General features: G+C 69.0%; 56 protein-coding genes, 1 tRNA gene and 1 riboswitch (1 of these 58 only partly in view). Of the genes, 38 read left to right on the top strand and 19 right to left on the bottom strand.

The features are described from left to right. Positions 1-1,120: the 5' portion of an RNA polymerase sigma factor gene (locus ACWGID_RS03140; protein ID WP_452193901.1), read on the bottom strand. 83 nt of this gene lie to the left of the window's left edge; only the first 1,120 of its 1,203 coding nucleotides appear in the window; its start codon is at positions 1,118-1,120; its stop codon lies beyond the left edge, outside the window. Continuing rightward, the gene (locus tag ACWGID_RS03135) at positions 1,120-1,488 is read right to left on the bottom strand and encodes a YciI family protein (RefSeq protein WP_452193900.1); all 369 of its coding nucleotides are present in this window, start codon (positions 1,486-1,488) and stop codon (positions 1,120-1,122) included. Before ACWGID_RS03135 ends, ACWGID_RS03140 begins: the two co-directional genes overlap by 1 nt. Positions 1,489-1,689: 201 nt before the next feature. Here ACWGID_RS03135 and ACWGID_RS03130 point away from each other — a divergent pair, with 201 nt between their 5' ends. From ACWGID_RS03130 to gcvP, 11 genes are all read left to right on the top strand, one after another. Continuing rightward, on the top strand, positions 1,690-2,286 hold the full coding sequence (locus ACWGID_RS03130; protein ID WP_387773636.1) for a CDP-alcohol phosphatidyltransferase family protein: 597 nt from the start codon (positions 1,690-1,692) through the stop codon (positions 2,284-2,286). A 4-nt stretch (positions 2,287-2,290) separates the two neighbouring features. Continuing rightward, a complete protein-coding gene (locus ACWGID_RS03125) occupies positions 2,291-3,151 on the top strand; it encodes a DUF881 domain-containing protein (RefSeq protein WP_452193897.1) in 861 nt (286 codons plus the stop codon). Continuing rightward, entirely contained in the window at positions 3,148-3,480 is a 333-nt protein-coding gene (locus ACWGID_RS03120; RefSeq protein WP_131352136.1) for a small basic family protein, read from the top strand. The genes ACWGID_RS03125 and ACWGID_RS03120 overlap by 4 nt, the downstream gene beginning before the upstream one ends. Before the next feature lie 2 nt (positions 3,481-3,482). Further along, positions 3,483-4,358 (top strand): DUF881 domain-containing protein, encoded by an 876-nt coding sequence (locus ACWGID_RS03115; protein WP_452193896.1) that lies wholly within the window; start codon positions 3,483-3,485, stop codon positions 4,356-4,358. Positions 4,359-4,410: 52 nt separating this feature from the next. Then, the gene (gene gcvH, locus ACWGID_RS03110; protein ID WP_452193894.1) at positions 4,411-4,794 is read left to right on the top strand and encodes a glycine cleavage system protein GcvH; all 384 of its coding nucleotides are present in this window, start codon (positions 4,411-4,413) and stop codon (positions 4,792-4,794) included. Positions 4,795-4,933: 139 nt separating this feature from the next. Next, positions 4,934-5,476 (top strand): FHA domain-containing protein, encoded by a 543-nt coding sequence (locus tag ACWGID_RS03105; RefSeq protein ID WP_452193893.1) that lies wholly within the window; start codon positions 4,934-4,936, stop codon positions 5,474-5,476. Next, positions 5,463-6,158 carry a transcriptional regulator FtsR gene (ftsR, locus tag ACWGID_RS03100; RefSeq protein WP_452193891.1) on the top strand — a complete coding sequence of 232 codons (696 nt, stop codon included), beginning with the start codon at positions 5,463-5,465 and terminating at the stop codon, positions 6,156-6,158. The genes ACWGID_RS03105 and ftsR overlap by 14 nt, the downstream gene beginning before the upstream one ends. A gap of 85 nt (positions 6,159-6,243) precedes the next feature. Beyond that, a complete protein-coding gene (locus ACWGID_RS03095) occupies positions 6,244-6,738 on the top strand; it encodes a bifunctional nuclease family protein (protein WP_452193889.1) in 495 nt (164 codons plus the stop codon). 174 nt (positions 6,739-6,912) lie between these two features. Next, a complete protein-coding gene (locus ACWGID_RS03090; RefSeq protein WP_452193887.1) occupies positions 6,913-7,581 on the top strand; it encodes a MerR family transcriptional regulator in 669 nt (222 codons plus the stop codon). Positions 7,582-7,604: 23 nt separating this feature from the next. Next, a complete protein-coding gene (locus ACWGID_RS03085; protein WP_452193885.1) occupies positions 7,605-8,498 on the top strand; it encodes a dihydrodipicolinate synthase family protein in 894 nt (297 codons plus the stop codon). Between the two features lie 15 nt (positions 8,499-8,513). Next, positions 8,514-8,601: riboswitch (glycine riboswitch) on the top strand. An 84-nt stretch (positions 8,602-8,685) separates the two neighbouring features. Continuing rightward, positions 8,686-11,526, top strand: a complete 2,841-nt coding sequence (gene gcvP / locus ACWGID_RS03080; RefSeq protein WP_452193884.1) for an aminomethyl-transferring glycine dehydrogenase — start codon at positions 8,686-8,688, stop codon at positions 11,524-11,526. A 21-nt stretch (positions 11,527-11,547) separates the two neighbouring features. On the opposite strand, the gene ACWGID_RS03075 is transcribed toward gcvP, so the two are convergent. Next, positions 11,548-12,372 (bottom strand): hypothetical protein, encoded by an 825-nt coding sequence (locus tag ACWGID_RS03075; RefSeq protein ID WP_452193882.1) that lies wholly within the window; start codon positions 12,370-12,372, stop codon positions 11,548-11,550. 91 nt (positions 12,373-12,463) lie between these two features. Here ACWGID_RS03075 and ACWGID_RS03070 point away from each other — a divergent pair, with 91 nt between their 5' ends. The 10 genes from ACWGID_RS03070 (at position 12,464) to ACWGID_RS03025 (ending at position 24,801) form a co-directional block, all read left to right on the top strand. Beyond that, entirely contained in the window at positions 12,464-13,765 is a 1,302-nt protein-coding gene (locus ACWGID_RS03070; protein WP_452193881.1) for a serine hydrolase domain-containing protein, read from the top strand. A 14-nt stretch (positions 13,766-13,779) separates the two neighbouring features. Beyond that, positions 13,780-13,851: transfer RNA gene (locus ACWGID_RS03065), tRNA-Ser, on the top strand. 40 nt (positions 13,852-13,891) lie between these two features. Next, a complete protein-coding gene (locus ACWGID_RS03060) occupies positions 13,892-16,207 on the top strand; it encodes a hypothetical protein (protein ID WP_452193879.1) in 2,316 nt (771 codons plus the stop codon). A gap of 109 nt (positions 16,208-16,316) precedes the next feature. Next, positions 16,317-17,831: a pyridoxal phosphate-dependent decarboxylase family protein gene (locus tag ACWGID_RS03055; RefSeq protein WP_452193877.1), complete on the top strand. Its 1,515-nt coding sequence runs from the start codon at positions 16,317-16,319 to the stop codon at positions 17,829-17,831. A gap of 107 nt (positions 17,832-17,938) precedes the next feature. After that, positions 17,939-19,444 carry an IucA/IucC family protein gene (locus ACWGID_RS03050; RefSeq protein ID WP_452193875.1) on the top strand — a complete coding sequence of 502 codons (1,506 nt, stop codon included), beginning with the start codon at positions 17,939-17,941 and terminating at the stop codon, positions 19,442-19,444. Next, positions 19,441-19,956 (top strand): GNAT family N-acetyltransferase, encoded by a 516-nt coding sequence (locus tag ACWGID_RS03045; RefSeq protein WP_452193873.1) that lies wholly within the window; start codon positions 19,441-19,443, stop codon positions 19,954-19,956. The genes ACWGID_RS03050 and ACWGID_RS03045 overlap by 4 nt, the downstream gene beginning before the upstream one ends. A 1-nt stretch (position 19,957) precedes the next feature. Continuing rightward, positions 19,958-21,220, top strand: coding sequence for a lysine N(6)-hydroxylase/L-ornithine N(5)-oxygenase family protein (locus ACWGID_RS03040; RefSeq protein WP_452193871.1), 1,263 nt, complete (start codon positions 19,958-19,960; stop codon positions 21,218-21,220). Beyond that, the gene (locus tag ACWGID_RS03035) at positions 21,217-22,941 is read left to right on the top strand and encodes an IucA/IucC family protein (RefSeq protein ID WP_452193870.1); all 1,725 of its coding nucleotides are present in this window, start codon (positions 21,217-21,219) and stop codon (positions 22,939-22,941) included. Before ACWGID_RS03040 ends, ACWGID_RS03035 begins: the two co-directional genes overlap by 4 nt. A gap of 273 nt (positions 22,942-23,214) precedes the next feature. Then, positions 23,215-23,808: a hypothetical protein gene (locus tag ACWGID_RS03030; protein ID WP_452193868.1), complete on the top strand. Its 594-nt coding sequence runs from the start codon at positions 23,215-23,217 to the stop codon at positions 23,806-23,808. Positions 23,809-23,970: 162 nt separating this feature from the next. After that, positions 23,971-24,801 (top strand): Mom family adenine methylcarbamoylation protein, encoded by an 831-nt coding sequence (locus tag ACWGID_RS03025; RefSeq protein ID WP_452193866.1) that lies wholly within the window; start codon positions 23,971-23,973, stop codon positions 24,799-24,801. 8 nt (positions 24,802-24,809) lie between these two features. On the opposite strand, the gene ACWGID_RS03020 is transcribed toward ACWGID_RS03025, so the two are convergent. The 3 genes from ACWGID_RS03020 to ACWGID_RS03010 form a co-directional block, all read right to left on the bottom strand. Next, a complete protein-coding gene (locus ACWGID_RS03020) occupies positions 24,810-26,288 on the bottom strand; it encodes a carbohydrate kinase family protein (protein ID WP_452193864.1) in 1,479 nt (492 codons plus the stop codon). Positions 26,289-26,393: 105 nt separating this feature from the next. Beyond that, positions 26,394-26,600 carry a hypothetical protein gene (locus tag ACWGID_RS03015; protein ID WP_452193862.1) on the bottom strand — a complete coding sequence of 69 codons (207 nt, stop codon included), beginning with the start codon at positions 26,598-26,600 and terminating at the stop codon, positions 26,394-26,396. Positions 26,601-26,806: 206 nt separating this feature from the next. Further along, positions 26,807-28,318, bottom strand: coding sequence for a PfkB family carbohydrate kinase (locus tag ACWGID_RS03010; protein WP_452193860.1), 1,512 nt, complete (start codon positions 28,316-28,318; stop codon positions 26,807-26,809). Positions 28,319-28,559: 241 nt separating this feature from the next. Between ACWGID_RS03010 and ACWGID_RS03005 the strand changes: the two genes are divergently transcribed. Then, on the top strand, positions 28,560-29,216 hold the full coding sequence (locus ACWGID_RS03005) for a class I SAM-dependent methyltransferase (protein ID WP_452193858.1): 657 nt from the start codon (positions 28,560-28,562) through the stop codon (positions 29,214-29,216). Between the two features lie 170 nt (positions 29,217-29,386). Beyond that, positions 29,387-29,812, top strand: coding sequence for a DUF805 domain-containing protein (locus ACWGID_RS03000; RefSeq protein ID WP_452193857.1), 426 nt, complete (start codon positions 29,387-29,389; stop codon positions 29,810-29,812). 56 nt (positions 29,813-29,868) lie between these two features. On the opposite strand, the gene ACWGID_RS02995 is transcribed toward ACWGID_RS03000, so the two are convergent. The 4 genes from ACWGID_RS02995 to ACWGID_RS02980 are packed head-to-tail and all read right to left on the bottom strand — an operon-like array spanning position 29,869 to position 34,379. Next, the gene (locus ACWGID_RS02995; protein WP_452193855.1) at positions 29,869-31,275 is read right to left on the bottom strand and encodes a metallopeptidase TldD-related protein; all 1,407 of its coding nucleotides are present in this window, start codon (positions 31,273-31,275) and stop codon (positions 29,869-29,871) included. After that, the gene (locus tag ACWGID_RS02990) at positions 31,272-32,783 is read right to left on the bottom strand and encodes a TldD/PmbA family protein (RefSeq protein WP_452193853.1); all 1,512 of its coding nucleotides are present in this window, start codon (positions 32,781-32,783) and stop codon (positions 31,272-31,274) included. Before ACWGID_RS02990 ends, ACWGID_RS02995 begins: the two co-directional genes overlap by 4 nt. A gap of 52 nt (positions 32,784-32,835) precedes the next feature. Beyond that, entirely contained in the window at positions 32,836-33,546 is a 711-nt protein-coding gene (locus tag ACWGID_RS02985; protein WP_452193851.1) for a nucleotidyltransferase domain-containing protein, read from the bottom strand. Next, entirely contained in the window at positions 33,528-34,379 is an 852-nt protein-coding gene (locus tag ACWGID_RS02980; protein ID WP_452193850.1) for an alpha/beta hydrolase, read from the bottom strand. Before ACWGID_RS02980 ends, ACWGID_RS02985 begins: the two co-directional genes overlap by 19 nt. A 146-nt stretch (positions 34,380-34,525) precedes the next feature. Here ACWGID_RS02980 and ACWGID_RS02975 point away from each other — a divergent pair, with 146 nt between their 5' ends. From ACWGID_RS02975 to ACWGID_RS02955, 5 genes are read left to right on the top strand one after another with little or no spacing between them, the layout of a single operon-like run. Beyond that, positions 34,526-35,455, top strand: a complete 930-nt coding sequence (locus ACWGID_RS02975; RefSeq protein WP_452193849.1) for an ABC transporter permease — start codon at positions 34,526-34,528, stop codon at positions 35,453-35,455. Then, positions 35,455-36,453 carry an ABC transporter permease gene (locus ACWGID_RS02970; protein WP_452193848.1) on the top strand — a complete coding sequence of 333 codons (999 nt, stop codon included), beginning with the start codon at positions 35,455-35,457 and terminating at the stop codon, positions 36,451-36,453. Before ACWGID_RS02975 ends, ACWGID_RS02970 begins: the two co-directional genes overlap by 1 nt. Then, positions 36,446-37,444 carry an ABC transporter ATP-binding protein gene (locus ACWGID_RS02965; RefSeq protein ID WP_452193847.1) on the top strand — a complete coding sequence of 333 codons (999 nt, stop codon included), beginning with the start codon at positions 36,446-36,448 and terminating at the stop codon, positions 37,442-37,444. The genes ACWGID_RS02970 and ACWGID_RS02965 overlap by 8 nt, the downstream gene beginning before the upstream one ends. Further along, positions 37,441-38,451, top strand: a complete 1,011-nt coding sequence (locus ACWGID_RS02960; protein ID WP_452193846.1) for an ABC transporter ATP-binding protein — start codon at positions 37,441-37,443, stop codon at positions 38,449-38,451. Before ACWGID_RS02965 ends, ACWGID_RS02960 begins: the two co-directional genes overlap by 4 nt. After that, the gene (locus ACWGID_RS02955; protein WP_452193844.1) at positions 38,448-40,121 is read left to right on the top strand and encodes an ABC transporter substrate-binding protein; all 1,674 of its coding nucleotides are present in this window, start codon (positions 38,448-38,450) and stop codon (positions 40,119-40,121) included. Before ACWGID_RS02960 ends, ACWGID_RS02955 begins: the two co-directional genes overlap by 4 nt. 303 nt (positions 40,122-40,424) lie before the next feature. On the opposite strand, the gene ACWGID_RS02950 is transcribed toward ACWGID_RS02955, so the two are convergent. Then, positions 40,425-40,919 carry a phosphatase domain-containing protein gene (locus tag ACWGID_RS02950; protein ID WP_452193842.1) on the bottom strand — a complete coding sequence of 165 codons (495 nt, stop codon included), beginning with the start codon at positions 40,917-40,919 and terminating at the stop codon, positions 40,425-40,427. Then, on the bottom strand, positions 40,912-41,460 hold the full coding sequence (locus ACWGID_RS02945; protein WP_452193841.1) for a GNAT family N-acetyltransferase: 549 nt from the start codon (positions 41,458-41,460) through the stop codon (positions 40,912-40,914). The genes ACWGID_RS02950 and ACWGID_RS02945 overlap by 8 nt, the downstream gene beginning before the upstream one ends. A 40-nt stretch (positions 41,461-41,500) precedes the next feature. On the opposite strand from ACWGID_RS02945, the gene ACWGID_RS02940 reads away from it, so the two are divergent. The 3 genes from ACWGID_RS02940 to ACWGID_RS02930 all read left to right on the top strand — a co-directional run bounded on the left by ACWGID_RS02940 (position 41,501) and on the right by ACWGID_RS02930 (position 46,337). Further along, entirely contained in the window at positions 41,501-42,322 is an 822-nt protein-coding gene (locus ACWGID_RS02940) for an oxidoreductase (protein ID WP_452193839.1), read from the top strand. Positions 42,323-42,438: 116 nt separating this feature from the next. Then, complete coding sequence (locus ACWGID_RS02935; RefSeq protein WP_452193838.1) at positions 42,439-43,566, top strand: metallophosphoesterase family protein; 1,128 nt, start codon at positions 42,439-42,441, stop codon at positions 43,564-43,566. Beyond that, positions 43,563-46,337, top strand: coding sequence for an AAA family ATPase (locus ACWGID_RS02930; protein WP_452193836.1), 2,775 nt, complete (start codon positions 43,563-43,565; stop codon positions 46,335-46,337). The genes ACWGID_RS02935 and ACWGID_RS02930 overlap by 4 nt, the downstream gene beginning before the upstream one ends. Positions 46,338-46,342: 5 nt before the next feature. Here ACWGID_RS02930 and ACWGID_RS02925 read toward each other — a convergent pair whose 3' ends face one another. Genes ACWGID_RS02925 through ACWGID_RS02905 form a run of 5 tightly spaced genes read right to left on the bottom strand, consistent with a single transcriptional unit; the run spans position 46,343 to position 50,482 of the window. Further along, positions 46,343-46,618 carry a hypothetical protein gene (locus ACWGID_RS02925; protein WP_452193834.1) on the bottom strand — a complete coding sequence of 92 codons (276 nt, stop codon included), beginning with the start codon at positions 46,616-46,618 and terminating at the stop codon, positions 46,343-46,345. Between the two features lie 47 nt (positions 46,619-46,665). After that, complete coding sequence (fdhD, locus tag ACWGID_RS02920; protein WP_452193832.1) at positions 46,666-47,499, bottom strand: formate dehydrogenase accessory sulfurtransferase FdhD; 834 nt, start codon at positions 47,497-47,499, stop codon at positions 46,666-46,668. A gap of 18 nt (positions 47,500-47,517) precedes the next feature. Continuing rightward, entirely contained in the window at positions 47,518-48,495 is a 978-nt protein-coding gene (locus ACWGID_RS02915; RefSeq protein ID WP_452193830.1) for a phosphotransferase family protein, read from the bottom strand. 42 nt (positions 48,496-48,537) lie between these two features. Beyond that, positions 48,538-49,266, bottom strand: a complete 729-nt coding sequence (locus ACWGID_RS02910) for a MerR family transcriptional regulator (protein ID WP_452193828.1) — start codon at positions 49,264-49,266, stop codon at positions 48,538-48,540. Positions 49,267-49,306: 40 nt separating this feature from the next. After that, positions 49,307-50,482 carry an MFS transporter gene (locus ACWGID_RS02905; protein ID WP_452193827.1) on the bottom strand — a complete coding sequence of 392 codons (1,176 nt, stop codon included), beginning with the start codon at positions 50,480-50,482 and terminating at the stop codon, positions 49,307-49,309. Positions 50,483-50,554: 72 nt separating this feature from the next. Here ACWGID_RS02905 and ACWGID_RS02900 point away from each other — a divergent pair, with 72 nt between their 5' ends. From ACWGID_RS02900 to ACWGID_RS02890, 3 genes are all read left to right on the top strand, one after another. Further along, a complete protein-coding gene (locus tag ACWGID_RS02900; protein WP_452193826.1) occupies positions 50,555-51,622 on the top strand; it encodes a ferrochelatase in 1,068 nt (355 codons plus the stop codon). After that, a complete protein-coding gene (locus tag ACWGID_RS02895; RefSeq protein WP_452193824.1) occupies positions 51,619-52,419 on the top strand; it encodes an inositol monophosphatase family protein in 801 nt (266 codons plus the stop codon). The genes ACWGID_RS02900 and ACWGID_RS02895 overlap by 4 nt, the downstream gene beginning before the upstream one ends. A gap of 295 nt (positions 52,420-52,714) precedes the next feature. Next, positions 52,715-53,014 carry a DUF4193 domain-containing protein gene (locus tag ACWGID_RS02890; RefSeq protein ID WP_130379292.1) on the top strand — a complete coding sequence of 100 codons (300 nt, stop codon included), beginning with the start codon at positions 52,715-52,717 and terminating at the stop codon, positions 53,012-53,014. Positions 53,015-53,153: 139 nt separating this feature from the next. Here the strand turns inward: ACWGID_RS02890 and ACWGID_RS02885 are convergent, their stop codons facing one another. Both ACWGID_RS02885 and ACWGID_RS02880 read right to left on the bottom strand, forming a co-directional pair. Next, a complete protein-coding gene (locus tag ACWGID_RS02885; RefSeq protein ID WP_387773762.1) occupies positions 53,154-53,477 on the bottom strand; it encodes a DUF4235 domain-containing protein in 324 nt (107 codons plus the stop codon). Positions 53,478-53,521: 44 nt separating this feature from the next. Then, entirely contained in the window at positions 53,522-53,977 is a 456-nt protein-coding gene (locus tag ACWGID_RS02880; protein ID WP_452193821.1) for a DUF3093 domain-containing protein, read from the bottom strand. Between the two features lie 52 nt (positions 53,978-54,029). Between ACWGID_RS02880 and dut the strand changes: the two genes are divergently transcribed. From dut to ACWGID_RS02860, 4 genes are all read left to right on the top strand, one after another. Further along, complete coding sequence (dut, locus tag ACWGID_RS02875) at positions 54,030-54,482, top strand: dUTP diphosphatase (RefSeq protein WP_452193819.1); 453 nt, start codon at positions 54,030-54,032, stop codon at positions 54,480-54,482. A gap of 87 nt (positions 54,483-54,569) precedes the next feature. Continuing rightward, positions 54,570-55,220: a DUF3710 domain-containing protein gene (locus tag ACWGID_RS02870; protein WP_452193815.1), complete on the top strand. Its 651-nt coding sequence runs from the start codon at positions 54,570-54,572 to the stop codon at positions 55,218-55,220. Positions 55,221-55,239: 19 nt separating this feature from the next. After that, a complete protein-coding gene (locus tag ACWGID_RS02865; RefSeq protein ID WP_387773773.1) occupies positions 55,240-55,629 on the top strand; it encodes an OB-fold nucleic acid binding domain-containing protein in 390 nt (129 codons plus the stop codon). Next, entirely contained in the window at positions 55,622-56,332 is a 711-nt protein-coding gene (locus ACWGID_RS02860) for a DUF3159 domain-containing protein (protein WP_452193812.1), read from the top strand. Before ACWGID_RS02865 ends, ACWGID_RS02860 begins: the two co-directional genes overlap by 8 nt. Positions 56,333-56,448: the final 116 nt, after the last annotated feature.

Genomic DNA, 56,448 nt, shown 5'->3' with positions numbered 1-56,448 from the left:
CGGCGACCTCGTACGCCTCGCGGGCGGCCGCCGTGTCACCGGACAGCTCGAACAGATGCGCCCGGACGGCCGCCAGCCGATGGTGATCCCGGAGCGCTGGGTCCACGTCGTCGAGCAACGCCAGCCCTGCCGCGGCGCCGTGCACCATCGCGACCGCGACGATTCGGTTCAGCGTCACCATCGGGCCCGGCGCGGTCGACTCGAGGAGTTCGTACAGCATCAGGATCTCGCGCCAGTCGGTGTCGTCGGCGTTCTTCGCCGCGTCGTGCACCGCCGCGATCGCGGCCTGCAGCTGGTACGCGCCGACCGGCGCTGCCTGCAGCGTCGACGTGATCAACTCGGTGCCCTCGGCAATGGAGTCGGCATCCCAGAGCGTCCGGTCCTGCTCCGGCAGCGGCACCAGGGCCCCGTCCGGCGTGGTTCGCGCCGGCCGCCGGGCGTCCGTCAGCAGCATCAAGGCGAGCAGACCGGCGACCTCGCCCTCGGTCGGCAATTGCGCGCGTAGCAGCCGGGTCAGCCGGATCGCCTCCGCGCTCAGCTCGACCCGGTGCAGCGAGTCGCCCGACGACGCCGTGTAGCCCTCGTTGAAGATCAGATACAGCACATGCAGTACGGCGGCCAGTCGCTCCGGCTGCTCGGACGCCGGGGGCATCGCGAACCGCGCGCCCTGCAGCTTCGCCTTCGCCCGGCTGATCCGCTGCCCGATCGTTGCCTCCGGCACCAGAAATGCCCGGGCGATCTCACCGGTCGTCAACCCGCCGACAGCGCGCAGCGTGAGCGCGACCTGCGACTGCGGGGTGAGCGCGGGGTGGCAGCACAGCATCAGCAGCGTCAGCGAGTCGTCCGCCGACGTCGCGGGCTCCGGGGGACTCCACGACGCGACGGTCTCCTCGCGCCGCGTCCGAGCCGCCTCGCTCCGCAGTACCTCGATCCGCCGCCGGGACGCGACGGTGATCAGCCAGCTGCGCGGATTCGCCGGTACCCCTTCACCGGGCCACTGCTGCGACGCGGCCAGCAGAGCCTCTTGTACGGCGTCCTCGCACGCGTCGAAGTCGCCGTACCGCCGGACGAGTGCGCCCAGCACCTGCGGCGCCTGCTCGCGGAGCAGTTCCTCGAGCATCAGGCGTACGCGCTGAGGTCACGCACCGGCCGGACCTCCACGACGCTGAACGGAGCCTCCGGGATCTGCGCGACGATCTCCACCGCGCGGTCCATCGACTCGCAGTCGAGCAGGTAGAACCCGGCCAGCTGCTCCTTCACCTCGGCGAACGGGCCGTCGGTCGTCAGCGGCCGGCCGTCCCGGACCAGCACCTGCTTGGTCAGTCCTGGATCGTCGAGCGACTCCGACGCGACCAGTTCGTCGCGCGCCGCGAGCGCCTCGTGCAGGGCGGCGTACCCCGCCATGCCTTCCTGCTTCTGCTCGTCGCTGAGTGAGTCCCACACGGCCCGGGACTCCGGGTTTCCGTAAATCAGCACCAGGAACCTCATCTGCCCAGCCTAGACAGTGCGGAGCATCACCCTTCGGTATCGATCGGATCACCGCTTCGCAGCACCCATAGCGGCGCGACACAGCTAGCGTTCAGGTATCAGGGGAAACTCGGGGCCTGCCCGGCATGGCCGGGCGTAAACCTGTCGACGCTCCCCAGTACAGTTACGACGGGTATTCAGGGTGAGAGAGGGAGGGGTCGCGTGCCGGACTTGGAAGTGTCCGACCGGGTGTGGACGATCCCGAATGCGCTGAGCTTCCTGCGGTTGCTGGGAGTGCCACTGTTCCTGTGGCTGGTCCTCGGTCCGCAGGAGGACGGCTGGGCGCTGCTCGTGCTGGCGATCTCCGGGTTCACCGACTGGGCCGACGGCCAGATCGCCCGCCGGATGAACCAGACCAGTCGCCTCGGCCAGATGCTCGACCCGGTCGCCGACCGGCTGTACATCTTCGCCACCGTGATCGGTCTGGCACTGCGCGACATCATCCCGTGGTGGCTGGCGATCGCGCTGCCGCTGCGCGACGTACTGCTCACCCTCACCCTGCCGGCGCTGCACCGTCGCGGCTTCAACGCGCTGCCGGTGCACTTCCTTGGCAAGTCCGCCACGTTCTGCCTGCTGTACGCGTTCCCGCTGCTCCTTCTCGGTGACGGTGACAGCACGCTCAACCTGCTGGCCCGCGTCTTCGGCTGGGCGTTCGCGATCTGGGGGACCGGTCTGTACTACTGGGCCGGCGCGCTGTACTTCGCCCAGCTCCGGCACCTGGTCCAGACGGTGAAACCGATCAAGGACGCGGCCGGGTAGACCCGTGACACAGCAAGCTCCCGAGCAGCCGGCGCAGCAGACGACGCAGCCGCCGCGGCGCGTCGATGCGTCGATGTCACTGCTCAACAACCTGATGGCGCACCCGCTCGACGAGGGGTACGCCGTCGCCGCCCGGACCCGGTCGAAACAGGGCGATCGCCCGCTCCGGTCCCGGCACCGGGTGATGCTGGTGGCCGCTTCGATCGTGCTCGGTTTCCTGCTCGCGGTCGCCGCCGCGCAGAACTACCGCACCGCGCCGGAGGCCGAGAAGCAGCGCAACGAGCTGGTCGACCGGATCAACCAGGCCGACACCCGGCTGACCGGTCTGCGCAACAACCAGTCCCAGCTCGCCGACGAGGTACGTGGGTTGCAGGCCAGCGGACTGAGCAACGACAGTACGGGCGCCGCGCTACAGCAGAAGCTCGACGACCTGGAGCTGCAGACCGGTGCGATCGCGGTCACCGGCCCTGGTATCAAAGCGGTCATCGACGACGCGAAGAACGCCGACGCCAAGGAAGGCCGGCTGCTCGACGTCGACCTGCAGCAGCTGGTCAACGGTCTGTGGACGTCGGGCGCGGAGGCGATCGCGGTGAACGGTCACCGGATCACCTCGCTGACCGCGATCCGCGGCGCGGGCAGTGCGATCACGGTCGACTACAGCTCGCTGACCCCGCCGTACACCGTGCTCGCGATCGGTGACACGGCGACGATGCCGGCCCGGTTCGCGCAGAGTTCCGGCGGGCAGTGGGTGCAGTACCTGGTGAGCAACTTCGATGTCCGGAGCACGATCACGACGGAGGACTCCTTGCTGGTGCCGGCCGATGCGACCATCGCGTTGCGCTACGCGAAGGTGGGAACGAGATGATCGCCGTACTCGGGCTGGTGATCGGTGTCGTCATCGGTCTGCTGGTCGCGCCCGACGTCCCGGAGTGGGCGCAGCCGTACCTGCCGATCGCGGTGGTGGCCGCGCTGGACGCGGTGTTCGGCGCGCTGCGGGCGTTCCTGGACGGGATCTTCGACGACAAGGTGTTCGTCGTGTCGTTCGTGTCCAACGTGCTGATCGCGGCGCTGATCGTCTACCTGGGCGACCAGCTCGGTGTCGGCTCGCAGCTGTCCACCGGTGTGGTCGTCGTGCTCGGCATCCGCATCTTCACCAACATGGCGGCGATCCGCCGGCACATCTTCCGGGCCTGATCATGAGCGACGACAAGCCCGACCCGACGCCGGACCCGAAGACCGCCTCGACGCCGGACCCGCAGCCGCAGCCGCAGCCGAAGGCCGAGTCGGAGCCTGCGGCGGGGCAGCCCGACGTACCGACGCCGATGCCGAAGCCGAAGGTGCCGAACCTGGCGCTGCGCCGGTTGCGGGCCGGGTTCAAACCGTCCCGCGGGCAGGCGATCGTCGCCGTGGTGCTCGCGCTGGTCGCGTGTGTGGCGGTCGTCCAGGTCCGGGTGAACCGGGCCGACGACGGCTACCAGAACGCCCGCCGCGAGGACCTGATCGCGATCCTCGACGGCCTCGGGCAGAACACCCGGCGGCTGGAGAGCGAGATCGCCGACCTGGAGGAGCGGAAGAACTCGCTGTCCTCCAGCGCGGACAAGGCGCAGACCGCCCGCGAGCAGGCCGAGGCCCAGGTGCGGACGCTCGGCATCCTGGCCGGCACGCTGCCCGCGCAGGGACCGGGGGTCCGGATCACGCTGAACGACCCGCAGGGCAAGATGACCTCGAGCAACCTGCTGGACGCGATCGAGGAACTGCGCGACGCCGGCGCCGAGGCGATCCAGATCAACGGAGCGGTCCGGGTCGTCGCCAGTACCGACTTCGTGGACGACGCGCCGGGGATCCGGATCGACGGCCGGAAGGTGAACTCGCCGTACGTCGTGGAGGCGATCGGGGAGTCGCACAACCTGTCCGAGGCCGCCAACTTCCCGGGTGGTCTGGTCAGTGAGGTGACCGGTCCGCAGGTCGGTGGAACGGCCGAGGTGACCGAGCTCGGCTCGCTGACCGTGACCGCCTTGCACGCGCCGGAGGAGCATCGTTACGCTCGCCCGGCGTCCAGCCCCACCAAGTAGTTCGAACGCTGAGCTGTACTCGTAGCTGTCCTTGAGCGAAAGAGGAACGAAGGTGTACCCCGAAGACCTGAAGTACACGGCCGAGCACGAGTGGCTGAAGGCCGGCGAGGAAGGTCCGGTGCGCGTCGGCATCACCGACTTCGCCCAGGACCAGCTCGGCGACATCGTGTACGTGCAGCTGCCCGAGGTCGGCAGCACGGTGCGGGCCGGTGACGCCTGTGGGGAGCTGGAGTCGACCAAGAGCGTCAGCGACCTGTTCGCCCCGGTGAACGGCACCGTGACCGCGGTCAACGAGGCACTCGCCGACCAGCCGGACCTGGTGAACAGCGACCCGTACGGCGAGGGCTGGCTGCTCGACATCGACGTCGAGGACGCGGCCGAGGTCGCGGCGCTGATGGACGCCGAGGCCTACAAGGGACAGCTCGACCAGAGCTGACAGCCAGCTGATAGCGTTACCGGGCCTCAACCGCTGGTCGAGGGTTGAGGTCCCCTCATCTTGTTTCAGCACGTCACACTGTTCATACGGGGTCTATCGAAAACGTCGCCGGACCGCCGGCGATCGGGAGGATCACAGCATGCCGTTCTGCAACCAGTGCGGGCACGAGAACTCCGAGGGCAGCAGGTTCTGCTCGCAGTGCGGAGCGATGCTGCCTGGCGCGGACCGCCCGGCGGCAGCCCCGGCGAACCCCCAGCCTCAGCAGACGCCCGGTGTCACCGACACCGCGATGCTGACCCCGATCGGTGCCGAGCCGGAGCCGGAGCGTACTGGTGAGCCGCTGTCGGCCGACGACGAGGCCGCCGTCGGCGCGCTGCCGGCCGGGTCCGCCCTGCTGATCGTCCAGCGCGGCCCGAACGCGGGCAGCCGGTTCCTGCTCGACGTCGACGTGGTCACCGCCGGCCGGCACCCGGACAGCGACATCTTCCTGGACGACGTGACGGTGTCGCGCCGGCACGCCGAGTTCCGCCGGGACCCGTACGGCGTGAAGGTCCGCGACGTCGGCAGCCTGAACGGCACCTACGTGAACCGGGATCGGATCGACGAGGTCCAGCTGACCAACGGCGACGAGGTCCAGATCGGTAAGTACCGGTTGGTGTACTACGCCAGTGGCCAAGCCTGATCCCACCGCCGACGGGCCCGTGGACGGCCGCGGCATCGGAGAGGTGCTGCAGCTGCTGCAGGCCGACTTCGCCGACGTCACGATCTCCAAGATCCGGTTCCTGGAGGCCGAAGGGCTGGTGACGCCGGCCCGGACGGCGTCGGGCTACCGCAAGTTCAGCGTCGGCGACGTCGAGCGGTTGCGGTACGTGCTGACCGCGCAACGCGACCAGTACCTGCCGCTGAAAGTGATCAAGGAGTATCTCGGCGCGATCGACCGCGGCCTGCGTCCGGCCGCCGCGGGTCCACCGGTCGCGCCGAGCTCGTCGCCGCAGCCTCCCGGCCAGCCGGTCGCGGACGACTTCGGTGCCGCGGGCACCGAGCTGCGGATGACCCGCGACGAGCTGCGGACCGCCGCGGGCGTGTCCGCCGAGCTGCTCGCCGAGTTGGAGAGCCACGGCCTGGTGGTGGCCAGCGGCAACCACTACGCCGGCGACGCCATCGTGATCGCCCAGGTCGCCGCCGAGCTCGCGGCGTACGGTCTCGAACCACGGCACCTGCGCGCGTTCCGTACGGCGGCCGATCGGGAGGTCGGCCTGATCGAGCAGGTCACCGGGCCCCGGCGGACCGAGCAGACCGCCGAGCTGGCGGCGCTCACCGTCCGTCTCCATACGGCGCTGGTCCGGTCCCGCCTGCCGCGCTGATCCACCCCGGCACCCTGACCGTGACGCCGACCGTGGCGCACCCCGTGGGACTGCTGGTGCATTGACTGCGGAGTAGGCTGAAGGTGTGCGCGAAGTCGACGTGGTCGGAGTCCGGGTGGAGATGCCCTCGAGTCAGCCGATCGTGCTGTTGCGAGAGGTCGGAGGTGAGCGGTACCTGCCGATCTGGATCGGTGCCGCCGAGGCGAGCGCGATCGCGTTCGCGCAGCAGGGCATGGAGCCGCCACGGCCGCTGACCCACGACCTGTTCGCCGAGACCATCCGGGTGCTCGGCCACACCCTCAGCCAGGTCCGGATCGTGAACCTGACCGACGGCGTGTTCGAGGCGATCCTGGTCTTCGACGACAAGACCGAGATCTCCGCGCGGCCGTCGGACTCGATCGCGCTGGCGCTGCGGACCGGGACACCGGTGTTCTGCACCGAGGAGATCCTCGCCGAGGCCGGTATTCCGGTGCCGGAGAGCGAGACGTCCGGTACCGACGAGGTGGAGGAGGAAGAGGAGGTCGAGCGGTTCCGGGAGTTCCTGGACCAGGTGACCCCGGAGGACTTCGACAAGAGTTGATCCGGGTCCGGAGTCAACTGCGACCCGCCGATGTGCTCGTTCTGATACAAGAGCGACTAGGTAACGATTCGTGCTGCAGTCGCGACACGCTCCCGGCTCGACGCGGTTGTCGTTGACCCGGTTCAGGCCGCGGCTTACCGTGAAGGAGTCGTGGAGTGTTGTCACTCCACGCAGATGGCTCGTTCTAATCGGTATCAGGGAGGCTCAGGCGTGACACGCACCGGCGACACAGATCTGACGGCGCAGTCGGCGTCCGACGCGCACGCCGAGGCCGTGGCGGAGGCCACTGCCACTGCCGGCGTTCAGGGTCTGCTGTTCGACGACGACCTGCGGCCGATGCCGGAGGACGTCGGGTTCCGGGGGCCGACGGCCTGCGCTGCGGCCGGGATCACGTACCGGCAGCTCGACTACTGGGCCCGCACCGGCCTGGTGTCCCCGTCCGTGCGCCCGGCGACCGGCTCCGGTACGCAACGGCTGTACGGGTTCCGGGACGTGCTGTTGCTGAAGGTGATCAAGCGGCTGCTGGACGCCGGGATCTCGCTGCAGCAGATCCGGACCGCGATCGCCCACCTGAGCAAGCGCGGCTTCGACGACCTGACCCAGATCACGCTGATGAGCGACGGCGCGTCGGTGTACATGTGTACCTCGCCCGACGAGGTGATCGATCTGCTGGCCGGCGGCCAGGGCGTGTTCGGTATCGCCCTCGGTGGCGTCTGGCGTGAGGTCGAGGGTTCGCTGTCCGAGCTGCCCACCGAGCGTGCCGACGGTCACGACGAGTCGGACGAGGACGGCCACGCGGGCGATGAGCTCGCCGCCCGCCGCCGCGCCCGCATGACCGGCTGACCCGGCCCTTTTCCGCCCTTCCTGTGCGCCCACTCACCGCCAACTCGCTGCGCGGTGTGTGGGCGACCTTGTTGTTACCGCTGACCGCGGACGACTCGATCGACTTCGCCCGCCTGGAGTCGCAAGCTCGGACTCTGGGCGCGACTGCTGTCGACGGGCTCTACGCGCACGGGACGGCGGGGGAGTTCCAGACCCTCACCGAGGACGAGTTCGACCAGGTCAACACGATCCTGGTCGCGGCCGGCAAGCCGTTCCAGATCGGCGCCAGTCACCCGTCGGCGCAGCTCCAGCTTGCGCGCGTCCGGCGGGCGGCGACGCTGGAGCCGGGCGCGATCCAGATCATCGTCCCGGACTGGCTCCCGCTGAACCCGCGCGAGGTCCTCGACTTCCTGCACCGGACCGCTGACGCTGCCGCCGGTGTCCCGCTCGTGCTGTACAACCCGCCGCACGCGAAGACGCAGGTCGGTCCACGCCAGCTCGCCGACCTGGCCGCGGCGGTGCCGAGTCTCATCGGCCTGAAGACCGCCGGCGGTGACAAGGCGTGGTTCGACGAGGCAACGAAGTCCGGTCTGGCGATCTTCGTGCCCGGGCACTTCCTCGCGAGTATGTCGTCACTCGGTGCGCATGGTAGCTACTCCAACGTCGCGGCCCTCTCACCGAACGGTGCCGTGAAGTACGCGACAGACCTGGACGTCGAGCGTCGGATCGGCGAGTTCTTCGCGAAGCACGTCGTACCGCTGCAGAAGGCGGGGCTGGCCAACCCGGCGCTGGACAAGTTCCTGGCCGCGGTGGGGGACTGGGCCGACGTCGGTACCCGGGTGCGGTGGCCGATGGAATCGGCGACGCCGGAGCAGGTGGCGGCCGCGCGGCCGGACGCCCGTCGACTGCTGCCCGAACTGTTCGACAATTCCTGGTAGCCTCGGGACAGCCGTACACAACACTCGGGAGAGACCCGTGTTCGGGCGCCGAAGGGGCAATTCCTCCCCGGAACCTCTCAGGCCCATGGACCGAGTGTCACAGGCGACTCTGGAGCGTATTACCTGCACAGCAGGGTGTGACAGAGGGGGAGGCGACCGGAAGCACTGTCAGCAACGGAGCCTCTAGATGAACAACTCACCCCACCTCTCGGCGACTTTCGCCGACCGTCACATCGGTCCGCGCCCGGACGAGATCACCCGGATGGTCCAGCTTCTCGGGTACGACGACGTGGACGCGCTCGTCGACGCCGCGGTCCCCGCCTCGATCCGATCCGCCGAAGCCCTGCGACTGCCCGAACCGGCCTCCGAGGTCGACGCGCTCACCGAGCTCCGCCAGCTCGCGGCCCGCAACAACGTCGCCACCTCGATGATCGGCCAGGGCTACTACGGCACCTTCACGCCGTCGGTGATCGTCCGCCGCCTGGTCGAGAACCCGGCCTGGTACACCGCGTACACGCCGTACCAGCCGGAGATCTCCCAGGGCCGGCTCGAGGCGCTGCTGAACTTCCAGACCGTGGTCTCCGACCTGACCGGTCTGCCGACCGCGAACGCGTCGCTGCTCGACGAGGGCACCGCCGCCGCCGAGGCGATGACGCTGGCGCACCGGTCGAACAAGAAGAGCAAGTCCGACCGTTTCCTGGTCGACGCGGACTGCTTCGCGCAGACCATCGCGGTCGTCCAGACCCGGGCCGAGGCGCTCGGCATCGAGGTCGTCGTCGCCGACACCACCGACGGTCTGCCCGAGGGTGACTTCTTCGGTCTCCTCGTGCAGTACCCGGGGTCCGACGGCGCGGTCCGCGACCTGAAGCCGCTGATCGAGGCGGCGCACGGGCGCGACACGTTGGTGGCCGTGGCCTCCGACCTGCTCGCGCTGACGTTGCTCGAGGCACCGGGTGAGGCCGGCGCCGACATCGTCATCGGTTCCTCGCAGCGTTTCGGCGTACCGCTGTTCTACGGTGGTCCGCACGCCGGCTTCATGTCGGTGCGGTCCGGTCTCGAGCGGTCGTTGCCCGGTCGCCTGGTCGGCGTCTCGGTCGACTCCGACGGCGCCCCGGCGTACCGGCTGGCGCTGCAGACCCGCGAGCAGCACATCCGCCGCGAGAAGGCGACGTCCAACATCTGTACGGCGCAGGTCCTGCTCGCCGTGGTCGCGTCGATGTACGCCGTCTACCACGGTCCGGAAGGTCTGCGCGCGATCGCCGAGCGCGTGCACTCGTACGCCGGCAAGCTCGCCGCCTCGCTGCGCGCGAGCGGTATCGAGGTCGTTCACGACGACTTCTTCGACACCGTGCTCGCCCGGGTCCCGGGGCAGGCCGCCGACGTCGTCGACGCCGCCCGCCAGAACGGGATCTGGCTGCGACTCGTGGACGCGGACCACGTCGGCATCTCCTGCGACGAGAAGACCGACGTCGCCACGCTGACCCGGGTCTGCCAGTCCTTCGGCGGCCAGTACGACGACACGCTCGGCGCCCCCGCGATCGCGGTCGCGCGGACGTCGGAGTACCTGACGCACCCGGTGTTCAACACGCACCAGTCCGAGACCTCGATGCTGCGGTACCTGCGCAAGCTGTCCGACATGGACTACGCGCTCGACCGCGGCATGATCCCGCTCGGGTCCTGCACGATGAAGCTCAACGCGACCACCGAGATGGAGCCGGTCACCTGGCCGGAGTTCGCGGACCTGCACCCGTTCGCGCCGGTCGAGGACGCGGCCGGGTACGTCAAGCTGATCAACCAGCTGGAGCGCTGGCTGGCCGAGGTGACCGGCTACGCGAAGGTCTCGATCCAGCCGAACGCCGGCTCCCAGGGTGAGCTCGCCGGGCTGCTCGCGATCCGCGGCTACCACCACGCGCAGGGCTCGGCGGACCGCAACGTCTGCCTGATCCCGGCGTCGGCGCACGGCACCAACGCGGCGTCCGCGGTGATGGCCGGCATGAAGGTGGTCGTTGTCAAGGGCAACGACGACGGCACGATCGACCTGGACGACCTGCGCGCGAAGGCGTCCGAGCACGCCGCCAAGCTCGCGGCGATCATGATCACCTACCCGTCCACGCACGGTGTGTACGAGGAGAGCGTCCGCGAGGTCTGCCGGATCGTCCACGACAACGGCGGCCAGGTGTACGTCGACGGCGCGAACCTGAACGCCCTGCTCGGGCTCGCGAAGCCGGGTGAGTTCGGCGGCGACGTCAGCCACCTGAACCTGCACAAGACGTTCTGCATCCCGCACGGCGGTGGCGGTCCGGGTGTCGGTCCCGTCGCGGTCGCGGCGCACCTGGCGCCGTACCTGCCGAACCACCCGCTGCTCGACCAGGCCGGTCCGGAGTCCGGTGTCGGTCCGATCAGCGCGGCGCCGTTCGGGTCGGCCGGTGTGCTGGCGATCTCCTGGGCGTACATCCGGATGATGGGTGCCGAGGGGCTGACCGCCGCGACGAAGGCCGCCGTCCTGACGGCGAACTACGTGGCGAAGCGGCTCGAGGGCGCGTTCCCGGTGCTGTACACGGGCGAGAACGGGCTGGTCGCGCACGAGTGCATCCTCGATCTGCGGCCGATGACGAAGGAGACCGGGATCTCGGTCGACGACGTCGCCAAGCGGCTGGTCGACTACGGCTTCCACGCGCCGACGATGTCGTTCCCGGTCGCGGGCACGCTGATGGTCGAGCCGACCGAGTCCGAGGACCTCGGCGAGCTCGACCGCTTCTGCGACGCGATGATCGCGATCCGGCACGAGATCGACCGGGTCGCCGCAGGTGAGTGGCCGGCCGCCGACAACCCGCTGGTGAACGCGCCGCACACCGCCGAGTCGGTGATCAACGACAAGTGGGAGCACGCCTACACCCGCGAGGAGGCCGCCTTCCCACGCTCGGTCGACCGCGCCTCGAAGTACTGGCCCCCGGTCCGCCGCATCGACGGCGCCTTCGGCGACCGCAACCTCATCTGCTCCTGCCCCGCCCCAGAGGCCTTCGAGTAGCCCGAGGTTGGATGGAAGTCCTCAGAGGTATCTGAGGACTTCCATCGCGTGTTGACGGACAGGTCGCGCCAACTCTGTGAGGTCGCCGCCGTCGGCGAAACGGAGCAGTCGTGTGGCTGCGGCGAGCGTCGCGATGCGTCCGGAGGGCGAGTCGAGGAATTCTGACAGAACTCGGCTGACCGTCCGGGACAGCTCTGGGTACGCCAGACTCGTGCAGACGAGGGTGGCGGCGTCGTACCCGGCAGGCGCTCTGCCCCAGGTTTCCCAGTCCAGGATGGCCAGTGCCGGCGCGGTGAGGTTGCCCCAGTGGAGATCGCAGTGTGCGGTTGTCCAGGAGACGGACGCGATGTCGACCTCGATACCGAAGAACGCTCTGATGCCGTCGTTCACGTGCTCCGCGTCGACGCCGCGCGACGGTACGGGGTGCGTTGCCAGGGCGCGCAGGGCTTGGTTCAGGTCCGACAGCCACTGATCGGACGGATCGACCTGACCGTCGGGAGTCATGCCGGCGCAGATGGCCGCGTCGGCGACAAAGGTGCTGACCTCCCCGCGCATCCTGCGACCGTTGTCCTGCCACTCCCGCCACCGCTTGACCGTAGGCTTCGGTACGCCCTGGATCGCGTTGGCGGCAACGTTCTGGTCGAGGTATTCGCCATCGCCCCACTCGGGGTCGGCGTAAACGACCCGAAGCCAGGCGTCCTCGCCCGCATCGATCACGCGACAACCAACCGAGTGCAATCGCCCGGTGTGCAACGGTCGCCCGACCCGCTCGACACCGAACTCCCGCGCGGCCCACTCCAGATGCCCCTCCATCCAATCACGCCGCCGCCGACCGTCGTCGCTCACCGCTCACCCTCTCTCGGCTGGCTGCTCCTCGGGGACAGCATCGCCTACGATGGCGCGAGTTGGCTCGAGGACCCAGTGACCGGAGGTTTCAGTGGCGGCCGTACGACCTGACACTTCCAGTGCTCTGTTTGCTGGGGTTGCGGCTGCGCAGAGTGACGGGCGGTTGCCGTCGGTCAGTGCTGGGGTGGTTCGGGACGGGGCCTTGGTGTGGACCGGGGTGCGGGGGCGGTTCGCGACGGCGAACGGCGGTGCGCCTGGGGCGGATGTGCAGTATCGGATCGGGTCGATCACTAAGACGTTGACGGCGATTCTGGTCCTGCAGTGCCGGGACGACGGGTTGTTGTCGTTGAACGATGCTGTGGGCAAGCATTTGCCGGGGGTCGCGTTCGGGGACCGGACGGTTCGGCAGTTGCTGGCGCACAGTGGCGGGATGAACGCGGAGCCGGTCGGTCCGTGGTGGGAGCGGAACCCCGGCGTCACGTTCGACGAGCTGACCGCGGCGATGGACGATGCGCAGGCGGTCGGTCCGGCGGATCGCCGGCACCACTACTCGAACCTCGGGTACGGCCTGCTCGGCGAGATCGTCGCCCGGCTGCGGGGCGCGTCGTGGCTCGAGCTGGCGCAGGCCCGGATTCTTGATCCGCTCGGCATGACCCGGACGACGTACTTTCCCTCGAGCCCGGCGGCCGAGGGTTTCTCCGTGGACCCGTTCAGCGGGCAGTTGGTGCCGGAGCCGGCGTACGACTCGGGGGCGATGGCGCCGGCCGGGCAGCTGTGGAGCACGATCGAGGATCTGGCGCGGTACGCGATGTTCTGGATCGATCCGGTGCACGAGGTGCTCAGCCGGGACTCGGTCGAGGAGATGACCACGCCGGTCGCCGCCGATCCGCGGGAGAGACTCACCGCGTCGTACGGCCTGGGGTTGCGGTTGATCGCGGATGATCCGCACCTGCTGATCGGTCACACCGGCTCGATGCCTGGGTTCCTCGCGGGGCTGTTCGTCGATCGGGTACGGCGGGTCGGCGCGGTCACCCTGGGCAACGCGACGTACGGCCGGGTCGCGTCGCTGGCGCCTGATCTGGTGCGCATCCTGATGAGCCACGAGCCGCCGATCGCGCAGGAGTGGGTCCCGGAGCCGCCGCTGGCGCAGGGTGCTGAGCTGCTCGGTCACTGGTACTGGGGCAACACACCGCTCACGATCTCCGCGACGGCCGGCATTCTGCAGCTCTCCGGTGGTCTCAGCACCCGGCTCGCACCGCTCGAACCCGACCTGTATGTGGGCCGCGACGGCTACCTGGCCGGCGAGAAGGTCCGGGTCGTCCGCGACGGCGACACGATCTCGCACCTCGACGCAGCGACATTCGTCCTGACCAGAACGCCGTACGGCGGCTAGGCTGTAGCGCACTGCATGGAGTAGATCAGGGGTAGATCACCCGGCTGCTTACCGGGAGGGCGCAGGTTCGAGTCCTGCCTCCATGTCTGATGGAGCTGTCTCACATCCAGAGGACGGGGGTTCCGGATGCCGGACGAGCCGATGGTGACCGCTTCGGCCGAGTACGCGGTCGGCCGCCTGCAGCACGCGCTCGAGCGCGCCCTGGTCGCGGACGATCTCGCCGTACGCCGGCGCGCCGCGGCCCGGGTCGATGCCTGGCGCAACGTTCTCGACGGGATGGCGTCGGGACGGCTGACGGTCGGCTCGCGGACGCCGGTCGCGGACACCCCCGCGTGGGTCACGCTTGAGGTGGCGCACGGCGGGTTCGCGACCGGCCGGTACCTCGCCGAGGTCCCGGTGGATCCGGACGAGCTCGCCCGGGTGCCGGCCGACGCGCCGGGGGAGACGGATCGCGAGCGGGTCAACCTCTGGTACCTCGGCGACGAAGGGCTCGCGGAGCTCGGGCAGGCGCTCCGGACCGGGCGGTACCGGGTGGATGTCCCGGAGGAGTCGGCGCTGCTCGTCGTCGCGTGGTTGCTGGAGAACCGGCACGACGCCGCGGCACTGGACCTCGTGGCCGAGCTTCGTCCGCTGCTGCACCGGCTGCGGTTCACGCCGACGTTCACCCCGTCGTCCTTGCCGTCCGGAGCGGTCGTCCGACTGCAATCGGTGGGTGAGGTCGGGGACATGTTGCGGCGGGCAACGGTCCGACCGCAGATCGCCGCTCAGCTGGAGACGCTGCGCGTCTGGAACCCGCTGTACGACCGGCTGGTCGCGCTGTGGTGCGACACGGTCGACGGCGACCTCCCAGAGTTGGTCAGCTCGGAGCAGGTCGTGGGTGGCTGGCCGTGCCGGGTCTGGCCCGACGACTGGGTCGAGCGGCGGCGCCAGTGGCTGGACGACTACGAGGCGGCGGCCACCGTCCATCGGACCTCCCAGCGGCACGCGAAGAGCAACTTCGCCCGCCTGCACGCAGTCCTGGAACAGTGCCCGGTCGACAGTTCGGCGCTGAGTGGACGCGACGTGGGCTGGATCCGGCGTGCGCTCGCCAACACGGTCAGCGCCCACGGAGCGCCAGGATCCGAGCCGCGGGCGGCCTTGCGTATGACACAACGCTCGGTGGCCGCGCGTCCGACGTACGCGACGTTGGCGCACGTGCTGGGCGCTCGGCTGGACCGCTTCCCGCGGGACGGTGGTCTGCCGTCGCTCGACCCGATCGACGGTGCGGTCGACGGTCAGGAGGCGCCTGCTGCCGCCGGAGCCGCGATCCCGCCGCACCTGCTGGCGAAGGCCGCGCGGGCCGTCGAGGCTCCGATCGGCGAGCTGGTGGATCGTGGGGTGATCAGCTCGGGGGAGGTGCTCGCCCGCGTGCTGCCCCAGATCACGTCCCAACTGCTCGCGGCGAACATCGAGGACCCGTCGCTCGCGACGGCGTACGCGCAGACGTACGCCGCGTTCCGGCGCCGGCGGAGTCTGCTGCTGCTCAACCTCGAGCACCAGGTGCGCTTCGACGAACTGCCGTGGGTTGAGGCCGTCGCGCCGTACCGCGACCGGCGTGAGCAGTCGACCCGCGCCGCCGCGCAGTCGCTGCGCGAGACGACGGTGGTGGCGCTCACCGCCTTCCCGCACGCCATCCTGCCGAACCCGCTGGTCGGGGAGTTCGGGGCACTCGCCGCGCAGGCCGACCTGAAGATCCCGCTCGTCGAGGAAGTCGCCGCGGACATCTTCATGGGCACGTTCACCATGAAGTGGCGGTCCGCGGGCTGCGTCGCGAGCCGGGTGCTGTTCGGTACGACGTACGCGCGGTACTACGACCTGCCGACGTCCTGGCCGACCGTCGAGGAGCCGAAGGGATGGCGCAAGCGGTGGGGCAAGCCGACCGCTGACGACTTCGCCGAGGCCTGCAGTATCCGCGCGAAGGAGGCGCAGAGCGCCGAGAAGCCTGGGTACGTCGCGCAGAACGGCACGGAGCTCGAACAGGCGCAGATTCTGACGTCCCACAACCTGGCTGCGCTCGTCGACGCCCTGGATCTGACCGACTGGCTGCGCGAGGCCGCGCCTGAGCTGGCGGGCCGTGCGTTCGCATGGGCGGTTCAGCGGCAGACGCAGCCGGCGCCGACCTGGATCAGTGCGCTCCAGGGCATCAAGAACACGGCGTACGCGTGGCGGCAGGCGATCTTCTTCCTGAGCTTCTGTACCCCGGCCGCGCAGCAGGACGTGCTGGCCGAGCTCGACGGTCGCGCCGGTGTCCTCGGTCCACGCTTCGCGCCCGCTGTCATCGGTCTGCGGCAGGTGATCGCGGGGGAGTGCTTCGACGCGACAGGCCGGACGAGCGGCGGGCGCCGGCTGCTCGGCTGGAGTGCCGGACCGCACTGGTGCATGCCGGATCCAGCTGGTTCGTGAGGATGTTCACGTCTCGGGTGCCCGAGTTGACACGGTGAGTGAGCCGGGCAAAAGTTAGGGCTGCCTTAGTAAGGGTTGCCTTACTCGACAACTTCCCCGGGAGATCTGGATGTCGCAGCCCGCGCGCCTGACCGCGCTGCCCGCCCCCGCCACGGCCCCTGTTCAACTCCGTGACCCGTTCGCTGCCCGCTGGCCGTTGGCGTCGACGGTCTCGGACCGTGAGCGTGGACCGTTGCCGCACGGTTCGCCGGGAGCGGTACTGCGCCGGGCCGCCGAGGTACTGGGGGAGCCGCGGGTGCCGTCGACCGGGGTGGGAGAGCCCGCCGCGCTCGACCTGATCGCGGGCCTGCTGGACGAGACCGGGATCGACCTGAGCCACCCGCACGCGGCAGCGCACCTGCAGCCGCCGGTGCTCCAGGTCGCGGTCGACGCGGACGCGCTGGCCTCGGCGTCGAACGCCTCGATGGACACCTACGACTCCGGTCCGGCGACGCTCGCGATCGAGCAGTGGGTCGTTCGGGCCCTCGCCGACCTGGCAGGCTTCGGACCGCGAGCCGACGGCGTACTGACTCCCGGCGGCTCGATCTCGAATCTGCTCGCGGTGCTCATCGCCCGCGACAGCACGGCCGCCGCGGCAGGCGTCGACGTACGGCGGAACGGGCTGCGCGGGCTCGACCGTCCGGTCGTGTTCTGCTCCGAACTCGCGCACTTCTCGGTCCAGCGAGCCTGCGCCGCCCTCGGGCTCGGTGAGGAGGCCGCGATCACGATCGCCTCCGACGAGAACTTCCGGATGCGCACCGACGTACTCGCCGACGAACTCGCGAAGCCCGGCCGTACTCCGGTCGCGGTCATCGCCACTGCCGGTACGACGGACTTCGGGTCGATCGACCCGATCGCGGCGATCGCGGAGTTGGCCCGCCAGTACGGCGCCTGGGTGCACGTGGACGCGGCGTACGGGTTCGGGGCGTTGTTCTCCGAGCGGCTCGCGCCGCTGCTGGCCGAGGTCTCGCTGGCGGACTCGGTGACGCTCGACCTGCACAAGATCGGCTGGCAACCCGCCGCGACCAGCGTGCTTCTGGTGGCCGACCGGACCCGCTTCTCCGCGTTCGACCGGTCGGTGGACTACCTGAACCCGGCCGACGACATCGACTCCGGGCTGGACGGGCTGCTCGGTCGGAGCCTGCAGACCACCCGGCGGCCGGATGCGGTCAAGGTTGCCACCACGCTGACGGCATACGGGCGGGCCGGACTGGGCACGATGCTCGACACCTGTCACGAGCTCGCGCACGCCGCCGCGGCGCGGGTCGTTGCCGACAGCAACCTCGAGTTGCTGGCGCCGGTGACCCTGACCACGGTGTTGTTCCGGGTCGCCGGGCAGGGGCTGGAGGCGGCGGACAGCGTTTCGCTGGACGCTCTTCAGGGTGAGGTCCGGCGCCGGTTGCTGACCTCCGGACGGGTGCTGATCGGCCGAACGAAGGTGCCGGCCCGCGGCAGCCGCCCGGCGGCGGTCGCGTTGAAGCTGACGCTGCTGAACCCGAATGCCACCGCGACGGACATCGAGGACCTGCTCAACCAGGTCGTGGCCACCGGCCTCGACGTCCTGACCGGCGAAGGAGCGGCGTGAGAGTAGCTATTGATGCCCACCTGAATGCGATTCTGCGGTGCTACACGCGGGAGGTCGCGGTTCCGGTGGCTGTCGGACCGTTGAGCTTTCAGGTGGGTGGGGCGACGGTGACCGCGCGGGTGGAGCACGCGTCGCGGACGGGGTTGCATCGGTTCAGCGACGTACTGCTGGACGGTGTGGCGCCGGCTCCCGAGGAGCTGGTGCGGGTGCTGTCGGCGGATGCGGATCCGGCTGAGATCGAGGATCTGGTGGCGCGGACGGCGGAGTCGGTGCGGAACGTCGACGTGTTCGTGGCGGCGGCCGACGGGGAGCGCGGGCCGGGGCGGTTTCTGGAGACCGAGCAGGCGTTGTTGTTCGGGCATCTGCATCACCCGGCGCCGAAGAGCCGGGACGGACTGAGCGGTGCCGAGCTGGCGGCGTACTCGCCGGAGCTCGGTGGCCGTTTCGCAGTGCACTGGTTCGAAGCCGACGCCGAGCTGGTGTCGTCGGACCAGGTGGCCGGCGCGCCCTCGCTGCAGGGACTGGACGCTGTGCAGCTGATGGGCGCGCTGGCGGGTATCACCCCGTCGGCGGGCCGGGTGCTGATCCCGGCCCACCCGTGGCAGGCCGAAGCGGTTGCGTCGCGGCCGCGGGTCGCCGCGCTGATCGAGGAGGGCCGGGTCAAGGCACTCGGGCCGCACGGCGCGCAGTGGTACCCGACGTCCTCGCTGCGGACGGTTTTCCATCCGGATCTGCCGGTGATGCTCAAGCTGTCGCTGGGGCTGCGGATCACCAACTCGCGGCGGGAGTCGACGCCGACCGAGCTTCGGCGTGGTCTCGAGATCAATCGGCTGCTCGACGCGGCGTACAACGCGGGGACGGCGACGGCGCATCCGCGGTTCTCGATCGTCCGCGACCCGGCGTGGGTTGCTCTTGACGAGGGTGGACCGACATTGACCGGTCTTGACGTCGCTGTCCGAGAGGTGCCCGCCGACGTCAACAGTTACGCCTGTCTGGCAGGTCTCGTCGCGCCGCGTCCCGGTGGGGTCAGCCGATTGAGCTCGTACGCCGAAGAGGACCCGGCCGGATGGACGGCGGCGTACATCGACAACGTGCTGATTCCGATGCTGCACCTGTACGCCGAAACGGGCATCGGACTCGAAGCCCATCAGCAGAACACCCTGGTGCGGCTGGACGGGCTAGGGCGGATCAAGGGCGGTGCATATCGGGACAACCAGGGGTACTACCTCGCGTCGTCGTACCTGAAGGGTCTGTTGGGGGTCACCGGGCTGCGCGACTCGACACTCGCGGTGGTGGACGATCCGATCGTCGACGACCGGCTCACGTACTACCTGCTGCACAACCAGGCACTGGCCGTCGTCGGCTGTCTGGCAGCGGACGGTGTGGCAGATGAGAGTGAACTGCTCGGTGTGGTGCGGGATCGGCTGACACTCGCGCTGCCGCTGCTGAAGGCGGCTGGGCCGGACGGTGATCGGCTGGCGCGCCGATGGCTCGACGCGGACACGCTGCCGTGCAAGGCGAACATGCTGACGCGACTGCGTGGTATCGACGAGGTGGTGGCTCCGCTGGACGCGCAGTCCGTCTACCTTGACATCCCCAACCCGCTGCGATGAGTGGTCTGTTCGCGCTACGCCCCGCAGTACCTGCTGACGCCCCTCGCATCGCACTCTGGATGTCGCAGCCTCATGTCCAACGCTGGTGGCATCAGAGCTGGTCGGTGGAGCACTGGGCGCAGGAGATCGAGCAGCAGTCGGCAGGTGACCACTCCGTCCCGTGCGTGGCCACCGTCGACACAGAGGAGATCGGGTACGTCGAGTTGTACCGCGTACGCCACGACCGGCTGGCGGGGTACTACGCGTACGACGAGAACGACTGGGGCGTCCACGTGGCGATCGGCGACGTCACACGCGTCGGCCGCGGTCTCGGGCGCCGCCTGCTGCGTGCAGTGGCCGATGGCGTGCTGGCGGACGAACCGGCTTGTCAACGCGTCGTCGCCGAGCCGGACATCGAGAACACGCCATCCGTCCGGGCCTTCCTCGCGGCGGGCTTCGATCCGCAAGGCGAGCTACAGCTGCCCGAGAAGACAGCCCTACTGATGGTCCGCACCCGGACCGTGGAGGAGTGACATGTACGACGTGATCGCGATCGGCTGTGGGCCGTTCAACCTCGGACTCGCCGCGCTGGCCTCCGAGGTCGACGACATCGAGCTCGCGGTGCTGGACAGCCGGCCCGAGTTCACCTGGCACCGCGGGCTGATGTTCGAGGACGCGATGCTGCAGGTGTCGTTCCTGGCGGACCTGGTGTCATTGGTCGAGCCGGCTCACCACCTGTCGTTCCTGTCGTATTTGAAGGACAGTGAGCGGCTGTACCAGTTCTACGTGCGGGAGAAGTTCCATCCGACGCGGCGGGAGTACGAGACGTACCTGCGGTGGTGTGCGGCCCAGTTGGACTCGCTGCACTTCGGTCACCACGTGCGGGACGCGGTCTGGAATGGCGCATCGTTTGAGCTGACGGTGGAGCGCGGCGACAGCGTTGAGCGATTCGAGGCTCGGCATCTGGTCGTTGGTGTCGGCACTGAGCCGTCCGTCCCCGCAGCGCTCGCTGGACTGCCGACTGAACGCTTCCTGCACTCAGCGGACTACCTGTTCCGTCGGGAGGACTTGCTGCGCACAGGTCACGTCACCGTCGTTGGCTCCGGTCAATCGGGTGCTGAGTGCGCACTGGACCTGCTGCGGTCCGAAGGCCCAGCGGTGTCCTGGTTGACGCGTACGCCGTCGTTCGCACCGCTGGACTACTCCAAGCTCGTGCTGGAGATGACTACGCCCTCGTACGTCGACTACTTCCACGGACTGGATGAGCCGACGCGTGACCGGCTCGTGAAGGAGCAGTGGCGGCACTACAAGGGCATCTCGTCGGAGACACTGGACGACATCCACGATGCCTTGTACGCAAGGGATCTGAGCGCTGCGCCGGCGCAGCTGCAGTGCGGCGTGGCGGTGGTGTCGGCGGTGGCGCGTGCCGATGGGCTCGAGCTGACGATGCTGCACGCGGACAGCGGGAAGCCGTTCCAGCACACCACAGACGCCGTAGTCGCCGCCACCGGGTACCGGAACCGGCCGCTGCCTTTCCTGTCCAGCGTGCAGGAGCAGTTGCGCCACGACGCTGCCGGTCGGTGGGTGATCAACCGCGATCACAGCGTCGATGCTTCCGAGGCGCTGGCGGGACGGATCTTTGTCGCGAACGCGGATCTGCACAGTCACGGTGTCGCGGCGCCGGATCTGGGCATCGGCGCGATCCGGAACGCGGGCATCCTGAACAGCGTCGCCGGGCGCGAGGTCTTCCGATTGCCGAAGTCCACCGCCTTCACGACGTTTGCGATCCCCGGATGAGTGTCTGGGCGCGGTGTTCGGCCGAGCTGCTGGCCAAGCTGATCTCACAGTTCTGCACGGAGGGCTTGCTGACGCCTGAAGGCAATCGTTTGAGCTTGGGTTCGGTGTCCTATGTGTTCGAAGCGAGTCGTGGTGGTTTCGGCAGTTGGCGGGTCGATCCCGCATCGATCCGGCGTACCACGTCCGGCATTCTCGGGAACGACGAGAGCGAGGTGGCCACTGACCCGGTGCAGTTCTTCGTCGAAGCGGCCGACGTACTGCAGCTCGACGGCTCCACGGTGGCCGGGTATGTCGCCGAGTTGACGAGCACGCTGGCGGCCGACGTACGGATGGCCAAGTCCGCTGCGCCGGCTGAGGAGCTTCTGGGTCTGCATCACAGCCGGCTGGAGGGACACCTCACCGGCCACCCGCTCCTGGTCGCCAACAAGGGCCGCCTGGGCTTCTCAGCCGCCGACAGCGAACGCTACGCCCCCGAGGCCCGCACACCGCTCTACCTCACCTGGCTCGCCGTCCGCCGCGGCCTCGCCGAGTTCCGCGGTACGCCGGACCTCTCGGAGCACTCGGTCATCGCGCGCGAACTGGACCCGTCGACCGTGGAAGCGTTCCGCGCCAAGCTGGACGATCCGGACGCCTACGTCTGGCTCCCGTGCCACCCCTGGCAACTCGACCACGTCATCCGCACCCAATGGGCCCGCGAACTGGCCACCGGCGAGATCGTCGCCCTGGGGGAGAGCCCCGACGACTACCTCCCGACCCAGTCCATCCGCACCATGGTCAACATCTCCAACCCCGCCCGCTACCAGGCCAAACTCCCCCTGAAGATCCTCAACACCTCCGTCTACCGAGGCATCCCCGAGCACTGCACGTTGGCCGCACCAATGATCACGCAGTGGCTCCGCGGCCTGTGGTCCCGCGACGAGACCTTCCGTGCCCTCGGCACCGAACTCCTCGGCGAGGTCGCCTCCGTGACCGTCCGGCACCCCGAACTCTCGACGCACGCCGGCATCCCGTACCAGTGGACCGAGACCCTCGGCTGCATCTGGCGTGACCCCGTCGACGCTCGCCTCCGCGAAGGCGAGACGGTGTGGCCGCTGGCCGCCGTACTCCACCCCGGCTTCACCGCGACCGCGATCAGCCGCAGCGGAACCGATCCCCAGACCTGGCTCAGCCACCTCCTGGCGACGATCCTCCGGCCGCTGCTCCACCTCCTCCACCACTACGGCATCACCGTCAATCCGCACGGCGAGAACCTCGCCATCATCTGCGCACCCAACGGCCTCCCCGCCCGCCTGGTGATCAAGGACCTGGTCGACGACATCAACATCTCGACCGACCCGATCCTTGCCCGCGGCCCCGAGCCCGACTCGCACGCCAGAGTCCTCCCACGCAAACCCTGGCCCATCCTCCGCCAGTACGTCGTGGACGCCCTCCTCCTCGGCGTCCTCAACCCCCTGTCCGCCCTCACCCTGATCCCCGAGGACACGTTCTGGGGCCTGACCCGCGGCGAGGTGGACCGCTACACCACCACCCACCCAGAACACACCGCCCGCCTCACCGCCACCGCCCTCACCGCCGAAACCTTCACCCGCTACCCCCTCAACACCTACCGCCTAACCCTCGGCTACACCGACCTGGCCACCCGCCCCCCAATCCCCAAAACCGGCACCATCCCAAACCCGCTGCACACCACCACCGAGCCCGCGAGAATTCCGGACTTGTAACTTCCAGGCTCGAATGCTTGCAAAGCCGCACGCCGATCCGCTGGACTGCCGCACATGCATTTGCTCTGTGCAGATGGCGCGTGACGAATGTCCGTAGACGCACTTGAGTACTCAGCGCAACGACAGGCTCGGCCATCGTCACGAACCTCTGCTGACCGGCGTGATCCGAATACTCTGAGTCGTCAGCCCGGCGCGCTGAGTGGCGATCCTGGGACGGGTTCCCCTATGCTCTCGGCTCTGGAAGCACCGTGTCATCGAGAGGGAGTCAACGGGGTGACGGTCGTCGATGGCGGCGCTGTGGCACGACGGCGGGTTCGCGTCTGTCTGGAAGTCCCGCGGTGGATTCGCTCGCTGGGGTGGCAGGAGACGTCGGTCGAACGACTCCTCGCGCAGCGACAGATCCTGATCCGGGCCTGGTCGGAGAAGACCATCTACCGAGGCTCCGCGACTGCTCCGCAAGGACAGGCGAATGTCGCGACACCATCCTTCGGCCAATGTGGCGTCAGTTCCGCGTGGTTGCTAGGCCAGTTCAGTTGGCCGCGCCGGCAGCGCGCGAAGTACTGCGTCGGCTATGTGAGCTTCAACGAAGGGCGCCCCGACCGGTCCGATCTCCACTGCTGGATAGAGATTGGCGGCAAGTCGTCCACGAAGCGCTTGGTCATCGATGTGACCTGCGACCAGTTCGACCGCCTGAGCGGCATCCCGGTGCTCCGTGAATCCCACCAAAGTCTGCTCGGCCGGTCGATCAAGTACCAGGCAGACGTTCGCATGCGGTTCGGGCAGCTTCGCAACGACTCTGTGTGGAAACGCTACACAGAGCTCAAGAGGGAGCTGCTGGCAGCTGACCCAGGTCAGCTCAGGCATTGAGATCCCCTCGCCGCGTATCATCGTCTTTCGTCGGGTGCCCGCCCGACGAAGAGGAGATTACGCGGCTTGTCAGACGACAGCGGGAGCGGATTACTCGATCTCCTACCGGTGCACCTGACGCTTGATCAATGCCGGTCGCACGAACCGGCTTTCATGGACGCAGTGTCCGCGGTCGCGAAAAGCCGCAGCGTCGAGGAGCGAGCGCTGGCGGTGCGGACGCTCCTCCACCTGCCGCGCATCGCGCGTCATGACGGGCATGTCGGGCGGCGTTTGGCACTGGCGGAGATCAGCCGCAGTGCCCGCCATTTGTCCGCCGACATCGCCGCTGTTCGCGCTTTGGTGCCGACATCGGCTGCCGAACGAGTGGCGGAACTGATGTTCGACAAGTACGAAGACGACAAGGCGTTCGCCATCTTCACGCACCTGCACTATCTGCACAGCGCCCGCCCTGGCGCTTTGAACTTCGCATTGCTCGACCGGCACACCGAGCTTCCGATCGCGCTGTGCAGTGCCAACCTGCTCGACTGGCAACGGCTCGGGCACGGACTCGAACGGTGGTACGGCGTACCCATGGACAGGGTGTGGGACATCTCCAGGGTCTACTCGTTCGATGTGGCGCCGCGAAATGCCATTTCGAATCTTCTGGGGCACGTACGTCGGTGGTTCCGCGAGTACCGTCCTGCCGCGCGCCTGCTGGTGACCACCGTCGACCCGAACATGGGCTTCTCCGGCGTCAGCTATCGCGGCGCGAACTGGAAGCAATGGATGACCGTCAGGCCCCGGCCCTACATCTACCAGAAACGGCAGTACGTCAGCCCACGACAACTGCGGATCCGGTTCGGAACCGCCAACGTCGAGGACGTGCGGAGCCGGGCCGGCGCCGAGCTCCAGTTGAGCCGGGCGAAGCTGCTCGATTCGTCCATCTACGCCTGCAGGCTGCACGGAGCAACCGAGCAGGTCGGTTCGAATCGAATGCCGCGCCTGCGTCGCTGACCGACCGGTCACCGCTCGAACTGGGATCGGGCCATCGAGGCTTCGATCCGCTCGGCCGACGGCAACGAGTTGGGCAGCGGGAAGTCTGCGATGGCGGCGGACATGGCTGCCGATGCCCACAGAGCCGATCGCCTGGAGAACTGCCGGTTGCTCTGGATCAGCCCGTCAGCGAGCGCGGCACAGTAGGCGTCCCGAGCTGCTGCCGACTCCTTGTACACCGAGGCGGCGACCGGAGCCTGAATGACGTCATGCGCTGTGCGGGAGTAGACAGTACAGCCACCCCTGAGCATCAGGCATACCGCTGTGACGCCACTCTCGAGGAAGGACCGGGCGCCGGCATCGGGATCGAAGGAGTGCCGGCTGCCGGAGGCCAGGCGCTGAAGTTCCCAGGGGTGCGCGACCAGGTAGTCGACACGCTCCAGCGACTTGGCACCGAGCCGCGCGTGCCGTCGTGGCTGTGCCGCGGTGACGATCGTCAGCGGCCGGTCCTCGGGAGATTTCGGAAGCTCTGCCAGGACATGCTCGACGGTCTCGCGCGGAACCTCGAAAGTCGTCAACAAGGCGTCACAGGCCGCGAACTCAGGGATCAGTTCGTCGCAGTCCCACGGATCGAGCCGGATCTCCTTGTCATTGCGCCAGTACGCCGCAGCGCTCTCACCCAGATCCATTTCGAGAACACAGGTGATCGGCGTACGCGCGTCCGGCACCACCTTCAGCAGAGAGGTGTCGACGTTGTGTTTGCGTAGATAGCTGATGATCTCCATGCCCCAACGGTCGTCGGCGATCGCGGCGACGAGAGAGACCTCGTGGCCCAGTCGCGCGGCCGCGACTGCCTGGGTCAGTCCCTTGCCACCCGGCGTGAACGCACAATCATCTGCCTCGGTCGAGGTCTCGAGTCGGGGGAAGTCGCTGATCCGCAGAGTCACGTCCATCACCGCGCTTCCCACGACGATGATCCTTCCCCTGGTGCGTTCGGCTCGTGTCGCCGTCGAGCTTTTGATGCTGTTCGTGGAGCCGGCCGAGTAGACGTCCCTACGGACCAGTTGGTGCGCCACGGCCCGGAGGGCTGCCGGTTCCAGCGATTCGCGGAGGTCCGTCTCGGTGGGAACCTCGGTGCGCTGGTGTCCGAGCGCTTCGTGGAACCGCGGCCAGGTCTCCAGCAGCATGCGCCGGCGTCGACTCAATGCCGCATCGGACAACTCGCGGATGCTCCGGCGGTCGATCTGGTGGAGCGCGTACTCGTCGACGAACGCCCCAACACCGAGAGCTGCGTCAGCGACGATCTGCTCGGTGCCGGCGAGTTCGCGAACGCAGTCGCCGACGACGGCCAGTGCGCTGACCTCCGGTGAGGCGGCGTGCGCGTCCGCGTAACGCCGGACGGCGGCCAGGTCGAGCAACGGTGCGACGACGTCGTGCCGCCCCGAATGGAGTTGCGAAAAGATCGGCGTACCGTCCGAATGCAGTTCCTTGAGAACGTGCAGCAACACGTTTTCGAGTTCATCCGGTGAAATGGTGTTGCGCACTTTACTTCCCCTGTCCGTGGTTGGCCGCGGTGCACCGCGGCCAACCGTTGTCGTTGATGGTCCTGGTGTTCAGCACTGGTACGACGTGGTCTCGATCTGCACGACCTTGCCGGGGATCGCCTCGCTGTTGAAGGTCAGGGCGAGTGTGTAGACCCCGAAGCCGAAGACGGAGATGACGAGCACCGCCAGCAGGAGCATCAGCTTCCTCCAGTAGCTGGCGACGTAGTACGCGGCAACGACGATCAGCATCAGCGCGACAGCTTGTTGTGCGGCCATTGCGTCCCTCGATTCTGAATTCCCGACCAACCGTCTCTTCGCGAAGCAGCGGAAGCTCCGTCGATTCCCTGCCTGGACTTTCTCTTGAAATCAAGTGAAACCCAGGACGATTGGGTGTCAACGGGGTTGTTTTGGCCTGTGGCCGGCGCAACGACCGGAGCGGCGTGCCTTTTGGCACCGGGGGCTGCCAAAAGGCAGTGCGAGCGTCAGGAGTTGTGGGGGAAGTCCCTCAGCATTTGTTCCACCCGATCGCGGTCGGGCAGTGAGCGACGGGTCAGGTAGTCCTCGATGAAGCTCGCCATCGCCGCGGCTGCCCACCGTACGGCGTCATTGTCGTCGTGGGAGCGGTCTTCGACCAGCCGCGCGACGAGGGCCGCGCAGAACAGGTCGCGCGCGATCGACGACTCCTTCAGCGTGGACGGCGGCGGAGCGATATAGCGGGGCCGCGCGTTCTGGGAGTAGATCGTTCCGGTCCGGTTCGTCAGTATGCATACCGATTTCACGCCCATTCGGAGGAGATTCTCCGCGAGACTCTCCGAGTTCGAACGGCCGGGTGCGTAGCTCAGTCTGCGGAGCTCCCAACTGTGGGCGACCAGGTAATCGACCTCGGCGAAGGTATGGGCCGACGGCGCGCCGTTGTCGTAGGGCTGGCCTGGCGTGACGACGATGACGGGCCGGTCCGCACCAAGGCCACGGATCAAGTTCAGCGTGCTGTACAGAACGTCTTGTGGGATCTCGAAGGTCACGAGGATCGCGTCGCAGTCCGCGAGTACTTCGCGATGCTGCCGCACGTCCTGTGAGTCGAGGCTGACCTCTTCCTCGTTGTGCCAGACCATTGCGGCACTGTCGCCGTCCGGAAGTTCGGTGATGCTCGTCTGTGGTGATCGCTTGCCTTCGACGACCTTCATCAGCGAGGTGTCGACTCCCGCCTTCCTGAGGTGCTCGAGGATCATGGCGCCGTCGTCGTCACCGCCACACGCCGCGATCAGTGTCACGTCGAGGCCGAGCCGTGCGGCGGCCACGGCCTGGCTGAGCCCTTTGCCTCCGGGCGCGCGCTCGTAGTGCGTGGCCTTTGCTGAGGTTTCAGGCATCGGTATGCCCTCGCTGTGGAACGTGTGATCGATCGCGACGCCACCGATCACCACCACTTTGCCGGACAACGCCTTGAATCCTTGGGGCGAGCCGTCTGGCGTGACCGTTACCGGTCTGGCGGGGGAGGAGTCGGCAGGGAGGCCGACGATCAGCACCGCGACGTCGCGGAAGATCCGCGGTTCTACGGTGTCGCGAAGATGCCGGTCACCCGGTGTCTCGGGTACGTCTGCGCCGACTGCTTCGTGCAGGCGGCGCCACTGCGTGCGCAACGCTTCCCGTCGGTCGCCGAGGTCGGCCTTCTCCAGTCGCTCGATCGTCCGGTGGTCTACGGCGTGCTCGGCGTACGTTGCGAGGAACAACCCGAGTCCGAGAATGGCATCCGCTATGACCTGGTCGGACAAGCTGGGGAGCTTTCCGATCGCCTCGGTGACCACTTGGACGGCAGCCTCGGTGCGATCCCCGACGCCGCCCCTGCTCATGACGGTCTGCACGGCCGCGCTTCCGAGGAGGTTGCCGGCGCGTTCCTCGGTCAGGCGGGACTGCTTCAGCCCCTGATTCTTCCGCAGCAGAGTGAAGTCGTAAACGAGGGATCTGACCTCGGGCGGCACTGATGAGTCGCCGGACATGGATCCCCCGATGAAACGACTGTCGGAAAGGCCAGTATCCGACAATTCCTCCGCAGCGGCGGCTTACTGCGTGTCTCTTCGTCGACGCCTTCGACGCATTTGTTGTGGCAGGCAAAGGGGCCGGCAAGGCTGTGCGCGGGAGGGAACCGGTTGGTGGGTGGGTGCGTCTGGTTGGTGTTGTGACGTAGGCTGCTGCGGTCTGTCGATCGGCCAGGTCGGTGGGGCGAACACGGGGAGCACGATGAAGACTGGGCATGTCGAGCTTGCGAGAGCTCAGCAGGAGCGGTGGGAGTCGGCGTACGCGCGGCAGCCGCGGTTGCACGGGTCGGAGCCTTCGGTGGCGGCGCGCTGGGCGGCCGAGGCGTTCGGTGCCGCGGGCATCGATGACGTGCTGGAGCTGGGCGCGGGGCACGGGCGGGACGCGTTCTTCCTGGCCAGACAGGGACTCAGCGTGCATGCGACGGACTTCAGCGAGGCGGCGCTGGACCAGTTGCGTCAGGAAGCGCAGCGGGCCGGGCTCGACGATCGCGTGACCGCCGCGCTGCACGACGTCCGTGATCCGTTGCCGCCGGCCGACGCCACGGTCGACGCGGTGTTCGCGAATCTCCTGCTGAACATGGCGTTCTCGCCGTCGGAGTTGCGTTCGCTGGTGGCCGAGACGCACCGGGTGCTCGGCCCGGGCGGCCGGTTCGTGTACGCCGTGTGGTCGACCGACGACCCGTGCTCGCGGTACTGGCAGCAACTGGACGGTGGCCTGTCGATGCACGACGGGTTCGTGGGACGGTTCTTCGACGACGCTCTGGTGACCGAGCTCGGCGCGAACTGGCAGCTCGACGACGCGACGCCGTACCAGGAGGGACAGCGGCGGATGCTCCGCGTCACGATGACGAAACAGTAATCAAGCTGAAGCCGGGTCTAGGAGTGCCGGTTCCGAACAGGTGACGTTGCCTGCGGTTCCGGCGCGCCAGATTGCGGTGTGGTCACCAAAGCGAAAAGTTGCATTGACGAACCCGACCGGTTCCGACAGGCTCTGTCCGCGTCTCACCTTCAAGCATCGGAGATACAGCAATGCAGTGGTACATCGACGTCCTGAAGAAGTACGCCGTGTTCGACGGACGGGCCCGGCGCAAAGAGTACTGGATGTTCGTGCTCTTCAGCGCGATCGCTTCGATCATCCTGTCCATCCTGGACCGGGTCCTCGGGCTGACCTACGGCGCCGGCGGCTCGTCCGGCTGGCTGCAGACGATCTACGGTCTGGCCGTCCTGCTGCCCACGATCGGTGTGGCGATCCGGCGTATGCACGACACCAACCGTTCCGGCTGGTGGATCCTGATCAACCTGATTCCGTGTGTCGGGTTCATCTGGTTCATCGTGCTGGCGGCCCAGGAGGGGACCGCTGGTGACAACCAGTACGGTCCGGACCCGAAGGGCGCCGAGCGGTTCGGCGGCCCGGGCCAGGCGGGGCCGGCCGAGCCGGGCTACCCGACCGTCTGATCAGCAAGCAAAGAACGCCCCCGCGACCAGCACGGTCGCGGGGGCGTTCTGCGTTCTCAGTTGGCCTGGCTGACGCTCGACATGTTGAAGTCAGGCACCAGCAGCGGCGGTGTCGCGGTCCGGGAGAAGTAGTCGCCCCACTCCCGCGAGAACGACGGCACGGTCGTGCCGGCGGACGTGAACCGGGCCAGCAGATCGACCGGGCTCTCGTTGAACCGGAAGTTGTTCACGGCACCGGTCACCTCGCCGTTCTCGACCAGGTAGACACCGTCCCGCGTCAGACCCGTGAGCAGCAGGGTCTGCGGATCGACCATCCGGATGTACCACAGGCAGGTCAGCAACAGACCGTTGTCGAGCCCCGCCACCAGATCGTCGGTGGAGCCGCTCGCGCCGTCCACCGTGACGACGTAGTTGTCGATGTCCGGCGTCGCCGTCGGTACGTCGATCAGCTCGGCCGTGAACCGACTCGTCATCAGGTGCTCGAGCTTCCCGCCGCGGATCCAGTCGGTCGCCGCGAGACTCAACCCGTTGTCGAACACGCTCGACGAACCACCGGAGGACCGCGCCACCGCGAACGCGAACGCCTCGAGGCCGGCCAGCGCCGGGTCCGAGTGCAGGGACACTGGCTGCGTCGACAGCGTGTCCCCGAGCCGGGTGCCGCCGCCGGGCTTCGAGAACACCGTCCGGCCCTCGAACGCGTCCCGCCCGTCGAGCTGCCAGAACAGGTACGTCATCAAGTCCGCGACCGCGGCGGGCGGCAGGATCGTCGGGTGCCGGCCGGCGTCGACCGCGACCGAGCGGGCGGCCCAGCCGAGCCGGCGAGTCAGCTCGGCGTCGAGCGCGAGCGCGTCCACGTCGCTGAAGTCGCGCGTCGCGGTGCCGACCCAGGCCGAGTGGCTGAGGTCGGCGTTCTTACCGGTCGACGAGACGTAGCCGCGGGGCAGCGCCTGACGCAGCCGCAGTCCGGTCGAGGAACCGACGTACAGCGTGACGACCTCGTGGTTCGCGAAGCCGTAGAGGCGGCGCTTGTCCGCGTCGGCGCGCTTCAGCGACTCACCGAGCGTGGGCGCGAACTTCTCGTAGACGCCCACCGAGGTCACCTCCGGCTCCAGCTCCCAGTCGGCGCTGACGGTGCCGTCGACGAGCGGGCGCGCGTCCTCGGCGGGCCCGGCCGCGCGGGCGGTCGCGATGGCCGCCGAGACGATCTCGCGCAGTGCGTCCTCGGTGACCGAGGAGCGGCCGATGACGCCCGCCGCCGTACCCTCGCCGGAGCCGACCGTGGCGATCACGGTGACGCTCGAACCGCGCATCGCGCCGTTGGTGGTGAGTGTGTTGTTCGCCCAGCGCAGGTTGGTGCTGGAGGTCTCCGCGACGATCACGACGCAGCCGTCGGCGCCTTCGGCCGCGGCGAGTGCGAGACCCCGCTCGATGGTGTCCTGCGGGGTGAGTTGAATGCCCGTCACCGGCCGGCCTCCTGAGTGGTGTTGAGAATGCGGACGCCGCGGAACAGCGCGGACGGGCAACCGTGGCTGACGGCACCGGACTGCCCCGGCTCGGCCTTGCCGCAGTTCAGCGCGCCGCCGAGGACATAGGTCTGCGGGCCGCCGACGGCCTCCATCGAGCCCCAGAAGTCGGTCGTGGTGGCCTGGTAGGCGACGTCGCGCAGTTGACCGTCGAGCTTGCCGTCGGTGATCTTGTAGAACCGCTGACCCGTGAACTGGAAGTTGTACCGCTGCATGTCGATCGACCACGACTTGTCGCCGACGATGTAGATCCCGTTCGTGACCCGGCTGATCAGCTCCTCGGTCGAGGGGCCGTCCGCGGCGGGTTGCAGCGAGACGTTGGCCATTCGCTGGATCGGGATGTGGCCCGAGGAGTCGGCGTACGCGCAGCCGTTGGAGCGCGGGGTGCCGAGCACGTCCTCGTTCTTCTTCGCCATCCGGCGGTCGACCTGGTAGCCGACCAGGATGCCGTCCTTGACCAGGTCCCACTGCTGGCCGGCCACGCCCTCGTCGTCGTACCCGACGGTGGACAGGCCGTGCTCGGCGGTGCGGTCGCCGGTGACGTGCATGACCGGCGAGCCGTACTTCAGCGTGCCGAGCTGGTCGAGGGTGGCGAAGCTGGTGCCGGCGTAGTTCGCCTCGTAGCCGAGCGCGCGGTCCAGTTCGGTGGCGTGGCCGATCGACTCGTGGATCGTGAGCCACAGGTTCGACGGGTCGACGACGACGTCGTACGCGCCGGCCTCGACGGTCGGGGCGGCCATCTTCTCGGCCAGCCAGCCGGGGATCCGGGCGAGCTCGTCGTCCCAGTTCCAGCCGGTGCCGGTCATGTACTCCCAGCCCCGGCCGGCCGGGGGAGCGGTGGACGACATCGAGTCGAACCGGTCCTCGGCGACCGCATGCGCGGTGATGTCCGGGCCGATCCGGACCCGCTGCTGCGTGTACGACGTCCCAGCCGTGTTCGCGTAGTACTTGCACTCGTGGATCGTGGCGACGTGGACGCCGACGTGCGCGACGCCGTCCGCCTTCAGCAGCCGGTCGCTGTAGTCGGTGAGCAGCGCGACCTTCTCCGCCCGCGGCACGCTGAACGGGTCGATCTCGTACGCCGAGATCCAGCGCACGTCGTCGTACACGGGCTCGTCGGCGAGCTCGATCGTCTCGGCGTTGATCGGGCGCGACACCTGGGCCATGTTCACCGCCTGCTCGGCGAGACTGACCGCTTCGTCGACGGTGAGCGCGACGCCGGCGGCGAAGCCCCAGGTGCCGTCGTGGATGACGCGCACCGCGAGGCCCAGGTCTTCGTCGTCCTTCGCGCTCTCCAGCACGCTGTCACGCAGGGAGATGGACTCGGACCGGATCCGTTCCAGCCGGAACTCGGCGAACGTCGCGCCGAGATCGCGGGCGCGCTGCAGGGCGGCCGCGGCCAGCTCCTGCCGGGGCAGAGCGAGGAATGCTGCGTCGATATCAGGCACGAAACCGACCCTATACAGCCGCTCGCCGGACCGGCGAAGGTTATCCCCAGGCTTAGAGCCGGGCCGCCAGCTCGAAGCCGTCGAACAGCCGCCCGCCGTACCCGTCGAGGATGCGATCCACCGCGACCACGAGCCGGTCGTCCGTGGCCCGGACGCCGTCCATCAGGGCCACCGCGTGATCGGTGCCGTGCGCAACGTCGTACGCCGCCACCTCGCGCAGCAACCCCTTGCCGGTACCGGACCAGTGGCCGGCGCCGGTCAGCAACAGACGCGCCGCGTCCTGCCACAGCACCGACGCGATCGCCAGGCGGGTATCGCCCGACGCATCGGTCAGATCGTCCACCAGGTTGGTGATCGTGTACCGCAGCAGGTCCAACTCGTCACCCGACAACGGGCGAGGCCCAGCCGCCACCTCGGCCCGGAACTCGTCCTGCAGACGCGCCCCAAACCCATCCGTGTCGAGCAGTACGACGGATTCGCCGACCAACCGCATCATCGTCGGCTGCCGCCGGTCCTGGTCCTTGTCGGCGAAATAGCGCAGCGACTTCTCGGTGTGCACGAACAGTTCGACGGGCCAACCGCCGTACCGTAGGGACCGCCGGCGTGGTGCCGGTGGGCCGTCGAGCAGCACCGTGATGTCGAGATCGGACGTCGGCCTCGCCTCGCCACGCGCAACACTTCCACCCAGCCAGGCGGCTCGGGCGTCCGGATACAGATCGTTGACGAGTTGGCGTGCCAGGTCCATCAGGACAGTGTCAGCCATCGCAGGAGTTCACGGTACGCATTTGTCGGCGGGATGTGACCGCCCACGTAGTACCGGCGCTCGGCGTGCGGCATGGCCGCGGCGAGGTGGTCCGCGTGCTTGCCCGCACGTTCGTCGGCGGACCCGTGCCAGATGCTCACCGGCACCGTGATGTCCGCGAGGTTGAAGCCCCACGGACCGGCGAACGCGATGTGGTCGTCGATCCACCCGTCGTGACTGGTCACGAAGGTGGCGGTCAGGCGGGCCATGGCGGCCGGGTCCTCCCGAGCCGGCGGACCGGGCGGCGAGCCGGGATCCGGCGGGAACTCCGGACCGCCCTCCTCGACGGCGGCCATGATCGTCCGGGCCGTCTCCTCGAGTTGCGGCCGCAGGTCACTCCGCGCAGCCAGCCAGGAGGTGCGGTTGCGCCGCGGATCCGCTCGTTCCTCGTCCTCGGTCGGCTCCGGACCGTCGACGATGGCCGGCGCGATACCGCCGGTGATCGCGCAGCGGGTGACTCGATCGGGCAGGAGCGCGGCGCACGCCAGCGCATGCGGCCCGCCTCCCGAGCCGCCGGTCACCGCGAAGCGTTCCCACCCGAGCGCGTCCGCCAGCGTCGCCGCGTCCTCGACCACGGACGCCACAGTCCGGCCGGGTTGGCGCGTGGATCCGCCGTACCCTGGCCGGTCCGCGACAGCCATTCGCAGGCCCGACTCCTCAATGGCTCCGACCGCGTCCGGACGCTTCCAGCGGGTGCTGGGCGTACCCCCGAAGGAGATCGCAGGGAGACCGCCATCCGAGCCGTAGAGGGTGTAGAGAACCATCCGGTCGCCGACCTCTAGGAGTCCTTCCACGCAGCGGAGCGTAACCGGCCGAATAGGGCTAACCCCAATCTGGAGTTACCGACCTGAGATTCTCGGAATTCGAGATGCGGGCGAGGTGGTGGAAGGATGCGGCCTAGGTTTTGTCGGCTGCAGCTTCGAACCTGTCGGGAGTACTTGTGAGTTCCTCGGTCGCCGGGACCGTATCGCCCACCCGGCAGGCGTTACGCCGGCTCCGGCGCGACCGCAGCGCGCGGATCGGCGTCGCGCTGGTCGGTCTGCTGATCGTGATCGCGGCGGCGGCCCCGCTGCTGGTCGCACTGTCCGGCCAGGACGCGACGACGTACCACATCGATCTGCTCGATCCGGGCCGCGGGAACGCGCCGCGCGGCGCTCTCGGCGGGGTGAGCGGCAGCCACTGGTTCGGGGTGGAGCCGCTGACCGGCCGGGACCTGTTCGCGATCGTCGTGCTCGGTCTGCGGACGTCGCTGTTCATCGCGGTCGTGGTCACCGCGATCACCACCGTGGTCGGCACGCTGGTCGGGATCAGCGCGGCGTACCTGGGCGGCTGGTACGACGCGGTCGTGTCGCGGCTACTGGACTTCCTGTTCGGGTTCCCGCAGCTCGTCTTCATGATTGCCCTCGGCATCATTATCCCGGCGCGCTTCCCGCGCTGGCTGCTGCTGATCCTGGTACTGAGCTTCTTCGGCTGGGCCGGACTGGCCCGGCTGATCCGGAACCAGGCACGCTCGCTGGTCGCCCGCGAGTTCGTCGAGGCGGCCCGCAGCGTCGGCTCGAGCAGTTGGATGGTCATCACGCGTGAGTTGTTGCCGAACCTGCTCGGTCCGGTCCTGGTGATCGCCACGCTGGCGATCCCGGGGTACATCGGTGCCGAGGCCGCGCTGTCCTTCCTAGGTGTCGGCGTGCCTCCGCCGACGCCGAGCCTCGGCCGCTCGATCTCCGACTCGATCGCCTGGGTGTACACCGGCGCCGACCCGTGGTTCCTGCTGTTCCCGGGCATGATGCTGTTCTTCGCCGTGCTCGGCTTCACGCTGCTCGGTGACGGGGTGCGGGACGCGTTCGACGTCCGGTTGCGGAGGACGAACTGATGCCCGATCTCGTCTGGTTCCTCATCCGGCGGCTCTTCGCCGCCCTGCTGGTGATGCTCGCGCTGAGCCTCGCTGTCTACCTGGTCTTCTACGCGATCCCGGCCGACCCGGCGCACCTCGCCTGCGGCAAGCCCTGTACACCAGACCGCCTGGAGCAGGCCCGGCACTTCATGCAGCTCGACCAGAGCACCCTGCAGCAGTACCTGAGCTTCCTCAAGGGCATCTTCGCCGGCCGCACCTTCGGAGACGGTACGGCGGCTGTGCACTGCAACGCACCGTGCTTCGGGTACTCGTTCCCCCTGGCCCGTCCGGTCACCACCCTGATCCTGGACCGGTTGCCGATCACCGCCTCGATCGCGCTCGGTGCCGCCGTACTGTGGCTGCTCCTCGGCGTCTCGCTCGGGGTGGTCGCGGCGCTGAACCGCGGCCGATTCCTCGACCGGGCCGCCATCGGGGTCGCGTTGGTCGGGGTTTCGACGCCGTCGTTCCTGCTCGGTCTGCTGGCGATCCTGGTGTTCGGGTTCTGGCTGAACATGGTCCCGGTGAACGGCTACGTGCCGCTGACCGAGAGCCCGGTCGACTGGGCCTGGCACCTGATCACGCCGTGGATCGTGCTGGCGATCCTGCAAGCAGCGTCGTACATCCGGCTGACCCGATCGCAGATGCTCGAGGAGCTGAACCTCGACTACATCACCAGCGCCCGGGCGAAGGGTGCCGGTGAGGCGCGGGTGGTCCTGACGCACGGGCTGCGCGGCGTACTGGTCCCGGTGGTGACGCTGTTCGGCCTCGATCTCGGCGCGCTGCTCGGCGGCGCGATCCTGACCGAGAAGGTGTTCAGCATGCAGGGCCTCGGCGACCTGCTGATCACCGCGGTCGGTCAGCTCGACGTGGCCGTGGTCGTCGGCGTCACGTTGTTCTCGGCGTTCCTGATCATCCTCGCGAATCTGGTGGTGGACGTGGTGCACGGTGTGCTCGACCCGCGGGTGAGTCATGGCTGAGCCGGTGCTGGAGGTCCACGACCTGCACGTCACGTTCAGCACCGAGGGCGGCCCGGTGCCGGCCGTCGACGGCATCGACTTCGCGGTCGCGCCGGGCCAGACGCTGGCGATCGTCGGCGAGTCCGGCTCCGGCAAGAGCGTCAGCTCGGCCGCGGTGATGGGCCTGCTGCCGTCGAACGCCGAGGTCACCGGTGAGGTGCTGCTGAACGGCCGCGAGCTGATCGGCCTGCCGAACGACGACCTCCGCAAGATCCGCGGCAACGACATCGCGATGGTCTTCCAGGACGCCTTGTCCGCGCTGAACCCGTACTACAGCGTCGGCTGGCAGGTCGCCGAGGCGTACCGGCTGCACCACGACGTCTCCAAGAAGGTGGCGCGGCAGCGGGCCGTCGAGATGCTCGACAAGGTCGGCATCCCGGACGCGGCCCGGCGGGCCGACAGTTACCCGCACGAGTTCTCCGGGGGAATGCGGCAGCGGGTCGTGATTGCTATGGCTCTGGTGAACGACCCCAGAGTGCTGATCGCGGACGAGCCGACGACCGCACTCGATGTCACCGTGCAGGCGCAGATCATGCGCCTGCTCGACGACGTCCAGGCCGAGTTCGGAACGGCACTGATCCTGATCTCGCACGATCTCGGGGTGGTCGCCGAGGTCGCCGACGACGTCCTGGTGATGTACGCCGGGCGCGCGGCCGAGCGTGGCACCGTCCGCGACCTGTTCTTCCGCGCGGCGCATCCGTACAGCCTGGGTCTGCTCGGTGCGATGCCGCGGGTCGACGTACCGCCGAAGCCGCGGCTGACCACGATCCCAGGGAGCCCGCCGACGCCGGGGGCGATCGCGACCGGGTGCCCGTTCCAGCCGCGGTGCGCGTACGCGCATCTGGTCGGTGAGCGGTGCGTGACCGAGCGTCCCGAGCTGACGCCGCGTCCGGGGGAGGGCGACCACGAGGCCGCTTGCCATCTGGGCCGCCGTCCGGAGGTGATCGAGTGAGCACCGTGAGTACCAAGCGCGATACCGACGAGCTGCTGCGTCTCAAGGACGTCAAGAAGTACTTCGGCCTGCGCGGCGTCCCGTGGCGGCAGGCGCAGGCCGTGCGCGCGGTCGACGGCGTGAACCTGCTCGTCCGCAAGGGCGAGACGCTCGGCCTGGTCGGCGAGTCCGGCTCGGGCAAGTCGACGCTCGCGCGGGTCGCCACCCGGCTGCTCGACCCGACCCAGGGCCGGGTCGAGATCGGCGGCGAGGACGTCACCAAGGTCCGCGGCCGCCGGCTCCGCCCGATCCGCCGTCGGGTCCAGATGGTGTTCCAGGACCCGCAAGCCTCGCTGAACCCTCGGCAGTCGGTCGGCACCATCCTGAGTACGCCGTTCCGCGCGCAGGGCGTCCGCCCCACGCGGGCCCAACTCGTCGAGCTGCTGGAGCAGGTCGGGCTCGCCGAGCAGCACCTCGAGCGCTACCCACACGAGTTCTCCGGCGGTCAGCGGCAGCGGATCGGCATCGCCCGGGCGCTGTCGGTGAAACCCGAGCTGGTGGTGTGCGACGAGCCCGTGTCGGCGCTCGACGTCTCGGTGCAGGCCCAGGTGCTCAACCTGCTCGCCGACCTGCGCGACGAGCTCGGTCTCTCGTACGTACTGGTCGCGCACGACCTGGCCGTCGTACGCCAGGTCGCCGACCGGATCGCGGTGATGTACCTCGGCACGATCGTCGAGGAAGGCCCCGCGGAACAGGTGTACGACGCTCCGGCGCATCCGTACACGAAGGCGTTGCTGTCCGCCGTACCGGTCCCGGAGCCCGGCGTGGTCCGCGAGCGGATCGTGCTGACCGGCGACGTACCGACCCCCATCTCGCCGCCGTCCGGATGCCCCTTCCGGACCCGGTGCTACAAGGCGCAGGACGTATGCGCGACCGAACGACCGGTACTCGAGCCTGTCGAAGGTTCGACCGAACACCGGGCCGCCTGCTACTTCCCTGAGCCCCCCACCCCTGAGAGGACCCCATGAAACGCATAACCCGGGCAGTCGCGGTAGCGGCCGTGCTCGCGCTGGCGGCGGCCGCCTGCAACGCCAACGACAAGTCCACCGCCGGTGCCGGCAGCACCGCGGCCGCGGAGCAGGGTGGAACCTTCCACATCCTGACCACCAGCAAGGAGATCAGCCTCGACCCGGCCAAGAGCCAGAACCTCGGGATCAGCTCGATCCACCTGGTGCTGCGCGGCCTGACGTCGTGGAAGACCTCGCCGGACAAGGCGGCCGAGCTGGTCCCGGACCTGGCCACCGACACCGGTCAGGTCAGCGACGGCGGCAAGACCTGGACGTACAAGCTGAAGCCGGGCCTGAAGTACGCCGACGGTTCGCCGATCGTTGCCGCTGACATCAAGTACGGCATCGAGCGGTCGTTCGCGCCGGAGCTGTCCGGCGGTCTGGGGTACCACAAGTCGCTGCTCGTCGGCGGCGACAAGTACACCGGTCCGTACAAGGGCGGCGAGCTGGCGTCGGTCGAGACACCTGACGACACCACGATCGTCTTCAAGCTGAACAAGCCGTACGGCGACTGGCCGTGGATCGTCAGCATGCCGGCGTTCTCGCCGGTGCCGAAGAAGGCCGACACCGACCCGGCGCACTACGGCGAGAAGCCGATGGCCAGCGGTCCGTACCAGGTGAAGTCGTACGCCCCGGGCTCGAAGCTCGAGCTGGAGCGCAACCCGAACTGGGACAAGTCCACCGACCAGGCCCGCACCGGCCTGCCGGACTCGATCGTCCTGGACATGGGCCTGCAGCCCAACGTGGTGAACCAGCGGCTGATCGCGGACGCCGGCGACGACAAGTTCGCCGCCACCACCGGTACGTCGGTCCCGGCCTCGCTGATCCCGACGATCAACGGCAACCCGGCCGTCAAGGCTCGGGTCGCGACGTCGCCGGCCGGTGCGCTCGAGTACCTGGCGATGAACACCAAGCGCCCGGCGCTGGCCAACCCGGCCGTCCGCAAGGCGATCGAGTACGCCGTCGACAAGCAGGCCGTCCAGGTCGCCGAGGGTGGTCCGGAGTTCGGCGGTGAGATCGCGAGCACGCTGATCACGCCAGGCATCGAGGGGTACAACAAGTACGACCTCTACCAGGCGCCGCCGGCTGGTGACCCGGAGAAGGCCAAGCAGATGCTGGCCGCGGCCGGGGTGAGCAACCTGAACCTCGTGCTGGTGGCCGACAACGCGACCGGTCTGGATGTCGCGCAGGCGATCCAGCAGGGTCTGAAGCGGGCGGGAATCACCGTCCAGATCAAGCCGCTGGACAACGAGCCGCTGACCGACCTGATCACCGGCAACAAGCCGGACTTCGACCTGACCGTGTCCAGTTGGCTGCCGGACTTCCCGAGCGCGATCGGCAACATCCAGCCGCTGTTCGGCACCTCGGAGATCGGCAACGGCGGGTACAACATCTCCCGCTACTCCAACCCCGCCGTCGACACCGCGATCGCCGCCGCCACCGCCGAGACCGACCGCACCAAGGCCGCCGGTATGTGGGGCTCCATCGACAAGCAGATCATGGCCGACGCCCCGATCGTCCCGCTCGTCTACGCCCGCAACGCCTTCCTGCACGGCTCGAAGGTCCAGAACTTCTACCTCTCCTCCTACCCGCCCTACCCCAACCAACTAATCATCGGCCTCAGCAAGTAGCACGTCGCCCCACGCGACGTAGTACCGGCCCCTGGGATGAGTAAGCCACTCGTCCCAGGGGCCGTGGCATACCGGCGGAGGACGGCGTGCCGTGGTGAGTGGATGAGACGGCCGCGATCCAGCCGTACGGATCAACGGGTAGTGCACGCTGAACCGACGGCTGCGCCGCACCGACCAACGGGTAGTGCACCCGCGAGAGGCCGTACGCGCCACCCGCCGCACGCTGAACCGCAGCACCGAGGCCGCCGCACTACCCGTTGTTCGGTACGCCGCGCCGCCGCACTGCCCGTTGTTCGGTACGGATCAGGTGCGGCCTTCGGTGTCTTGGGCTTCGAAGAGGGTTGGTTGGGACTCGGGGTCGAGGCCCCAGTCGGCTCGCATGACTCTGTAGCCGGCCTTTTGGGCTGCCGCGACGACCTTTTCGTCGTCGTCGACGAGGATGGCTACCGGGCGTTGTTCGGCGAGGCGTTTGAGGCGGCCGAGTTTCATCAGCGCGGACGGGCGGCGGTCGGTGTTGCCGCGCATGTAGACCTTGCCGGCGGGGAAGCCGTTGTCCTTCAGCCATTTCTCGGTGATCCGCCGGGTGCGCTCCGGGCGGCCGGTCAGGTAGACGATCTCGTGGTCCGCGGCGAGCGTCGTCGCGACCGCGAGACCTTCGTCGAGGACCGCGTCGTCCTTGGCGTGCGTGAAGAACGAGTCCCAGTCCTTCGGCTTCTGCTCGATGAAGCGGAGCCGCTTGCTGGTGTCGGACAGCGTCGCGTCGATGTCGAGTACGGCGTACGGCCGGTCGTCACTCATGGGCACCAGCCTCCCAGGTACGCCGGTCGATCGCGTACAGCACCTCGCCGAACTCGGTTCCGGGCAGCGGGTCGTCGAAGTGCTCGTGGTACACCTTCAGGAACCGTAGCCCCGAGCGCCGCATCACCGCCCGCGACCGGTGGTTGACCGCCATCGTGTCCGCCACCACCCGTTCCATCCCGAGCGCGAAGGCGTGCGCGATCAACGCCTTCGTCCCCTCGGTCGCGTAGCCCTTGCCCCACGCCGCGCGGTGCAGCCGGTACCCGACGCCGACGGTCGCCGGGTCGTCGGTCGGTTGCATCCCGAACCACCCGACGAATCCCTCGGGCGCTTCCGCCGCGAACGTCCCGAGCCGCGGATGCTCGGCGTACACCTTCAGGATCTCCGGCAGTACGACGTTCTCGATCTCGGACCGTGGTGTCGGTGCACCGGTCAGGAACCGCATCACCTCGGGATCGGAGTCCAGCTGCACCAGGAGCTCGACATCGTCCGCGGTGAACCGGCGAAGCACCAGCCGCTCGGTCTCCAGGTACGCAGTCACCACGGGATCGTAGGACCTTCGCGGGTGAAATGCTGGCGATATGTCAGAGGTATGGATGATCACGGGTGCCAGCGCGGGGTTCGGCCGGGCGCTGGCGGACGAAGCATTGGCCGCGGGGCACACCGTCGTCGCTGCGGTCCGGCGGCCGGAGGCCATGGAGCTGGAGCACGAGCGGCTGTCGGTCGTGAAGCTCGACGTGACCGATGGCGACGCGATCCCCGAGGTCGTGGCGGGTGTGCTGGCCGAGCACGGGCGGATCGACGTACTGGTGAACAACGCGGGCCGGGGGATGGTCGGCGCGGCGGAAGAGACCACCGACGACGAACTGCGTGGCCTGATGGAGCTGCACTTCTTCGGGCCGGTGGCGTTGACCAAGGCGGTTCTGCCCGGGATGCGGGAGCGCAAGAGCGGCACGATCGTGCAGCTGACCAGTCAGGGCGGCCGGTACGCGTTCGCCGGGATCAGCGCGTACAGCGGGACGAAGTTCGCCCTCGAGGGCTGGTCGGAGGCGCTGTCCTACGAGACGAAGGACCTCGGCATCCGCGTGCTGATCGTCGAGCCTGGCGCGTTCCGTACGTCGTTCAACGAACCGTCCGCGCTGCACGTGACACAGATCAGCGAGATCTACGAGGGCCCCGTCGGCGCTGTCCGCGACGCCCTGTCGAACGGCAACGGCACGCAGCCCGGCGACCCGGTCCGCGCCGCGCGGGCGATCCTGACCGCCGTCGCGAGCCCGGAGCCGCCGCTGCGACTGCCGCTCGGTTCGGACGCCGTCGAGGCCCTCCAGGGTGTGTACGCCGCGGCGCAGGCCGAGGTCATTCGGTGGGCGGAGCTGTCGAGCAGCGCCGACTTCCCGCGCTGACCCGTAGTACACCCTCGGTGTGGGTTCCGGAACTGTCCGGAGTGTGGGCGGTGTAGGCCGTTTGTGTGTGTTGGGTTGGGAGGTTGTCGGCGGCGCGGGTTAGCGTTCATTCCGCGATGGACGACTCGATCACGTTTCTGCACAGCTCGGACTGGCAGCTGGGGATGATGCGCCGGTTCCTGGGGCCGGACGGCCAGGCCCGGTGGGGTCAGGCGCGGCTGGATGCTGTCGCACGGATCGGCGAGGTCGCGGAGCGCACCGGGGCGGCGTTCGTGGTCGTCACCGGGGACGTGTTCGAGCACAACCAGGTCGAGCGGCAGACGATCCTGCGGGCCTGCGAGGCGCTGAAGCGGATCCCGGTCCCGGTCGTGCTGCTGCCCGGTAACCACGACGCGCTCGAGCCCGGCTCGTTGTGGACGTCCAGCCAGTGGCAGGCGCACGCGCCGGAGCACGTCACGGTGCTGACCGAAACGACGCCTTTCCAGATCCTGCCGGGGGTCGAGATTGTCGGCGCTCCATGGCGGTCACGGCGCCCACTGTCGGATCCGGCCGCGCCCGGGTACGCCGAGCTGACGGCTGATCCCGGCACCAGCAGGATCCTGCTCGCCCATGGACAACTGACGAGTCTCTCCGGCGGCATGTCCGACGTACCGACCATCGACCAGGCGGCGCTCGAGGCCGCGGTCGCCGACGGTCGCCTGCAGTACGTCGGCCTTGGTGACCGGCACTCCACCACTCGGGTGACCGACCGGATCTGGTTCTCCGGGACGCAGGAGGTCACGTCGCCCGAGGAGGACGCTCCGGGGAACGTGCTCAAGGTGACGATCGGTGGCGACGGCATCGAGGTGGAGCCGGTCCGGGTCGGTGCCTGGCACATGGTCGACCACCGCGTCGAACTCTTCGACGAGGAGGCGATCCAGGCCCTCGAGGACTGGTTCGCCGAGCTGCCGGACAAGGAGCGGACGTACGTGCGGCTGGCCGGCGACGGGTCGCTGCCGCTGCCGGCGCTCAGCCGGCTGGACGCGATGATCGACGCGCAGGGCGAGGTGTTCGCCAGCGTCGAGCGGTGGGCCAAGTTCTGGACGGTGCGGCCCGCGCCGGACGCGGCCGACCTGGAGTCGCTGCAGCTGAGCGGGCCTGCCCGGGCCGCGATGGAGGAGCTGCGGCAGGCGCTGGCCGGTGGCGACGAAACGGCCGGCGCGGCGTTGTCGCTGATGCACCGATTGGCACGGGACGCGGGATGAGATTACACAGCTTGGCGCTACGGGACTTCCGTGGCGTCAAGGACCGTAGTGTCCAGTTCCGCACACTCGGCACCACCGTCGTGGTCGGCGACAACGAGGTCGGGAAGTCCAGCCTGGTCGAGGCGTTCGGCCTGGTCTTCGAGCTGCCCGACGACTCGAAGTCGACCCGGATCCGCGACATCCAGCCGGTCGGCCAGGACGTCGGTCCGGAGGTCACCGTCGAGCTGAGCCTCGGTGGTCGCGAGCTGACGTACGCGAAGCGCTGGCTGAAGAACCGCTCGACCGAGCTGACCGTGGTCGAGCCGGACGGCCGCCGGCAGTCCTGGACCGGACGCGAGGCGCACAACGAGGCCGAGCGGCTGTTCCACTCCCACGTCGACCCGGTGCTCTGGCAGACGTTGATGGTCAGCCAGGGCCAGTCGTTGGTGCTCCCAACGCCGGCCGATGCCGAGCCGTTGATCACCGCGGTCACCGCCGAGTCCGGCACCCCGGTGGACGGTGCGTCGATGCCGTTGGTGTCGGCGGTCGAGCACGAGTACCTGCGGTACTGGACCCCGCGCGGTAAGCCGACCGGCGACTTCGCCCGGTCCGCGAAGACGGTCGCGGCGACCGAGCTGACCGCTGCCCAGGCCCTGCAGGCGATGGAGGAGGTCCAGTCCGACATCCGCCGGGCCGAGCGGCTGAACCTCGACCTCGACGACGTGGCGAGCCGGCTGGCCGATCACCTCACCGGCGTCGAGCAGCTGCGCGAGCGGAAGAAGGCGACCGACGAGATCCTGCTCCGGCGCGACTCGATCCGGTCCCGGGCGGAGACCGCGCAGGCCCGGTTGGAGAACCACACCCGGACCAGGCTGGAGCGCGAGCGGCTGCTCGACGAGGTCGAACGGTTCACGAAGACCGAGGCCGAGCTGGCGACCCGGCGGGCCGATGCCGAACTGGTCGCGAAGACCGCCGCCGACATGGTGCATGCCGCCGAGGCCGCGCTGGCGGAGGTCGTGGAGCTCAAGGATCTCCGGCGTACCGACGTACAGGCGGCGGAGCGGCAGGTCGCGCAGCTGGTCGATCGCGCCGAGCTTGACCGCTTGCTCGGGCAGCAGGACGAGCTCGTCGACGTCCGCGCCCGGATCGCCGCGGCCGGCACGATCCTGGACCGGATCAAGGTCGACGACGCGATCGTGGCGGCGTTGGAGAACGCCCGCGCCGCGGTGGTCGAGGCCCGCGCGGCGCTCGCGGCCGGCGTCCCCGAGGTGACGGTACGCCGTCTCGGCGCGGAGCCCGTGGAGTTGTCGGGGACCGGCCTGGACGGGTCCCAAGGTGCCGTGCCGGCGGAGCTCGGGTTCGACGAGTCGACCGAGGTACTGGTCTCCGGTGAGCTCGTCGTCGGCGTGCCGGGTCAGGTCGAGGTGACGGTCCGCGCCGGTGGTGAGGCGGCGACGCTGCGGTCCCGGGTCGACGACGCCGTACGGCGGGAGACGGACCTGCTGAAGAAGGCCGGCGTGAAGGACGTCGCGGCCGCGCGGGAGCTGCTGCGCAAGGCGGACACCGCGAGCGCCGAGCTGAACGAAGCCCGCCGGACCGAGAAGTCGCTGACGGCCGGCGGCGATCCGGGGGAGCGGATCGCGGTGCTGACCGCGCGGCTCGGAGCCGCGCAGGCGGACGAGGCCGAGGAGAGCAGCGCGAAGCAGCCGGCGATCGAGGGTGTGCCGGGGCAGATGTCGCTGTTCGCGGAGTTCACCGAAATCGCCTCGGCGCACGACACGTTGTTCGACGACATCGAGGACCCGGCGCCGCAGTCGAGTGATCTCGCGGGAGCCCAACGCGCGCTCGAAGTGGCCCGGAACGGGCTCGCCGAGGCGGAGCGGCTGCTGACGGACGCCGAGTTCGCGGCCGCGCAGGCTCGCAAGGCGGCCGACGAGGACCGGTCCGAGGCCCAGAACGCGCGGGCCCGGTCGGAGTTGGCGGGAGAGCGGTTGGCTGCCGCGGTCGAGGGACTGGACGCGGCCCGGGCGGTGCTCGATGACGAGGCGGTGGCCACGGCGGAGACCGCGGCGACCGGTGACGTCGAAGCGGTGCTCGAGGAGCTGACCGCCGTACAGGAGCAGGCGGATGCGGCCGGTGCGGATCAGGTCGCGGGGGAGTTGGCGGATGCGCTGGCGGTCGCGACCCGGTTGCAGGGCGAGCGGGACACGCTGCGCGATGCCTTGCGTACGACGGAGGGGCGCCTGGAGCAGTCCGGGCGGGACGGGCTCGCGACGCGGCGCGATCTGGCCGAGCTCGAGCTGGCCGCCGTACGGGCGGAGCACGACAGCCTGGAGCGGCGCGCGGGGGCGGCCCGGCGGGTCCACGAGACGTTGAGCCGGCATCGGGCCGAGGCGCAGACGAAGTACTCCGAGCCGCTGCAGAGCCGGATCGAGTCGCTCGGGCGGAGCGTGTACGGACCGTCGTTCCGGGTCTGGCTGGACGACGACCTCGCGGTCGCGGAGCGCGAACTGGACGGCACGCGGTTGCGGGTCGAGGCGCTGTCTACAGGTGCGCAGGAGCAACTCGCGATCATCACGCGGCTGGCGATCAGTCACCTGGTGAGCACCGGTGACAGCAGCGTCCCGGTGATCTTCGACGACGCCCTCGGCTGGTCCGACAAGGCCCGGCTGCGGGACATGGGCGCGCTCCTCGGCCGCGCCGGGGACCACGGCCAGATCATCATCCTGACCTGCATGCCGGACCGCTACGAGTACGTCCCGAAGGCCACCTTCATCAAGCTGGACGACTGACCGGATCAGCGCGCGTAGGGGTGGCGGCGGTAGTAGTACCAGAGCGCGCCGCTCGCCAGTCCCGCGCCGACGACGGCTCCCGCGATGGTCTGCGCGATCTCGTTGGCGGTGTCGTCCACCGGGACCTCGACGACGGTCGTCTGCTGGTGCTCGACGATCGTCTGCTGCGGATGGTGCGGGTCCTCGGGGTCGATGGCGCGGGCCGAAGCCTGGGCCGCGCCGGCGACCGTCGCGCCGCAGACCAGGATCGGTAACGCGATGACGGCGTAGCGAATTTTCACGATTCCCCCTCCACCTCCACAATCCGGCGGTGGTGGGGAGTGGCACATCAGACCTGGCGGATGATCCGCTCGGGTGCGCTGTAGGCGACGCAGCGCTCACCCCGGGTGAACCCGGCGATCGTCACGTCGAAACGGCGGGCCAGTTCGACCGCGAGACTCGACGGTGCACCCACCGCGACGATCATCCCGACTCCCGCCGCGACCGCCTTCTGCACGATCTCGTAGCCGACCCGGCCGCTCACGGCGAGCACCAGACCCTTGCGACTGCGCTGGTTGAGGACGGTCCAGCCGACGACCTTGTCGACCGCGTTGTGCCGGCCGACGTCTTCCTTCACCACGACCTTCTGCCCGTCCGCGGTGAACAGGCCCGCCGCGTGCAGACTGCCCGTCCGGCTGAACATCGGCTGCGCCTCACGGAGCAGGTCAGGCAGTCGGCGTACGACGTCGATCGGGACCTCGACCGGGTCGACCGGGTCGTACTCGCGCTCGGCGAGCTCGTCGAGGCTCTGCTGGCCGCAGACGCCACAGGCGGCCGAGGTCACGCCGTACCGCTGGGGTGGCTCGCGGTCCGGCGGACCGTCGAGCGCGACCGTGACCGTGTTGAACTGCTGCTCGCGGGTGAGCGCCACATCGGTGCAGTAGGCAACGGTATGGATCGCGCCGGGGCGGACGGCGAAGCCTTCGCCGAGGCAGAAGCCGGCGGCGAGCTCGAAGTCGGCACCAGGGGTACGCATCGTGACGACGAGCGGCTCGGGCGGCCGGTCCGGCCACTCCAGGCGCAGCTCCAGCGGCTCCTCGGTGGTGACCAGATCCTCCCGGCGCGACGTCCGGTCACCGTCGAGCACCTCGACCTTGAACCTCGTCGTCGGCCCTTTGCTCATGCCTCCACAGTAGGCCGCTCACCAGCCCCGGCGTACGGCGAGCCAGTCGAGGTGGCTCCAGGCGACGAGCCGTTGGTGATCGCGCAGCACCGGCGTGCATCCCGGCGGTGGCGGCGTGTCGGCGACCCGCAACACGTACGCCGTGATGGCCGCGGCGAAGGCGTCGAGGTGATCATCGGGTACGTCGGCCGTCAGCGGGCTGCGAGTGATGGCTGCCAAGGTGTCGATGCCCTGGTGCTGCGCGAGCGGCAGGAGGCCGACCCAGTCCACCCAGCGAGGGCCGAGGGTGAGCCAGTTCCAGTCGACCGCCCAGCAGGTGCCGGCGGCGTCGATGATCAGGTTGTCCGGTCGCAGGTCGGAGTGCAGCGCGGTGTCGCCGGTCAGCACCTCGGTCGCGGCATCGGCCAATTCGCCGAGCTCGGGAAGCACGCGCGGCACCCAGTCCTGCAGTCCGGTGGGCAGCTGCCGGTCACCGGCCAGGATCTGCGCGGGCACCTGTACGTCGTCCTCGATGAGGCTCGCGAACTGGCTCAACCCGGTCAGTGGCGCAGGCCGTAACACTTCGGCCATCTCCTCGCAGGTGGTGGTAACTCGGGCGAAGTCGTCCTGCGTCCACGGAGCCCCGGGCATCCGCCCGTCGATCGCTTCGGAAACCACTGCGAACCACCGCGTGCCGGGAGTGCCCGCATGCGCCGTGGTGATGATGGCCGGTGCCCGCACCGAGCGCGGGAGCTGGGGAACCACCTCGGCCTCGCGCTGGTACGCCTCGTACGCGTGCATGCCCTCCGGGGCTGCCTTGATGAAGACCTGGCGGCCGTCGGAGAGCGTCGCCCGGGCCGCGAAGCCGCCGGTGAACCCGGACGTGACGGAGCGCGCGACGGACGCGATGTCGGTGCCCAAGGCAACGGTGAGGGAGTGCTGGAGGGCGGCCGGCAGCGTGCTCCAGTCCGGGCGGGCGGAGGTGGCGGAGTAGTCGACCTCGGGGGCGCGGCTCATGCCCACCCACGATAGAAGGACAGGACCGCGGGCGCTCGTGGTTTATCCCGCAACCCGTGACGGCGGCGCCCATCCGTTGACCACGGCAACCAGTTCGATGTACCGCTGCCATCGCGGTCCGCCGGTGGTACGCCGCAACTCGATCAGCCGCCCGCGCAGCTCCGGGTCGGACCACAGCAGATCGTCTCGCGCGAGTGCGCGGTAGCCCACCGCCATCCGGCGTACCGCTGCTCGGAAGTCCTCGTCGGAGGCGAGCGTGGCGAGCTCCAGCCAGGCCTGCACCTGGCGCGGCTCGGCGTTGTCGGGGAGGACCGGCGTGAGGTTCTGACGCATCGCGGCGAGGTGGGGATCGTCGCCGATCACGCTGTCGAGGAAGCCGGCGATCAGCGCGCGGCGGTCCTGCTCGGACTGTGCGGTCAGGTCGTGCATGCGAGTGAGCTCCTCAGGAGTCGAGTGATGATGAGCGACCACCGAGACGACGGCATGCTGTGCCTGCAGCGTCCGGATCTGTACGGCGAGTGCCTCCGCGTGTGCCGCGAGTACGTCGGCCAGCGTCCGCTCCTGCTCCAGCACGGTCCGCACCGTCTCCAGATCCAGACCCAGAGCACGCAACGTGCGGACCAGCTCCAGCCGCGCCACCGCGTTCCCGTCGTACCGCCGATGACCGGCACTGGTACGACGCGACGCGAGCAGCCCGAGGTCGGAGTAGTACCGCACGGTCTTCACCGACACTCCGGCCAACCGCGCCACCGCACCGATCGAGTGGTCCATACCCGTCACCCTCACACCTCCCGTAACCGGAGATTCAAGGCTAGTTGTGGGCGAACCGTTCTTTGGGTCGAGCGAACGTGATGGAGATCGCGGCGACGATCGCGCAGGCGATGCCGACGCCGAACGGAACCCAATACGCCTTCGACGGGCCCCAGACGTCGACGGCATGTCCGGCGGCCGCGTTGCCGGGAGCGACGCCGAGGAGGATGCCCGTGACGGTCCAGGTGATCGCCTCGGTCAGGCGCTCGGGCGGCACCCACTCCTCGACACAGGCGGTCACGGCGACCATCGTCGGAGCGATCGTCATACCGCAGCAGAACAGCACCGCGCCGAGCATCGGCACGCTGTTGACCCAGGGGAGCGGCGCGAGAGTGATGGCGAGCGCGATCGTCCCGATCAGCAGCCGCCGCTCAACCGGGGCCCGCCAGTGCACCGATCCGTACCAGAGTCCCGCCAGCAGGCTGCCGAACGCCCAGACCGCGAGTACGACGCCGGACAGCTCGGCCTGCCCCTTCTCGGTGGTGAACGCCACGGTGATCACCTCGGCGCCACCGAGAGTCGCGCCCAGGCCGAGACCGATCAGGCTGAGCAGCATGATCGAGAGCCAGGGGAGCGGCGCCTGCTCGGCACCGTTCGACTTGCCGCGTCCCGGTGGGTCGGATCCGCGCAGCAGCGCGAGCCAGAGACCGCCGGCGAGCCCGAGTACGCCGGCCGCGGACAGGGCGGCGTACGGGCTCATCTGCGTCGCGAGGGTGGTGACCAGGACCGGACCGACGATGAAGACCACCTCGTCGCCGACCGCCTCGAGAGCGAAGGCGGTCTGCAGCGCGCGACCGCGGCCGAGCAGATGCGTCCAGCGGGCCCGGACGAACGAGCCGACCTGGGGACGGGTGCCGCCGGCAAGGAACGACAGCGCGTAGAGGATCCAGGTCGCCGCACCAGCACGCACGGCGAGCAGCAATCCGGCCAGGGCGACGGTGCAAGCCACCGAACCGATCAGCAGCAGACCGCGCTGACCGAAGCGGTCCACGAGCCGGCCCTGGATCGGGCCGGTCAGGGCACCGGCGATCACGGCCACGCCGGAGATCGCCCCGGCGAGCCCGTACGAGCCGCTCTCCTGGGCGATCAGGATGACGATGCCGAGACCGATCATGGAGATCGGCATCCGCCCGAGGATCCCGGCGGAGAAGAACGCGCCGGCGCCGGGCCGGCGCATGAGGTGAACGTAAGGCTTGAGCATGAGAGACCGGGAGCAGCCTAGAGCATGGCCGTCTGAGAAGCTTGGGATATGTCGCCAGGTGCACCTCCCTACGATGCGGTCCTGTTGCTCTCCTTCGGTGGTCCTGAGAAACCCGAGGACGTCCTGCCCTTTCTGCAGAACGTGACCCGTGGCCGGGGGATCCCGGACGAGCGGCTCAAGGAGGTCGGGGAGCACTACTACTCGTTCGGCGGCAAGAGCCCGATCAACGACCAGAACCGGGCGCTGCTGGCGGCGCTGCGGTCGTCGTTCGACGAGATCGGGCTGGACCTGCCGATCTACTGGGGCAACCGCAACTGGGCGCCGTACCTGACCGACACCCTGCGCGAGATGACCGCCGACGGGGTACGCCGGGCCGTGGTGATCGTCACGTCCGCCTACCCGTCGTACTCCGGCTGCCGGCAGTACCGGGAGAACCTCGAGGACGCCGCCCGCGAGGTGCCGGACGCGCCGCGGATCGACAAGCTCCGGCACTACGCGAACCACCCCGGCTTCGTCGGGTCGTTCGTCGAGTCGACCGCCGAGGCGCTGAGCAAGCTACCGGACGGTTCCGCGATCGCCTATGTGACGCACTCCATCCCGACCGCGATGAACGCGACCAGCGGTCCGGACGGCAACGGATACGTCGCCTGGCACACCGATGTCGCCGCCGAGATCACCGCCGAGCTCGAGCGCCGGACCGGGCGGACGCTGCGGACCGACCTGGTCTACTGCTCGCGGTCCGGTCCGCCGCAGGTGCCGTGGCTCGAGCCGGACGTGAACGACCACCTCGAGGAGCTCGCCGACGCGGGAGTGCCGGGCGTGGCCGTCGTACCGATCGGCTTCGTGAGTGACCACATGGAGGTCATCTACGACCTCGACACCGAGGCCGCGAAGACCGCCGCGAAGCTCGGGCTGCCGATGGCGCGCGCCGCGACCCCGGGAACCGGCGAGAAGTTCGTCACGATGCTCCGCGACCTCGTCGTCGAGCGGGCCGCCGCCGAGCGCGGCGAGCAGCCCGCCAGGCCCTGCGCCGGCTCGCTCGGCCCGGGCTGGGACGACTGCCGGCCCGACTGCTGCCCTGCCCTGCGCCGACCGACCCCGAAGGAAGCTGTATGAGCCCCGAGAGCCCCCAGGACCTCCTCAAGCTGGCCGTGGAGGTCGCGGAGGAGGCCGCACGGCTGATCGTCGAACGCCGCCGCGGCACGATCACGGTCGCCGACACCAAGAGCACCGTCACCGACGTCGTCACCGCCGTCGACCGGGAGTCCGAGGAGCTGATCCGCGCCCGGGTCCTGAGCGCCCGCCCGGACGACTCGTTCCTCGGGGAGGAGGGCGACGACGTGGTCGGCACCAGCGGCGTGCGCTGGGTGGTCGATCCGATCGACGGCACCGTCAACTACCTCTACGACCTCCCGACGTACGCCGTCTCGATCGCGGTGGAGTACGCCGGGAAGACCGTCGCCGGCGTGGTGGTGGACGCACCGAAGGGTGAGGTCTTCACCGCTACCAAGGGTGGCGGCGCGTTCGCGGACGGCAAGTCGATCCAGGTATCCGGCGAGACCGAGCTGGGCAAGGCCCTGGTCGGTACCGGGTTCGGGTACGACCCGGCGCGGCGCCAGGTCCAGGCCGAGGTGATCCAGCACCTGATCGCCGAGGTCCGTGACATCCGCCGGATCGGGGTCGGCGCGGTCGACCTGTGCTACGTCGCCTGCGGGCGGCTGGACGTGGTCTACGAGCGCGGTCTGAACCCGTGGGACTACGGAGCGGGCGCGTTGATCGCGGCCGAGGCCGGCGCCGCGGTCGGCGGGCTGCACGGGGCCCCGGTGTCGCCGGAGATGTCGATCGCGGCCAGTCCGGCGCTGTTCGGGCCGTTCCACGATCTGTTGGCCGCCGCGAACCCGCTGCGTGCTTAGACACCGCTGAGTGCTCGTTTCTGCGCACTATCGCGCATTAACGAGCATTCGTGTGTTCGGTCCTGACATTTGTCGCGACACGCGGGCCACAGCATGGACCCAGTCGTGCATTGCGGAGCGTTATAGGGCACAATCCCGTCCTCGGGAACGGTGTTTGCCGGTCCCGGCCTGGCTGTCAAGGGTTTCGGGGGACGAAGGTTCAGCGCGGTGCGCCGACGCGGAATTTCTCGGCCGCTCCACCCGTTCAAGGGCTCAGCAGGCAACACCACGGGTACGAAGAGGGCAGGGAAACACCATGGCGACTGATTACGACGCCCCGCGCAAGACGGACGAGGACGCTTCCGAAGAGTCGATCGAGGAACTGAAGACTCGCCGTCACGACAAGAACTCCGGCAAGGTCGACGAGGACGAGGCCGAGGCCGCGGAGAGCTTCGAGCTGCCCGGCGCGGACCTGAGCCACGAGGAGCTGGCGGTCCGGGTCCTCCCGCGCCAGGCCGACGAGTTCACCTGTTCGAGCTGCTTCCTGGTTCACCACCGCAGCCAGCTCGCCGAAACGAAGAACGGGCAGCTGATCTGCCGCGACTGCGCAGCCTGACCGAGCGGCCCTGCTTCGTCACGAACAAAATCAGCGGGACCGGCCCACACCTGGTGGGCTGGTCCCGCTGTTGTGCGTCCGCGGCCGGTCATGCGTTTGAACCGACCACTCGCTTGAACTGACTACTCGCTTGAACTGACTACTCGTCGTCCGACTTCTTGCTGATGCTCTTCAGCAGCGTCCCGTCGGCGGCGGCCTGCTCGTAGCCGGGCGGGGCGTATCCGGTGGACTTCAGCCAGTAGGCGGCGGCCCGGCGCTCGGCGAACAGCTTCGCGGCGGCCGCGGCGGCCGCGCTGGTCGCCGCCCAGGTGATCACCTCGGCGTAGCCGCCCTCACCGTGCTTCGGCGGCTTCCCACCGGATCCGAGCTTCCAGGCCGTGCTGACCGCCTTGCTCGCGGCCAGGCCAACCACGATCGTGAACGCGGCCTGCACCAGCTTCCAGCCGATCTTCGCTCCGACCACTGCACCCTCCTAACACGACTGCTGACACACATGACTCAAGACAGTCAGGATCTTCCCACGCTGTGCCCGCTCAGCGCGGCAGCCAACCGATCGGGGTGGCGCGTCGCGATCACCCAGTACGGCGACGGATCGCCCGGATCGGTGATCTGGACCCGCACCGCGCCCCGCACGTAGCTGCGCAGTACCAGGAAGGCCTTGGGGTCACAGTCGCGCCCGAACGCCAGCCGGGCCTGGTCACCGGTGAGCGCCTCGACCGTGCCGAGGTACGAGCGGTCGATCTCGGCGCGTCCGGCGCGCAGGTGCCGTTCGTCGACCTCGACCCGCGCCCCGCCGTACCGCAGGAACATGACCAGCAGCAGTACGGCGGCCAGTCCGGCGACGATCACGCCGGCCGGGACAGACACCGGCACTGCGACGATGGCGAACAGCGTGATGACGGCCGCGGTGGCGATGATCCACCAGGACACCGGCACCCGCAGACTCTCCCGATACGTACCCACAGGGCCAGCCTGGCACGAACCTGGTCGCGCGCGCTCGATAGGGTCACCTCTCGTGACCGAGGTACTGATCCAGCGACTCGACCCCGACTTGCCGATCCCGTCGTACGCGCATCCCGGCGACGCCGGCGCGGACCTGGTGGCGGCCGCCGACCTGACCCTGAAGCCGGGGGAGCGCGGCCTGGTCGGCACCGGCATCGCGATCGCCCTCCAGGACGGGTACGCCGCGTTCGTGCACCCGCGCTCGGGCCTGGCCCACAAGCACGGCGTGTCGATCGTGAACGCGCCCGGCACCGTCGACGCCGGCTACCGCGGCGAGATCAAGATCAACCTGATCAACCTCGACCCGCACGCCGAGGTGACGGTGCGGCGCGGCGACCGGATCGCCCAGCTGATCGTCCAGCAGGTGGAGAAGGCCCGGTTCGTCGAGGTGACCACGTTGCCCGGTTCGGCGCGCGGTGACGGGGGACACGGGTCGACCGGCGGTTTCGGAGATGTGACACGCTGATCAGGTGCACCCGCTGACCTGGCGGATGCGGGAGACTACGGCGCTGTACCAGCGGCCGGACAAACATCGAGGAAGTAGGCAACAGCTGTGATCTTCCGCCGTAAGGGCAAGAACGAAGACCCCGAGACGGACGCCGGGACCGTCGACGAGGCGCCCGCGGACGTCCGCGCCGAGGGGCCCTTCGACTCCTCCGAGGTCGGCCCCGAGGTGCTCGAGGCGGAGGAGCGGATCGACCTGGGCGCGCTGGTGATCACCGGCATGCCCGGCATGGAGCTCGGCCTGCAGGTCGACGAGCAGAGCGGTGTCGTCCAGGCGGTGCTGATGATGCTCGAGGACTCCGCCCTCGAACTGCGCGCGTTCGCGGCGCCGAAGAAAAGCGGCATCTGGGACGAGGTCCGCCAGGAGATCGCCGCCGAGGCCAGCCGGATGGGCGGTACGGCGACCGAGACCGAGGGCACGTTCGGCACCGAGCTGGTGCTGGTCGTCCCGGTCGAGGACCCGCAGGGACAGATCTTCAGCCAGACCTCCCGGGTGATCGGCGTGGACGGCCCGCGCTGGCTGCTCCGCGGCACCGTGCTGGGCCGCGCCGCGGTCGAGCCGGACGCCGCGCTGCCGATGGAGGAGACGCTGCGCAACGTCGTCGTGGTCCGTGGCGACGAGCCGATGATCGCCCGCGAGTCGCTGCCGCTGCAGATGCCGCCGGGCGCCCAACCGCCGGGCGAGCCCGAAGAGGCCTGAGCGGACTACACTCGAGATCATGGGTAGCAACAAACCCGCGGGGCTGTGGAAGCGTGCCTTCCGAGGGCTGGCCGGAGACCGCGATCAGCAGGACGCCGAGGTCCTCCAGGACTTCGCGCACGACTGCGGCGCGCGGTCCATCACCGGCTGCCACGACCGGGAGCTGGTCACGCTGTACGGCACGCTGCGCACCATCACGTTCAGCCCGCGCGGCGGCGTACCTGCTTTGGAGGGTGAGTTGTACGACGGAACCGGCACGGTCAAGCTGATCTGGCTCGGCCGCCGCAAGATCGGCGGGATCCACGCCGGCTCGGAGCTGATCGCTTCGGGCCGGATCGGGGTCGTCGACGGCGATCGGGTGATGTTCAACCCGCGCTACGAGCTCCGTCCCCAGGAAGCTCATGGCTGAGGCGGCGAAGAAGTCCGGCTCGCAGCAGATCGGCGGCTGGGTCGGCATGCTGGTCGACGTCGGCCTGCCCTGGATCGCGTTCACCCTGGTGTACGGATTCAGTGACCAGAACCTGAAGCTCGCGCTGATCGTCGCCATCTCGGCGGCCGGCGTGGTGGCGGTGTTCCGGCTGGTCCGGCGCAAGCCGATCGCCAGCGTGATCGCCGGCTTCGTCGGGGTCCTGATCTCCGCCTGGACGGCGCACCACACCGGCCAGGCGGAGGACGCGTTCCTGCCCGGCATCCTGCTGAACACGTTCTTCGGCGTGGTCTACCTGGTCACGATCCTGACCCGGTACCCGCTGTTCGGCGTCCTGTACGGCGCGATCACGCAGACCTGGATGGCCTGGCGCGACGACCCGGTGCTGTTCCGGGCGCTGAACCGGGTGACGATCGTGTTCGCGGCCCAGGTCGGGACCCGGCTGGTGATCATGGTCCCGCTGTACCTGGCGCACAACGTGGACGCTCTCGGCATCGCCAAGATCGCGCTCGGTCTCCCGTTCTACGCGGTGACCCTGTGGGCGGCGTACTCCGTCCTGCGCGGCTCGATGCCGGAGGACAAGTGGGACGAGGTCAAGGAGAACTTCACCCACATGCTGCGCGGGACGAAGCCGGAACCCCGGCCGGAGCCCGAGCCTGAGAAGGAACAGTCCGAGACCAAGTAACAACAGAACGCCCCGGCCTCTGGCGGTTTCAAGGGGTCGTCGCAACACCGCCTTGGGTTCTAGGTGGTGAGTAGATCACGCAAACGCTCGGCTGGGGTGTCCCAGTCGAGCGTTTT

The sequence above is a fragment of the Kribbella sp. NPDC054772 genome, from assembly GCF_053611945.1.
Note: the sequence above shows the minus strand (reverse complement) of the source record. Positions and strands in the feature narration are given on the sequence as shown.

Coding starts and splice junctions, on each gene's coding strand:
- ACWGID_RS03015 (WP_452193862.1), bottom strand. CDS start 26,600: ATGGCCGCACAACAAGCTGTCGCGCTGATGCTGATCGTCGTTGCCGCG.
- ACWGID_RS02865 (WP_387773773.1), top strand. CDS start 55,240: ATGGGTAGCAACAAACCCGCGGGGCTGTGGAAGCGTGCCTTCCGAGGG.
- ACWGID_RS02930 (WP_452193836.1), top strand. CDS start 43,563: ATGAGATTACACAGCTTGGCGCTACGGGACTTCCGTGGCGTCAAGGAC.
- ACWGID_RS02955 (WP_452193844.1), top strand. CDS start 38,448: ATGAAACGCATAACCCGGGCAGTCGCGGTAGCGGCCGTGCTCGCGCTG.
- ACWGID_RS03040 (WP_452193871.1), top strand. CDS start 19,958: ATGTACGACGTGATCGCGATCGGCTGTGGGCCGTTCAACCTCGGACTC.
- ACWGID_RS02860 (WP_452193812.1), top strand. CDS start 55,622: ATGGCTGAGGCGGCGAAGAAGTCCGGCTCGCAGCAGATCGGCGGCTGG.
- ACWGID_RS02915 (WP_452193830.1), bottom strand. CDS start 48,495: ATGAGCCGCGCCCCCGAGGTCGACTACTCCGCCACCTCCGCCCGCCCG.
- ACWGID_RS03115 (WP_452193896.1), top strand. CDS start 3,483: ATGAGCGACGACAAGCCCGACCCGACGCCGGACCCGAAGACCGCCTCG.
- ACWGID_RS03135 (WP_452193900.1), bottom strand. CDS start 1,488: ATGAGGTTCCTGGTGCTGATTTACGGAAACCCGGAGTCCCGGGCCGTG.
- ACWGID_RS03055 (WP_452193877.1), top strand. CDS start 16,317: ATGTCGCAGCCCGCGCGCCTGACCGCGCTGCCCGCCCCCGCCACGGCC.
- ACWGID_RS02965 (WP_452193847.1), top strand. CDS start 36,446: ATGGCTGAGCCGGTGCTGGAGGTCCACGACCTGCACGTCACGTTCAGC.
- ACWGID_RS02910 (WP_452193828.1), bottom strand. CDS start 49,266: ATGGACCACTCGATCGGTGCGGTGGCGCGGTTGGCCGGAGTGTCGGTG.
- ACWGID_RS02935 (WP_452193838.1), top strand. CDS start 42,439: ATGGACGACTCGATCACGTTTCTGCACAGCTCGGACTGGCAGCTGGGG.
- gcvP (WP_452193884.1), top strand. CDS start 8,686: ATGAACAACTCACCCCACCTCTCGGCGACTTTCGCCGACCGTCACATC.
- ACWGID_RS03000 (WP_452193857.1), top strand. CDS start 29,387: ATGCAGTGGTACATCGACGTCCTGAAGAAGTACGCCGTGTTCGACGGA.
- ACWGID_RS03090 (WP_452193887.1), top strand. CDS start 6,913: ATGGCTCGTTCTAATCGGTATCAGGGAGGCTCAGGCGTGACACGCACC.
- fdhD (WP_452193832.1), bottom strand. CDS start 47,499: ATGAGCAAAGGGCCGACGACGAGGTTCAAGGTCGAGGTGCTCGACGGT.
- ACWGID_RS03005 (WP_452193858.1), top strand. CDS start 28,560: ATGAAGACTGGGCATGTCGAGCTTGCGAGAGCTCAGCAGGAGCGGTGG.
- ACWGID_RS02900 (WP_452193826.1), top strand. CDS start 50,555: ATGTCGCCAGGTGCACCTCCCTACGATGCGGTCCTGTTGCTCTCCTTC.
- ACWGID_RS03120 (WP_131352136.1), top strand. CDS start 3,148: ATGATCGCCGTACTCGGGCTGGTGATCGGTGTCGTCATCGGTCTGCTG.
- ACWGID_RS02970 (WP_452193848.1), top strand. CDS start 35,455: ATGCCCGATCTCGTCTGGTTCCTCATCCGGCGGCTCTTCGCCGCCCTG.
- ACWGID_RS02890 (WP_130379292.1), top strand. CDS start 52,715: ATGGCGACTGATTACGACGCCCCGCGCAAGACGGACGAGGACGCTTCC.
- ACWGID_RS02985 (WP_452193851.1), bottom strand. CDS start 33,546: ATGGCTGACACTGTCCTGATGGACCTGGCACGCCAACTCGTCAACGAT.
- ACWGID_RS03045 (WP_452193873.1), top strand. CDS start 19,441: ATGAGTGGTCTGTTCGCGCTACGCCCCGCAGTACCTGCTGACGCCCCT.
- ACWGID_RS02940 (WP_452193839.1), top strand. CDS start 41,501: ATGTCAGAGGTATGGATGATCACGGGTGCCAGCGCGGGGTTCGGCCGG.
- ACWGID_RS03105 (WP_452193893.1), top strand. CDS start 4,934: ATGCCGTTCTGCAACCAGTGCGGGCACGAGAACTCCGAGGGCAGCAGG.
- ACWGID_RS03035 (WP_452193870.1), top strand. CDS start 21,217: ATGAGTGTCTGGGCGCGGTGTTCGGCCGAGCTGCTGGCCAAGCTGATC.
- ACWGID_RS02895 (WP_452193824.1), top strand. CDS start 51,619: ATGAGCCCCGAGAGCCCCCAGGACCTCCTCAAGCTGGCCGTGGAGGTC.
- ACWGID_RS02950 (WP_452193842.1), bottom strand. CDS start 40,919: ATGAGTGACGACCGGCCGTACGCCGTACTCGACATCGACGCGACGCTG.
- ACWGID_RS03060 (WP_452193879.1), top strand. CDS start 13,892: ATGCCGGACGAGCCGATGGTGACCGCTTCGGCCGAGTACGCGGTCGGC.
- ACWGID_RS03010 (WP_452193860.1), bottom strand. CDS start 28,318: ATGTCCGGCGACTCATCAGTGCCGCCCGAGGTCAGATCCCTCGTTTAC.
- ACWGID_RS02905 (WP_452193827.1), bottom strand. CDS start 50,482: ATGCGCCGGCCCGGCGCCGGCGCGTTCTTCTCCGCCGGGATCCTCGGG.